Annotated in this window: 56 protein-coding genes (2 of these 56 running past the window's edge); 26 read left to right on the top strand and 30 right to left on the bottom strand. The window is 67.2% G+C overall.

The features are described 5' to 3' along the window. Positions 1-824, bottom strand: partial view of a hypothetical protein gene (locus AB4Y72_RS11040; protein ID WP_441426198.1) — the start only. The gene continues 1,933 nt to the left of window position 1, outside the view; the window shows 824 of its 2,757 coding nt (coding positions 1-824); it begins with the start codon at positions 822-824; the stop codon falls past the left edge of the window. A 9-nt stretch (positions 825-833) separates the two neighbouring features. Beyond that, positions 834-1,514 (bottom strand): tyrosine-protein phosphatase, encoded by a 681-nt coding sequence (locus AB4Y72_RS11035; RefSeq protein ID WP_441426224.1) that lies wholly within the window; start codon positions 1,512-1,514, stop codon positions 834-836. A gap of 269 nt (positions 1,515-1,783) precedes the next feature. On the opposite strand from AB4Y72_RS11035, the gene AB4Y72_RS11030 reads away from it, so the two are divergent. After that, on the top strand, positions 1,784-2,626 hold the full coding sequence (locus tag AB4Y72_RS11030) for an SGNH/GDSL hydrolase family protein (RefSeq protein ID WP_441426197.1): 843 nt from the start codon (positions 1,784-1,786) through the stop codon (positions 2,624-2,626). On the opposite strand, the gene AB4Y72_RS11025 is transcribed toward AB4Y72_RS11030, so the two are convergent. Then, the gene (locus AB4Y72_RS11025; RefSeq protein WP_441426196.1) at positions 2,623-3,231 is read right to left on the bottom strand and encodes a GNAT family N-acetyltransferase; all 609 of its coding nucleotides are present in this window, start codon (positions 3,229-3,231) and stop codon (positions 2,623-2,625) included. The two genes, AB4Y72_RS11030 and AB4Y72_RS11025, sit on opposite strands and share 4 nt — an antisense overlap. 98 nt (positions 3,232-3,329) lie before the next feature. Between AB4Y72_RS11025 and AB4Y72_RS11020 the strand changes: the two genes are divergently transcribed. Continuing rightward, entirely contained in the window at positions 3,330-3,770 is a 441-nt protein-coding gene (locus AB4Y72_RS11020) for an SRPBCC family protein (RefSeq protein ID WP_441426195.1), read from the top strand. A gap of 55 nt (positions 3,771-3,825) precedes the next feature. Here the strand turns inward: AB4Y72_RS11020 and AB4Y72_RS11015 are convergent, their stop codons facing one another. From AB4Y72_RS11015 to AB4Y72_RS10995, 5 genes are all read right to left on the bottom strand, one after another. Beyond that, positions 3,826-4,701 (bottom strand): 3-hydroxyacyl-CoA dehydrogenase family protein, encoded by an 876-nt coding sequence (locus AB4Y72_RS11015; RefSeq protein ID WP_441426194.1) that lies wholly within the window; start codon positions 4,699-4,701, stop codon positions 3,826-3,828. Between the two features lie 2 nt (positions 4,702-4,703). Further along, a complete protein-coding gene (locus tag AB4Y72_RS11010) occupies positions 4,704-5,525 on the bottom strand; it encodes an enoyl-CoA hydratase/isomerase family protein (RefSeq protein WP_441426193.1) in 822 nt (273 codons plus the stop codon). After that, positions 5,525-6,736 carry a thiolase family protein gene (locus AB4Y72_RS11005; protein WP_441426192.1) on the bottom strand — a complete coding sequence of 404 codons (1,212 nt, stop codon included), beginning with the start codon at positions 6,734-6,736 and terminating at the stop codon, positions 5,525-5,527. Before AB4Y72_RS11005 ends, AB4Y72_RS11010 begins: the two co-directional genes overlap by 1 nt. A 109-nt stretch (positions 6,737-6,845) precedes the next feature. Next, a complete protein-coding gene (locus tag AB4Y72_RS11000) occupies positions 6,846-7,523 on the bottom strand; it encodes a pentapeptide repeat-containing protein (RefSeq protein ID WP_441426191.1) in 678 nt (225 codons plus the stop codon). Then, positions 7,523-7,996: an SRPBCC family protein gene (locus tag AB4Y72_RS10995; RefSeq protein WP_441426190.1), complete on the bottom strand. Its 474-nt coding sequence runs from the start codon at positions 7,994-7,996 to the stop codon at positions 7,523-7,525. Before AB4Y72_RS10995 ends, AB4Y72_RS11000 begins: the two co-directional genes overlap by 1 nt. Before the next feature lie 110 nt (positions 7,997-8,106). Here AB4Y72_RS10995 and AB4Y72_RS10990 point away from each other — a divergent pair, with 110 nt between their 5' ends. Beyond that, positions 8,107-8,283, top strand: coding sequence for a CsbD family protein (locus AB4Y72_RS10990; RefSeq protein ID WP_441426189.1), 177 nt, complete (start codon positions 8,107-8,109; stop codon positions 8,281-8,283). A 158-nt stretch (positions 8,284-8,441) separates the two neighbouring features. Continuing rightward, a complete protein-coding gene (locus AB4Y72_RS10985; RefSeq protein ID WP_441426188.1) occupies positions 8,442-9,215 on the top strand; it encodes a dienelactone hydrolase family protein in 774 nt (257 codons plus the stop codon). Positions 9,216-9,546: 331 nt separating this feature from the next. Here AB4Y72_RS10985 and AB4Y72_RS10980 read toward each other — a convergent pair whose 3' ends face one another. Continuing rightward, complete coding sequence (locus AB4Y72_RS10980) at positions 9,547-11,460, bottom strand: FAD-binding monooxygenase (protein WP_441426187.1); 1,914 nt, start codon at positions 11,458-11,460, stop codon at positions 9,547-9,549. A 222-nt stretch (positions 11,461-11,682) separates the two neighbouring features. Here AB4Y72_RS10980 and AB4Y72_RS10975 point away from each other — a divergent pair, with 222 nt between their 5' ends. The 6 genes from AB4Y72_RS10975 (at position 11,683) to AB4Y72_RS10950 (ending at position 18,217) form a co-directional block, all read left to right on the top strand. Continuing rightward, positions 11,683-13,209, top strand: coding sequence for a fumarylacetoacetate hydrolase family protein (locus tag AB4Y72_RS10975; protein WP_441426186.1), 1,527 nt, complete (start codon positions 11,683-11,685; stop codon positions 13,207-13,209). Continuing rightward, the gene (locus AB4Y72_RS10970) at positions 13,202-13,888 is read left to right on the top strand and encodes a GntR family transcriptional regulator (protein WP_441426185.1); all 687 of its coding nucleotides are present in this window, start codon (positions 13,202-13,204) and stop codon (positions 13,886-13,888) included. The genes AB4Y72_RS10975 and AB4Y72_RS10970 overlap by 8 nt, the downstream gene beginning before the upstream one ends. Positions 13,889-13,951: 63 nt before the next feature. Beyond that, positions 13,952-15,481, top strand: a complete 1,530-nt coding sequence (hpaE, locus tag AB4Y72_RS10965; protein WP_441426184.1) for a 5-carboxymethyl-2-hydroxymuconate semialdehyde dehydrogenase — start codon at positions 13,952-13,954, stop codon at positions 15,479-15,481. 54 nt (positions 15,482-15,535) lie between these two features. Next, positions 15,536-16,624, top strand: a complete 1,089-nt coding sequence (gene hpaD / locus AB4Y72_RS10960) for a 3,4-dihydroxyphenylacetate 2,3-dioxygenase (RefSeq protein ID WP_441426183.1) — start codon at positions 15,536-15,538, stop codon at positions 16,622-16,624. Position 16,625: 1 nt separating this feature from the next. After that, complete coding sequence (gene hpaH / locus AB4Y72_RS10955; protein WP_441426182.1) at positions 16,626-17,411, top strand: 2-oxo-hept-4-ene-1,7-dioate hydratase; 786 nt, start codon at positions 16,626-16,628, stop codon at positions 17,409-17,411. After that, a complete protein-coding gene (locus tag AB4Y72_RS10950; RefSeq protein ID WP_441426181.1) occupies positions 17,396-18,217 on the top strand; it encodes an aldolase/citrate lyase family protein in 822 nt (273 codons plus the stop codon). Before hpaH ends, AB4Y72_RS10950 begins: the two co-directional genes overlap by 16 nt. Positions 18,218-18,330: 113 nt before the next feature. Here AB4Y72_RS10950 and AB4Y72_RS10945 read toward each other — a convergent pair whose 3' ends face one another. Then, positions 18,331-19,791, bottom strand: a complete 1,461-nt coding sequence (locus AB4Y72_RS10945; protein WP_441426180.1) for an amino acid permease — start codon at positions 19,789-19,791, stop codon at positions 18,331-18,333. Between the two features lie 490 nt (positions 19,792-20,281). Between AB4Y72_RS10945 and AB4Y72_RS10940 the strand changes: the two genes are divergently transcribed. From AB4Y72_RS10940 to AB4Y72_RS10910, 7 genes are all read left to right on the top strand, one after another. Then, on the top strand, positions 20,282-20,581 hold the full coding sequence (locus AB4Y72_RS10940; RefSeq protein WP_441426179.1) for a hypothetical protein: 300 nt from the start codon (positions 20,282-20,284) through the stop codon (positions 20,579-20,581). Continuing rightward, positions 20,578-22,506 (top strand): hypothetical protein, encoded by a 1,929-nt coding sequence (locus tag AB4Y72_RS10935; protein WP_441426178.1) that lies wholly within the window; start codon positions 20,578-20,580, stop codon positions 22,504-22,506. Before AB4Y72_RS10940 ends, AB4Y72_RS10935 begins: the two co-directional genes overlap by 4 nt. Before the next feature lie 116 nt (positions 22,507-22,622). Then, entirely contained in the window at positions 22,623-23,384 is a 762-nt protein-coding gene (locus AB4Y72_RS10930) for a CPBP family intramembrane glutamic endopeptidase (RefSeq protein WP_441426177.1), read from the top strand. A gap of 134 nt (positions 23,385-23,518) precedes the next feature. Further along, entirely contained in the window at positions 23,519-23,959 is a 441-nt protein-coding gene (locus AB4Y72_RS10925; protein ID WP_441426176.1) for a VOC family protein, read from the top strand. 21 nt (positions 23,960-23,980) lie between these two features. Further along, positions 23,981-24,934 (top strand): 1,4-dihydroxy-2-naphthoyl-CoA synthase, encoded by a 954-nt coding sequence (locus AB4Y72_RS10920; RefSeq protein ID WP_441426175.1) that lies wholly within the window; start codon positions 23,981-23,983, stop codon positions 24,932-24,934. 23 nt (positions 24,935-24,957) lie between these two features. Then, positions 24,958-26,103, top strand: a complete 1,146-nt coding sequence (locus tag AB4Y72_RS10915; RefSeq protein ID WP_441426223.1) for an AMP-binding protein — start codon at positions 24,958-24,960, stop codon at positions 26,101-26,103. A 74-nt stretch (positions 26,104-26,177) separates the two neighbouring features. Further along, on the top strand, positions 26,178-27,059 hold the full coding sequence (locus AB4Y72_RS10910; protein WP_441426174.1) for a 1,4-dihydroxy-2-naphthoate polyprenyltransferase: 882 nt from the start codon (positions 26,178-26,180) through the stop codon (positions 27,057-27,059). Positions 27,060-27,184: 125 nt separating this feature from the next. Here the strand turns inward: AB4Y72_RS10910 and AB4Y72_RS10905 are convergent, their stop codons facing one another. Next, positions 27,185-27,493, bottom strand: a complete 309-nt coding sequence (locus AB4Y72_RS10905; RefSeq protein ID WP_441426173.1) for a DUF4229 domain-containing protein — start codon at positions 27,491-27,493, stop codon at positions 27,185-27,187. A 130-nt stretch (positions 27,494-27,623) separates the two neighbouring features. Here AB4Y72_RS10905 and AB4Y72_RS10900 point away from each other — a divergent pair, with 130 nt between their 5' ends. Both AB4Y72_RS10900 and AB4Y72_RS10895 read left to right on the top strand, forming a co-directional pair. Continuing rightward, positions 27,624-28,052 carry a PLD nuclease N-terminal domain-containing protein gene (locus tag AB4Y72_RS10900; protein WP_441426172.1) on the top strand — a complete coding sequence of 143 codons (429 nt, stop codon included), beginning with the start codon at positions 27,624-27,626 and terminating at the stop codon, positions 28,050-28,052. A gap of 288 nt (positions 28,053-28,340) precedes the next feature. Beyond that, positions 28,341-29,330: a hypothetical protein gene (locus AB4Y72_RS10895; RefSeq protein ID WP_441426171.1), complete on the top strand. Its 990-nt coding sequence runs from the start codon at positions 28,341-28,343 to the stop codon at positions 29,328-29,330. A gap of 448 nt (positions 29,331-29,778) precedes the next feature. On the opposite strand, the gene ccsB is transcribed toward AB4Y72_RS10895, so the two are convergent. The 5 genes from ccsB to AB4Y72_RS10870 are packed head-to-tail and all read right to left on the bottom strand — an operon-like array spanning position 29,779 to position 34,736. Further along, the gene (ccsB, locus tag AB4Y72_RS10890; protein WP_441426170.1) at positions 29,779-30,906 is read right to left on the bottom strand and encodes a c-type cytochrome biogenesis protein CcsB; all 1,128 of its coding nucleotides are present in this window, start codon (positions 30,904-30,906) and stop codon (positions 29,779-29,781) included. After that, complete coding sequence (gene resB / locus AB4Y72_RS10885; protein WP_441426169.1) at positions 30,906-32,681, bottom strand: cytochrome c biogenesis protein ResB; 1,776 nt, start codon at positions 32,679-32,681, stop codon at positions 30,906-30,908. The genes ccsB and resB overlap by 1 nt, the downstream gene beginning before the upstream one ends. Then, entirely contained in the window at positions 32,681-33,436 is a 756-nt protein-coding gene (locus AB4Y72_RS10880) for a cytochrome c biogenesis CcdA family protein (protein ID WP_441426168.1), read from the bottom strand. The genes resB and AB4Y72_RS10880 overlap by 1 nt, the downstream gene beginning before the upstream one ends. 11 nt (positions 33,437-33,447) lie before the next feature. Further along, positions 33,448-34,068, bottom strand: coding sequence for a TlpA family protein disulfide reductase (locus AB4Y72_RS10875; protein ID WP_441426167.1), 621 nt, complete (start codon positions 34,066-34,068; stop codon positions 33,448-33,450). Positions 34,069-34,070: 2 nt separating this feature from the next. Further along, on the bottom strand, positions 34,071-34,736 hold the full coding sequence (locus AB4Y72_RS10870) for a histidine phosphatase family protein (protein ID WP_441426166.1): 666 nt from the start codon (positions 34,734-34,736) through the stop codon (positions 34,071-34,073). Between the two features lie 211 nt (positions 34,737-34,947). Here AB4Y72_RS10870 and AB4Y72_RS10865 point away from each other — a divergent pair, with 211 nt between their 5' ends. The 3 genes from AB4Y72_RS10865 to AB4Y72_RS10855 all read left to right on the top strand — a co-directional run bounded on the left by AB4Y72_RS10865 (position 34,948) and on the right by AB4Y72_RS10855 (position 37,573). Continuing rightward, positions 34,948-35,496, top strand: coding sequence for a YceI family protein (locus AB4Y72_RS10865; RefSeq protein WP_441426165.1), 549 nt, complete (start codon positions 34,948-34,950; stop codon positions 35,494-35,496). Between the two features lie 260 nt (positions 35,497-35,756). After that, positions 35,757-36,413, top strand: coding sequence for a hypothetical protein (locus AB4Y72_RS10860; RefSeq protein ID WP_441426164.1), 657 nt, complete (start codon positions 35,757-35,759; stop codon positions 36,411-36,413). A 233-nt stretch (positions 36,414-36,646) separates the two neighbouring features. After that, positions 36,647-37,573 carry a hypothetical protein gene (locus tag AB4Y72_RS10855; protein WP_441426163.1) on the top strand — a complete coding sequence of 309 codons (927 nt, stop codon included), beginning with the start codon at positions 36,647-36,649 and terminating at the stop codon, positions 37,571-37,573. A 65-nt stretch (positions 37,574-37,638) separates the two neighbouring features. On the opposite strand, the gene AB4Y72_RS10850 is transcribed toward AB4Y72_RS10855, so the two are convergent. After that, positions 37,639-38,334 (bottom strand): redox-sensing transcriptional repressor Rex, encoded by a 696-nt coding sequence (locus AB4Y72_RS10850; protein WP_441426162.1) that lies wholly within the window; start codon positions 38,332-38,334, stop codon positions 37,639-37,641. Positions 38,335-38,407: 73 nt separating this feature from the next. Beyond that, the gene (locus tag AB4Y72_RS10845) at positions 38,408-38,680 is read right to left on the bottom strand and encodes a glutaredoxin family protein (protein WP_441426161.1); all 273 of its coding nucleotides are present in this window, start codon (positions 38,678-38,680) and stop codon (positions 38,408-38,410) included. Positions 38,681-38,813: 133 nt separating this feature from the next. Between AB4Y72_RS10845 and AB4Y72_RS10840 the strand changes: the two genes are divergently transcribed. Further along, positions 38,814-39,632 (top strand): HAD family hydrolase, encoded by an 819-nt coding sequence (locus tag AB4Y72_RS10840; RefSeq protein WP_441426160.1) that lies wholly within the window; start codon positions 38,814-38,816, stop codon positions 39,630-39,632. A 215-nt stretch (positions 39,633-39,847) separates the two neighbouring features. Here AB4Y72_RS10840 and AB4Y72_RS10835 read toward each other — a convergent pair whose 3' ends face one another. From AB4Y72_RS10835 to AB4Y72_RS10825, 3 genes are all read right to left on the bottom strand, one after another. Beyond that, on the bottom strand, positions 39,848-39,946 hold the full coding sequence (locus AB4Y72_RS10835) for a 30S ribosomal protein bS22 (RefSeq protein ID WP_003792170.1): 99 nt from the start codon (positions 39,944-39,946) through the stop codon (positions 39,848-39,850). A gap of 204 nt (positions 39,947-40,150) precedes the next feature. Further along, entirely contained in the window at positions 40,151-40,372 is a 222-nt protein-coding gene (locus tag AB4Y72_RS10830; RefSeq protein WP_018775046.1) for a helix-turn-helix domain-containing protein, read from the bottom strand. A 224-nt stretch (positions 40,373-40,596) separates the two neighbouring features. Next, on the bottom strand, positions 40,597-41,730 hold the full coding sequence (locus AB4Y72_RS10825) for a 3-deoxy-7-phosphoheptulonate synthase (RefSeq protein ID WP_441426159.1): 1,134 nt from the start codon (positions 41,728-41,730) through the stop codon (positions 40,597-40,599). Positions 41,731-42,130: 400 nt separating this feature from the next. Here AB4Y72_RS10825 and AB4Y72_RS10820 point away from each other — a divergent pair, with 400 nt between their 5' ends. Continuing rightward, a complete protein-coding gene (locus tag AB4Y72_RS10820; RefSeq protein WP_441426158.1) occupies positions 42,131-43,501 on the top strand; it encodes an alpha-hydroxy acid oxidase in 1,371 nt (456 codons plus the stop codon). A gap of 75 nt (positions 43,502-43,576) precedes the next feature. On the opposite strand, the gene AB4Y72_RS10815 is transcribed toward AB4Y72_RS10820, so the two are convergent. Then, entirely contained in the window at positions 43,577-44,188 is a 612-nt protein-coding gene (locus AB4Y72_RS10815) for an ArsR/SmtB family transcription factor (RefSeq protein WP_441426157.1), read from the bottom strand. Between the two features lie 81 nt (positions 44,189-44,269). Beyond that, positions 44,270-45,493 (bottom strand): acetoin utilization protein AcuC, encoded by a 1,224-nt coding sequence (locus AB4Y72_RS10810; protein ID WP_441426156.1) that lies wholly within the window; start codon positions 45,491-45,493, stop codon positions 44,270-44,272. 117 nt (positions 45,494-45,610) lie between these two features. Between AB4Y72_RS10810 and AB4Y72_RS10805 the strand changes: the two genes are divergently transcribed. Together AB4Y72_RS10805 and AB4Y72_RS10800 are read left to right on the top strand one after the other, a co-directional pair. After that, positions 45,611-47,044: a TrkH family potassium uptake protein gene (locus AB4Y72_RS10805; protein WP_441426155.1), complete on the top strand. Its 1,434-nt coding sequence runs from the start codon at positions 45,611-45,613 to the stop codon at positions 47,042-47,044. 37 nt (positions 47,045-47,081) lie between these two features. Then, a complete protein-coding gene (locus AB4Y72_RS10800) occupies positions 47,082-47,720 on the top strand; it encodes a potassium channel family protein (RefSeq protein WP_441426222.1) in 639 nt (212 codons plus the stop codon). Between the two features lie 73 nt (positions 47,721-47,793). Here AB4Y72_RS10800 and proC read toward each other — a convergent pair whose 3' ends face one another. From proC to AB4Y72_RS10765, 7 genes are all read right to left on the bottom strand, one after another. Next, the gene (gene proC, locus AB4Y72_RS10795) at positions 47,794-48,627 is read right to left on the bottom strand and encodes a pyrroline-5-carboxylate reductase (protein ID WP_441426154.1); all 834 of its coding nucleotides are present in this window, start codon (positions 48,625-48,627) and stop codon (positions 47,794-47,796) included. Positions 48,628-49,080: 453 nt separating this feature from the next. Further along, a complete protein-coding gene (locus AB4Y72_RS10790; protein WP_441426153.1) occupies positions 49,081-50,451 on the bottom strand; it encodes an RNA polymerase sigma factor in 1,371 nt (456 codons plus the stop codon). A gap of 22 nt (positions 50,452-50,473) precedes the next feature. Continuing rightward, a complete protein-coding gene (locus AB4Y72_RS10785) occupies positions 50,474-50,815 on the bottom strand; it encodes a YciI family protein (RefSeq protein WP_441426152.1) in 342 nt (113 codons plus the stop codon). 111 nt (positions 50,816-50,926) lie between these two features. Continuing rightward, positions 50,927-51,931 carry a Ppx/GppA phosphatase family protein gene (locus AB4Y72_RS10780; protein ID WP_441426151.1) on the bottom strand — a complete coding sequence of 335 codons (1,005 nt, stop codon included), beginning with the start codon at positions 51,929-51,931 and terminating at the stop codon, positions 50,927-50,929. A 77-nt stretch (positions 51,932-52,008) separates the two neighbouring features. Beyond that, complete coding sequence (locus AB4Y72_RS10775) at positions 52,009-52,485, bottom strand: SseB family protein (protein ID WP_441426150.1); 477 nt, start codon at positions 52,483-52,485, stop codon at positions 52,009-52,011. A gap of 139 nt (positions 52,486-52,624) precedes the next feature. Beyond that, complete coding sequence (gene topA / locus AB4Y72_RS10770; protein WP_441426149.1) at positions 52,625-55,360, bottom strand: type I DNA topoisomerase; 2,736 nt, start codon at positions 55,358-55,360, stop codon at positions 52,625-52,627. 193 nt (positions 55,361-55,553) lie between these two features. Further along, on the bottom strand, positions 55,554-55,570 hold the 3' end of the coding sequence (locus tag AB4Y72_RS10765) for an ArsR/SmtB family transcription factor (RefSeq protein WP_441426148.1). Its footprint extends 652 nt past the window's final position; the window shows 17 of its 669 coding nt (coding positions 653-669); the start codon falls outside the window, past its right edge — the gene reads right to left on this strand; it ends in the stop codon at positions 55,554-55,556.

Raw genomic sequence — 55,570 nt, 5'->3', positions numbered from 1 at the left:
CCGAAGAAGTCCTCCTCGGTCTTGATGGCAGCGCCCTTTTCGAGCGCCACATTGGCGTAGCGGGACACGAAATCTGCCGCCGAGATCTTACCGGGAACCGGCTCGGCAACCGCGTCCCGACTGCCGGGCATCGGCGCCGCCGGGGCCTTGTCCTTGGCCTCGGGCGTGTTCGTACCGCCGGTGCGGATAATGAAGTGGCCGTCGGCGTAGGCCACCGCCTGCAACCCGGCCGACCCTACCTCACGCACGTAGGCCTGGAAGAGCTGCTCGGCACTGCCGGCGACGAGTTCGGGCGCCGCCGAGGCCGCGGCCGGCGAGGCTTTCCTCGCCGGAGACGTCGCACCAGGGACGGCCTCCAGCGTGAATTCATCCGGCCCGGACTGGTTGAGTTCGTTGGTCCGTGCCTGAAGCCCGGCGCCGCTGCCCTGGACGACGATCTTCCCGTCCCGCAGGACGATCCCGACATAGCCGGGCAGCGCGCGCAGCGAGGGTGCGGCGTCGGCGGCCCGCCTGGCCTGCGCGCCGGCGGCGTTGAATTGCTCAAGGGTCATGCCCAGATCCCGTCGGATCGCCTCGGCGAGTCCGGCGTCGCTGACGGCCGACGATGGGGTCGCAGCGGACGCGGTCGGCGAGACCGGCGTAGCGGGCGCCGGTTCCGGCGTGGGCGCAGCCTGGCTGACGCTTACCGATGGTTCAGGCGAAACTGTGGCCGCCCCGGCGGGGCCGTCTTCGGCCAGGGCAGGAACGGCGTAGAAGGATCCCGCCAGCGCGATGGCGGCAGCCGCCACCGCCCGCACTGTCAGCTGGTACTTCGGAGTCTTCACTCCGCTACCCTATCTGCCGAGTTTGGCCAGGATGGCCGAGAGCTCCTCTGGCGTCACGCCGTGGCGGAGCAAGTACTCTGCGGTGTTCAGGGAACGGACGAATTCCAGCAGGCTTTCGCTGCGGGATTCCAGCAGGGGTGCAAGGACGTCCTCGGGCAGGAACCGTTCATGGGGATGCGGGACCGCCGAGATCCGGTGGTGCTCATTGATGCCCCGCATGGCGCGCTGGTAGCCGCCCGCAATGGCCTCATCGCCGTGCCCGGCAAGGTCCTGCAGCATGGCGGCGATCATGCCGCTCCGGTCCCGCCCGGCCGAGCAATGGATGACCACACCCCCCTCCGCGGCGGCCACCGCCTTGAAGACGCCGGCCAGCAGGTGCGGGAACAGCCTGGCGTTGTCGGCATAACAGACCGGGTCGTTCAGGTAGGGCACGCAGAGCTCGCGGAATTCGCTGTTGTCCGGGTCTTCCGTGGGGGCCAGCACGACGTCGAACCCGGCCAGGGCCGTCTCCGGCACCGGCGGGTCGGTTTCCCGGCGCCGGATTTCGGCTGCGTTGCGGAGGTCGACGACGGTCCGGATGCCGCGGCGGTACGCCTGCCGCCAGCCGCACTCCGTCAGCCATTCACGGCGGCCCATGCGGTACACGTCCCCGGCCACATGCCACGCGTTGACCGCCCCGTCCCACTCCATCGCTCCGGGCACGGTCTGCTGTTCGGCTTGGCCACCGGGCGCGGCAGGAATGGTCATCTTGACAGCTAAGCACACGCCCAGTCGCAGATCCACGGCGGGCTTCGGGAAAGTCATGCACAACGGGACCATGGGCATGGCGCGGGTTCACGGTCCGGCATAAGGTGGCCGTAAACCCGGATTTCCGCCGTGCTCTCTTCAGCTCGCCGGCCGCCGGGACCGACACCTTCGCGGCGCGTGGACTGAACCTACGTGCTACTGAGGGGAACACCATGAGAATCGTGAATTTTCGACGCCGGCGAACGGCCCTGGCGGCCGGTCTCGCAACCCTGGCAATGGCGGCCGGGTTCGCAGCGGTGCCGGCGCAGGCCGTGGACAAGACCAAGTACATCGCGCTCGGGGACTCGTACGCCGCCGGGCAGGGGGCGGGGCCGTACCTGGATAATTGTTACCGGAGCGAGAACGCGTATTCCGAACTCGCTGCTGAGTCGAAGGCCATCAAACTGGTCACCAACGCGTCGTGCAGCGGCAAGACCACGCAGGACGTCGTGAAAAACCAGCTGCGCCAGCTGAACAAAAGCACGGAACTGGTGACCATCACCGCCGGCGGCAACAACCTCAAGTTCGGGGAAATCGTCACCTATTGCGGCGCTGCCTTGGCCGCTCCCACCGCGGCTGCGGCAGCGTTGTGTGACAAAGCAAGCGCCGACGCGACGGCCCTGATTGTCAGCGGACAACTGGCCCGCGACGTGGCCTCGATGATCCAGAGTGTCAAGGCTGCCGCACCCAACGCCAAGGTTGTTGTGACCGGCTACCCCTACCTCTACGATCCGGTCGTCCCCAACCCGGCCGATCCGATGTCCCTGTTCATCTACAAGGCCACCCGCCTGGCCAACGGACTAAACGACGCGATCGCCGCCGGGTCCGCCGGAGCGACGTACGTTGACGTCAAGGCCGCCTTCGCCGGCCACGGCATCAACTCGGCGACGCACGACCCGTGGATCAACCTCGACCTCGCAGACCCAACCAGCCCGGACAACTTCCACCCGAACGCTGAGGGCTACGAGGCGTACTTCGCGTCCCTCAACAAGGTCAATGCCTACTCGGCACCCTAGCGCCGCTTGGCCAACCTAAGCTCGAGGCCGTTGCGGACCATCGGCCATTCGTGCTCGAGGATGGAAAACACGACGGTATCCCGCAGCGCGCCGTCACTGCTGCGCGAGTGGCTGCGCAGCACGCCGTCCTGTTTGGCGCCCAGCCGGGCGATCGCCTCGCGGGACTGGTGATTGAGCCAGTGCGTCCGGAATTCGACCGCAGGGCAGCCGAGCGTTTCGAACGCGTGCCGCAGCAGCAGTAGCTTGGAGTCCGGGTTGGTGCCGCTGCCGTGCGTGGACGCGGCGTTCCAGGTGGAGCCAATCTCGACGCGCGGCGTATCGGCGTCGATGTTCATGTACGTCGTCATGCCGATCACGCGGCCCGGCCCACCCGTGGCGGGGTCAAGCAGCCGCGTGGTGAAGGGCAGCATGGCGCCGCTGTCCTGCAGGGCCAGGCGCCGCTCAATCTCGGCGGCCATGTGGTGCGGGTCGGGCACACTGGTGTACCAGAGGTTCCACAGTTCGCCGTCGCGGGCCGCTTCCACCAGGCCATCATGGTGGGCCAGGCTCAGCGGTTCCAGGACAACATACTTTCCGGTAAGCGTGGTGGATTGAATACGGTTCACTGGACCATCCTAGGTGCGGGACCAGGCGGCTTGCGGGATCATAGGCCGTCCGGGGCTGGTTCGGTCCCAATGCCGGGCCTTCTGGGTAGGCTGGGCCCATGATCACAGTCACCGGTACGGTCCGCTCCACCCTGGATGCCAGTAACGCCTTCGCATACCTCGCCGCTTTCGAGCACACGCCGGAATGGGACCCCGGGACGCCGGTGGTCAAGAAGCTCTCCGACGGCCCGGTGGCTGTGGGCCACCGCTATCACGCCGAAGCGGACTTCCGCGGCAAGCGGCAGACCCTGATCTACGAGGTCGTGGAGCTGGCAGGCAACGTTATTAAACTGCGCGGCGAAAACAAGTCTGTCATCTCCGTGGACACGATCGATGTAAAGCCTTCGGGACAAGGTTCCGAAGTCCGGTACACCGCTGAATTCCAGCTCAAGGGATGGCTCAAGTTTGCGGAACCATTCGTCAAGCCGGCCTTCCAGTCACTTGCGGCTCCGGCCATGGACGGCATGAAGAAGACCCTGGACGCGAGGGCATCGAAGTAGCCCGCGCCGGCCCGCCCAGTCGTTCAAGGCAGGGCCGGTAGTCCCGGCGCTCCGGTCAGTCGGTCCAGTCGAAGAAGCCCTTGCCGGTCTTGCGGCCCAATTCTCCGCGGGCCACCTTGTCGCGGAGGATCTGCGGCGGGGCGAAGCGTTCGCCCAGCGTGGACTGCAGGTATTCCGCGATGCCGAGGCGCACGTCGAGGCCCACGATGTCGGTGGTCCGCAGCGGGCCCGTGGGGTGCTTGTAGCCGAGGACCATCGCGTTGTCGATGTCCTCGGCGGTGGCTACGCCCTCTTCAACCATGCGCATGGCTTCCAGCGCGATCGCGACGCCAAGCCGGGAGGAGGCGAATCCGGGGGCGTCGTTGACCACGACGGCAGTCTTGCCGAGCCCCTCGACCCAGCCGCGGGCGGCCTGGGCCAGGGCCGGGGACGTCTGGTCGCCGAGGACCACTTCGATGAGCGTCGACGCCGGCACAGGGTTGAAGAAGTGCAGGCCCAGGAAGTTCTGCGGCCGCTTGAGCTCACGGGCCAGTCCGTTGACCGAGAGCGACGACGTGTTCGAGGCGAGATAGGCGCCGTCGGCGAGCCGTTCCTCGATGCCGCGGAGGGCGGTGACCTTCAGGTCCCAGTCCTCGGGAACGGCCTCAACCACGAGCTGCCGGCCGGTGAAGTCGTCGTAGTCCACGGTGACCGTCAGCCGGGAGACCATCTCGTCCAGGTTGCCGTCCACGGCGCCGCGCTCGATGCTCTTGGCCGCGGCGGACTCGACCCGTTCGCGGGCGGCCTCGGCCGAAGCCTCATCACGCTCGACCACCAGGACGTTGGCGCCCTTAATCAGGAAGGCGTGGGCGATGCCTGCGCCCATGCGGCCGCCGCCGAGCACCCCAACGAAGTTGGGAAGATTACTGGCGGGAAGTTCGGAGTTGCCCATGTCTATTTCTTCTTCTCTGATTCTTTGGCCGGCGAGAGGTCAGATTTCTTGCCGGATTTCTTGTCTGTCTTCTTGTCCAGAAAAGCCTGCATGCGGTCGAACTTGGCCTGGGATTCGAAGAGAATTCCCTGCGCCAGTTGGTCGATCAGGGGATGCGCCTCGGCCGGGGCGTGGAACACGGATTTGGTGATCCGGACGGCGAGCGGGTCCTGCGCGGCGATCCGGTCGGCGAGCTTGTGGGCCGCGGCCATCAGCTCGGACGGTTCATGGATTTCGGTGATGAGGTTGACGGCCAGGGCGCGTTCGGCGCGCAGCACGGCGCCGGCGAGCAGCATTTCCTTGGCCACCGGCTCGCCGACAAGTTCCTTGAGGCGCCAGCTGGCGCCGGCCGCGGCCAGAATGCCGAGGCCGGTTTCTGGGTTGCCGATCCGGACCGACGGGGTGCCGATCCGGAAGTCGGCAGCGTAGGCCAGTTCGGCGCCCCCGCCGAGGCAGAAACCGTCCAGGGCCGCGATGACCGGCATCGGCAGCTTGGCGATGCGCACAAAAATGGTGGAGTTGATCCCCTGCAAGGCGTCGTCCCGGCGGCGTTCGCGCAGTTGCCCGATGTCCGCTCCGGAGGCGAAGACCCCGTCCGCGCCCGCGATGATGAGGACTTTCGGCTGCTGTTCCAGATAGGCGCACACGGCATGGAGTTCATCGACCATCTGCTGGTCGATCGCGTTGCGGACCTCGGGCCGGTTGAGGATCGCCACCACACGGTCTTCACGTTCCTCGACCAGGAGGGTGCCGAAGGCGGACGGGTCGAATGCCGGGGCCGCCACTACACGCGCTCCAGCAGCATGGCCGTGCCCTGGCCGACGCCGATGCACATGGTGGCGAGGCCGATCTTGGCGTCTTCGCGTTCCATCCGGCCCAGTAGCGTGATGGCGATCCGCGAACCGGAGGACCCCAGCGGGTGGCCCAGGGAGATCGCGCCGCCGTCGCGGTTCACAATCTCCGGGTCGAGGCCGAGCCGGCGCATGCTGGCCAGGGACTGTGTCGCGAACGCCTCGTTGAGTTCGACGGCGCCGAGGTCACCGGCGCTGAGCCCGGCACGGTCGAGCACCTTCCGGGTGGCCGGGACCGGGCCGATGCCCATGATTTCGGGCTCACAACCGGCCGAGGCGCCGTCGATGATGCGGGCGCGCGGCGTGAGGCCAAGCTTCTGGATGGCTGATTCAGAGGCCACGATGATGGCGGAGGCGCCGTCGTTAAGAGTGGACGAGTTGCCCGCGGTGACGATCGAGCCGCCCTTGACGACGGGCCGCAGCCCGGCGAGGACGTCCATGGTGGTGCCGGCGCGGGGACCTTCGTCGGTGTCCACCACGGTCTCGCCCTTGCGGGTCTTGACGGTCACGGGGACGATCTCGTCGGCGAAGCGTCCGGCGGCGATGGCCGCGAGGGCGCGTTCGTGCGAGCGGACGGCGAAGGCGTCGGCGTCCTCCCGGGAGATGCCGTCAACCCGGCCCACTTCCTCGGCCGTCTCCGGCATGGAGTAGGTCATCTTGCCGTCCCGGGCGAGTTCGCCCTTGGTGAACTGCGGGTTGACGAACCGCCAGCCGATCGAGGTGTCGAACATTTCGCCGGGTTTGGCGAAGGCCGTCCGGGGCTTTTCCTGGACCCAGGGCGCCCGGCTCATGGATTCGACGCCGCCGGCGATCACGATGTCGGCGGCGCCGGACTTAATCATGTGGCTGGCCATGATGATGGCGCTGAGGCCGGAAGCGCAGAGCCGGTTCACCGTGATGCCGGGGATGTGGAGGGGCAGCCCGGCCAGGAGCGTGGCCATCCGGGCCACGTTGCGGTTCTCTTCGCCGGCACCGTTGGCGTTGCCGAGGATTACCTCGTCAATGGTGTCCGGGTCAATGCCGGCGCGGAGCACGGCTTCACGGACCACCAGTGCGGCCAGGTCGTCGGGGCGGACTGCGGAAAGGGCGCCGCCGTAACGGCCGACCGGCGTCCGGGCACCGCCAACAAGAAAAGCCTCGACCATGAGAACATCCTTCACCAAGAAAGCGGGGTCGGCACCAGAGTAATTTACCGACCGTTCGTTCTATAAAGATTACACGGCGGGGCAGGCGGGTCAACCGGATCCCGCCGCATTACGCGACGACGATGCCCAGATGAGTCGCGAGCAGCGGTGCCAGCAGGGTGAGCTGGTAGTCGTCGATCGCCAGGCCGGCCAGGCTGCCCAGGCCGCTGATCGTACGGAAGTCAGTGCCCCGGAGGTCGAAGTCCTTCAGCCGGGCGCCGGTGAAGTCGAGGGTGCCGATGGTGCAGTTTTTCAGGGCCACCCTGGTGGCGGTGCAGGAGCCCAGATCGAGCTCGTTGATGATGCAGTCGCTGATCTGGACGTCGGTGAGCTTGGATCCGCGCAGGTTCAGGTAGTCGAGCTTGCCGCCGTCGATCCGCACTGACTGCCAGCCGCTCTCATAGAGTTCCGCCGATCCCCAACGGGGGTTGCCGATCTCCACGTCGTGCAGGCTGGTCCGGGCGGCCGTGAAGACCGGGGCGTAGACCTCGGTAAGGACGCAGTCGCGGAAGGTGGCGCCGCGCAGCTGGGTCTCGTTGAAGGACACTCCGGCAAACTCACACTCGGCAAAGACCGTGCCGCTGAGCTCCAGTCCGTCGGCCGACGCCCGGCTGAAGCGGACGCCGTCGTACCTTTCTCCACCCCGGAAGTCCGGGGCCGGGTCATCCCGCAACTCCCCCGGCTGAACGGGCGCGAGCCGGGGTGCGGTGACTCTCGGGCCCTTGGCCGCCGCAGCGCGCCGGACCATCAGAGCGACTCGGCTTTGGCCGCGATTTCCGCCATGTCCTTCGCGAGCGCCTTGCGGGTGATGCGCATGCCGAGCGGACCGAACACGGTGAGCATGATCCTGCCCAGCCGGCTCGGGGTGATGAGTTCGGCGCCAAAAGTCAGCGTGAGGTCGGTGCCGCCGTCGCGGTCCACCACGGCGAAACGGGAGGTGTAACCGGCGCCGCCCTGGCGGGCGGTCACCGTGGTGCTGCCGGCGCGGCTCCGCACTGGTGCCTCACACTGGGCCACCCCCATCTCCACCGTTTCCGGGCGCCCCATCATGGTGCGGGTTTCCTTCCACCGGGTGCCCACGCCGTAGGGTCCGTCGGTGAGCATCTGGATCGAATCGATGCCGGACAAGGTTGCGGCGGAGCCGGGAATATCCGTCACCACGGCCCAGACCGACTCCGCCGGAGCATTGATGTGCTGCGTGAGCGTGGTCTTGTGGTCCATGACCACGAGCCTAGCAATCAATACGCACTCACTCTTGATTTAGTAAGCATGCTTTGTGTTAGTCTGAATGGACGTTGATTTTCTACCGGAAACGAAAGGTGGCCTACACCATGGGTGTCGGAGACAAGATTCAGAACGAAGCAGAGCACCTCGGCGGCAAGGCCAAGGAAGCGGCTGGAAACGCCACTGACAACGACCAGCTGCGGGCCGAGGGCCAGCGCGACCAGGTAGTAGCCGACGCGAAGAAGGTTGGCGAAAACGTCAAGGACGGTTTCAAGAAGGACTAATTCTTCAGTAAGAAGCGGCGCCGGACTTTCCTTTGGGGGACGACCGGCGCCGCTTTTTTTGTGTCCGCGCCTTGATGGCGATCCCTCCGGGCCGCCTTCCGGGCCTCCGGCCGGACATCCTGCAACAATGGCTCCCACCAGCCGACGGAGGAGACAGCATGGCACGGACAGCGGCAAACCGCGGCAAAGCAGCCACCCAGGATCTCAGCAACATCGACCTGAGCGCGGCCAGCGCCGCCGCCGGCGGTTCGCCGGTGCTGCGAGGCTATCTGGCGACGCCAGAGGGGGAAGGGCCGTTCCCGGCGGTCCTGATGATCCACGAGGTTTTCGGCGTCAACGACGTCACGGTCCGCCAGGCCGACCGGATGGCGGCGGCAGGCTACCTGACGCTGGCAGTGGACTTGTTCAGTGACGGTGGCGCCCGCCGCTGCCTCGTGGCCACCATGCGTGCGCTGTCGTCGGGCCAGGGCCGGGCCGTCACCGACCTGGCGACAGCCCGGGACTGGCTACTGAACTCCGGCCGGACCACGGGCAAGATCGGCGTGATTGGTTTCTGCATGGGCGGCGGGTTCGCTCTGCTGCTGGCTAATGACGGCTTTGACGCGGCGGCGGTCAACTACGGCCGGCGCCCGAAGGAACCCGACGAGGCACTGGCCGGCGCCTGCCCGATCGTGGCCAACTTCGGCGGCAAGGACCGCAGCCTGCCTGGCGAGGCGGCGAAGCTCGCGTCCGAGCTGGACCGGCTGGGCGTGGAGAACGACGTGAAAGAGTTCCCGCAGGCCGGGCACGGGTTCCTCAATGACGTGGAGACCGGCCCCAAGGCGCTGCGCCCGCTGTTCCGGGTCATGGGCATGAAGCCCGATCCGCAGTCCGCGCGCGAGGCGTGGCAGCGGATCGAGGACCACTTCGCTAAGCATCTCAAGCCCAACTGACTGGCAGCAGGGGCCGTTTTGAAGGGTCAAAACGGCCCCTGCTGCGAGCTACTTGGGTGGGTGGGCGACGTGTGTGCTGCAACCATGTCCATGGCCGACGTCGAAGGACACCCGAGGACCTGCCCGTCGGACGCCACGCGTGACGACGCTCCATCCCAGTTACTCGGTGCCGGACCCGGCTTCACCTCTACGCACCCCCATGATTGCGCGGGCACGTGGAGGTGCGACCGGCAGCAACCGGGCGGGAGCGTTACAGCGCCGTCGTAAGGGTGCCCGCGGGCCGTCCGGTTAGCCCGCGGCATGCCGCGCGCCCAGGCCGCGCGTACCCCGGTCACACCGCCGCGGTCCGCCCGGTCCGCAGGAGGGGCGCGAAGAACGCGGCGAGCTCCGCCGTCGCCGTCAGCGGCAGGACGTTGGCCACATACTGGTCCGGGCGCACCACCACCACAACGCCGCCGCGGTCGATGCCGCGCAGCTCGAAGATGTCCGCCGCCGGATCGGTGCCGTAGACCTTCTCCAGGTAGGTGAGCCGGAACGGGCCGACCTCCGGCTTGAACACGGCAGGGACGTTGCCGATATCGATGCCCGTGTGGTCCTGCTGGTAGATCACCTTCACGTCGAACCAGGCGTCGCGGTCGGCCCCTTCCGGGGTGGCGGCGAGGGGTGAGTCCGGTGCATTGGCCAGCCACGCGGCAAGGTCACCGGCAGGCGACAGCGCTTCCGCCTGTTGTCCCGGCGCCGTCCCGTCCGCGAAGACGTAGATGCGCCAGCGGCCGTCCGCCGCGGCCTGGTGGCCGAGCTGGACCGGATTTGTGTCGCAGACCCGCACCACGGGTGCGGACTTGAAGCGCTTGCCGACGGGAAAACCGGTGGCAAGCTCCTGGTGCGTCGCCTCGGCAACGATCATCGACGGCGAATATTCGGTCATGAAGCCCGCGGGGAACTCGGCGGTGCGCACGTAGAAGTCCTCGAGCTCGGAGGGGTTTTCAAACTCCTCCGGCTTCTTCGCCATGAGGGTCGACCACACCTTGTCGAAGTCGATGAGGTTCTTCGCGACCACCTGGCGCTCGGCCGAGTACGTGGAAAGCAGGCTCTCCGGACTGCGGCCTTCAAGGACGTGCCCGAGCTTCCAGCCGATATTGAAGCCGTCCTGCATGGAGACGTTCATGCCTTGGCCTGCCTTGGCGCTGTGCGTGTGGCACGCGTCGCCGGTAATGAACACGCGGGGCGTGCGGGTGCCGAGCTCTCCCGGGAGGACGTCGTCGAACCTGTCCGTGAGGCGGTGGCCCACCTCGTAGACACTGTGCCAGGCCACGTTGCGCACGTCGAGCGTGTAGGGGTGGATGATCGCGTTGGCCTTCGCGATGATCTGCTCGATGGTGGTCTTGCGGACGGCCCCGCGGTCATCCGCGGGGACCTCGCCGAGATCAACATACATGCGGAAGAGATGCCCGCCCTCGCGCGGGATCAGCAGGATGCTGCCGCCGTCGTGGGACTGGATGGCGCATTTGAGGCGGATGTCGGGGAAGTCCGTGGAGGCGAGCACGTCCATGACGCCCCACGCGTGGTTGGCCTGGTCGCCGGCCATGGTGCAGCCGGTCGACTCGCGCACCTTGCTGCGGGCGCCGTCAGCGCCGACCACGTATTTGGCCCGGACAATGCGCTCCCGGCCCTCGTCGGGACCGGCGGTGTGCGCGAGTGTCACGGTCACCGGATACTCGCCCTCGCCGGTGACCTCCAGGCCGCGGAACTCCAGTCCGTAGTCCGGAGTCATGCGGGCCGGGGACATGGCCATGAACTCGGAGAAGTAATCGAGCACGCGCGCCTGGTTGACGATGAGGTGTGGGAACTCACTGATCCCGCCCGGGTCGTCCAGGGTGCGAGCGCTGCGGACGATGTTCGAGGGGTCCGCGGGGTCCGGCTTCCAAAACGCCATCTCGGTGATCCGGTACGCCTCGGCAATGATCCGCTCGGCGAAGCCGAAGGCCTGGAAGGTCTCGACGCTCCGGGCCTGGATGCCGTCGGCCTGGCCGATGGCGAGCCTGCCCGGTCGGCGCTCCACGATGCGCGTGGTGACACCCGGGAACTGGGACAACTGGGCCGCGGCGAGCATGCCCGCGGGCCCGGAACCCACGATCAGCACGTCAACCTGCTCGGGAAGCTGCGTGGGCCTGTCGATGCCGACGCCGGCGGCCGGCTGGACGCGCGGGTCCCCGGATACGTAACCGTGGTGGTGGAAATGCACGGGCTTTCCTCACTTCGTTGTGTGGCGGCCTATCGCCGTCGAGTATTCGATATTAGAACTCGACGTTCGATAATAGAATTGTGAACTGCGTTCCAGAACTGTACGGCAGATATGACGCAGGTTACAAGTGCGGCGAAAGATGCCAGCCCCGGGGGTTGACGGTCCTTCCTTCCCGGGCCATAGTGTTTCGTATACGATTTCGTACTCGATGAGGAGTAGCTCTTGGAACAGGTCACCGACCGCACCCTGGCCGCGGCCCGCAAGGTCATCGCCGTGCACATCAACTACCCCAGCCGGGCAGCCCAGCGCGGCCGCACCCCCGAGCAGCCCTCGTACTTCCTGAAGCCGTCGTCGTCCCTGGCAACCGGTTCGGCAGCAGCCCCTTCATCCGTGGAGCGCCCGGCCGGCTGCGAACTCCTCGGCTACGAGGGCGAGATCGCGCTGATCATCGGCAAACCCGCCCGCCGCGTCGACATCGAGGACGCGTGGAGCCATGTCGAGTGGGTCACCGCCAGCAACGACCTCGGCGTCTACGACCTCCGCTACGCGGACAAGGGCTCCAACCTTCGGTCCAAGGGCGGCGACGGCTTTACACCCGTGGGACCGGGCCTGATCGCGGCAGACGCCGTCGACCCCGCAAACCTGCGGATCCGCACCTGGCACAACGGCGTGCTGGTCCAGGACGACACCACCGGGGACCTGCTCTTCCCCTTCGCCCGGCTCGTGGCCGACCTGTCCCAACTACTCACCCTCGAAGAGGGCGACGTCATCCTCACGGGCACGCCGGCCGGGGCGTCGGTGGCCGAGCCGGGCGACGTCGTCGAGGTCGAGGTCAGCACCGTTGAAGCCAGTACCGACAGTGCGGCGGCGGGCTCCGTCACTTCCGGGCTCTCTACCGGCCGGCTGGTCACCCTGGTTTCAGAAGGCACGACGCCGTTCGCGGACTTTGGCGCCCGGCCCAAGACCGATGATGTGCAGCGGGAGGAGGCGTACGGCTCGCGGGAAGCCGCCGGCCTGGCAACCGCCGAGCCATCACAGACGCCGATGCTGTCCCCTGAGCTGAAGGCCAAGCTGGAAAGTGTCTGCACGGCCACCCTGTCCTCCCAGCTGCGCAAGCGCGGCCTGAACAACGTCAGCATCGACGGCCTGACCTCGACGCGGCCCCAGAAGCGGATCGTGGGCCTGGCCCGGACCCTGCGCTACGTCCCCAACCGCGAGGACCTCTTCAAGACCCATGGCGGCGGTTTCAACGCGCAGAAGCAGGCCATCGATTCCGTCAACGAGGGCGAGATCCTGGTGATGGAGGCACGCGGCGAGAAGGGCACCGGCACCATCGGCGACATCCTGGCCCTGCGCGCCCAGGTCCGCGGCGCCGCGGCCATCATCACCGACGGCGGCGTGCGCGACTTCTCGGCCGTGGCCGCCATGGACATGCCCACCTACTATGCCAACCCGCACCCCGCGGTCCTGGGCCGCCGGCACATCCCGTGGGACACGGACCTCACCATCGCCTGCGGCGGCACCACCGTGCAGCCCGGGGACATCATCGTGGCCGACGCGGACGGCATCCTGGTGATCCCGCCGGCCCTCGCCGACGAGCTCGCGGACGATTCCATCGCCCAGGAACGGGAGGAAACCTTCATCGCCGAAATGGTGCAGCAGGGCCACAGTGTGGACGGCCTCTACCCGCTCAACGCCGCGTGGCGGACCCGTTACCAGGAATGGGAAGCCGGTAAATCCCATGACTGACACGGCCGCCACGGCCATCACAGTCAGCAAGTCCGAGCAGGCGTACGCGGCGGTCAAGGCCAGGATCGTGGACGGGACCTACTCCCCCGGCTACCGGCTGGTGCTGGCGAAGATCGCCGAGGATCTAGGCATCAGCGTGGTACCGGTCCGCGAGGCCATCCGCCGGCTCGAAGCCGAAGGCCTGGTGAAATTCGAGCGGAACGTCGGCGCCACCGTGTCCGGCATTGACCCCACCGAGTACCTCTACACGATGCAGACCCTGAGCATCGTGGAGGGCGCCGCCACGGCACTGTCGGCCCCGTTGATCGGGGAGTCGGACGTGGCACGGGCCCGGGCCGTCAACGCCGAGATGCGTGACTGCCTGCAGCACTTCGACCCCGTCCGGTTCACCCGGCTGAACCAGGATTTCCACAGCATCCTGTTCGAGCACTGCCCCAACCCGCACATCCTGGACCTCGTCCACCGGGGCTGGAACCGGCTCGCATCCCTGCGCTCCTCCACGTTCCGCTTCGTCCCGGGACGGGCCCACGAATCCGTGGACGAACACGAGGCGCTCCTAAAGCTCATTGAGTCCGGTGCCAGCCCGGATGTGATCGAGCAAGCCGCCCGCCGGCACCGCAGCGCCACCCTCGATGCATACCTTGCCCAAAGCAACGCGGGGTCACTTAGCGCCCGTTAAGGAGCCCTGGATGGGCCGCACGTGACCCCGCGTTGCAATAACCAGCTAGTTAGGAAGACAACAATGACGTTTACTGCCCCGGCTACCGCCACCCACTACGTTCCGCAGGACCTGCCCACCCACATCCAGCACTACATCAACGGTGAATTCGTTGATTCCGTGGGCGGCAAAACCTTCGATGTCCTGGACCCGGTGTCCAACACCAACTACGCCACAGCCGCCGCCGGGCAGAAGGAAGACATCGACCTCGCCGTCGCCGCCGCCCGCGACGCGTTCACCAACGGCCCCTGGCCCAAGATGAAGCCCCGCGAGCGTGCCCGCATCCTCAACCGGATCGCCGACGCCGTCGAAGCCCAGGAGGCACGCCTCGCCGAGCTCGAAACTTTCGACACCGGCCTGCCCATCACCCAGGCCAAGGGCCAGGCGCTGCGCGCGGCCGAGAACTTCCGTTTTTTCGCGGACCTGATCGTGGCCCAGTTCGACGACGCCATGAAGGTCCCCGGCGCCCAGATCAACTACGTCAACCGCAAGCCGATCGGCGTCGCGGGCCTAATCACGCCGTGGAACACGCCGTTCATGCTCGAATCCTGGAAGCTCGCCCCGGCGCTGGCCACCGGCAACACCGTGGTCCTCAAGCCGGCCGAGTTCACCCCGCTCTCCGCCTCCTTGTGGGCCACCATCTTCAAGGATGCGGGCCTGCCGGACGGCGTCTTCAACCTGGTCAACGGCCTCGGCGAGGAAGCCGGCGACGCCCTGGTCAAACACCCGGAGGTGCCGCTGATCTCCTTCACTGGCGAGACCACCACGGGCCAGACGATCTTCCGCAACGCCGCGGCGAACCTCAAGGGCCTCTCCATGGAGCTCGGCGGCAAGTCACCGTGCGTCGTGTTCGCCGACGCCGACCTCGACGCCGCGATCGACTCCGCCCTGTTCGGCGTCTTCTCGCTCAACGGCGAGCGCTGCACGGCCGGCTCCCGGATCCTGGTGGAGCGCGGCATCTACAAGGAATTCTGCGACAAATACGCCGCCCGGGCCAAGAACATCGTGGTCGGTGACCCGCACGACCCCAAGACCGAGGTCGGCGCCCTGGTCCACCCAGAGCACTACGCCAAGGTGGCCTCCTACGTGGAGATCGGCAAGTCCGAGGGACGGCTGCTGGCCGGCGGCGGCCGGCCGGAGCACCTGCCCGCAGGCAACTACATCGCCCCCACCGTGTTCGCCGACGTCGCCCCGGACGCGCGGATCTTCCAGGAGGAGATCTTCGGCCCCGTCGTCGCCATCACCCCGTTTGATACCGACGAGGAAGCCCTCGCCCTCGCGAACAACACCAAGTACGGGCTCGGCGCGTACATCTGGACCCAGAACCTGACCCGGGCGCACAACTTCTCCCAAAACGTCGAGGCCGGCATGGTCTGGCTCAACAGCCACAACGTCCGCGACCTTCGCACCCCGTTCGGCGGCGTCAAGGCCTCCGGTCTGGGACATGAGGGTGGCTACCGCTCCATCGACTTCTACACCGACCAGCAGGCCGTCCACATCACCCTCGGCCAGGTTCACACGCCTAAATTCGGCCAAACCCCCACCGGCGCCTGAATTTCCAGCCCGCGCCCCTCCAGAGACAAATCCTTTCAACGAAGAGAGAAAACCATGACCAACTTCGTCCCCACCCCCTCCGTCCCGGCGCCGGACATCGTCCGCTGCGCCTACATGGAGATCGTGGTCACCGACCTCGCCAAATCCCGCGAGTTCTACGTTGACCTGCTGGGCCTGCACGTCACCGAAGAAGACGAGAACACGATCTACCTCCGCTCCCTGGAGGAATTCATCCACCACAACCTGGTGCTCCGCAAGGGGCCCATCGCCGCCGTCGCGGCCTTCGCCTACCGGGTGAAATCACCCGCCGAGGTGGACGCCGCAGAGGCGTACTACAAGGAGCTGGGCTGCCGCACCGAGCGGCGGAAGGAAGGCTTCACCAAGGGCATCGGCGACTCGGTCCGGGTGGAGGACCCGCTGGGCTTCCCGTACGAGTTCTTCTACGAGACCGAACACGTCGAGCGCCTTACCCAGCGCTACGACCTGTACTCCGCCGGCGAACTTGTCCGGCTGGACCACTTCAACCAGGTCACCCCGGACGTTCCGCGGGGCCGCAAGTACCTCGAAGATCTGGGCTTCCGCGTCTCCGAGGACATCCAGGACTCCGACGGCGTCTCCTACGCAGTGTGGATGCACCGCAAGCAGACGGTGCACGACACCGCCCTGACCGGCGGCAACGGGCCGCGCATGCACCACGTCGCGTTCGCCACGCACGAAAAGCACAACATCATCCAGATCTGCGACAAGATGGGCGCCCTGCGCATCAGCGACCGGATCGAACGCGGCCCCGGCAGGCACGGCGTGTCCAACGCCTTCTACCTCTACATCCTGGACCCGGACGGCCACCGAATCGAGATCTACACCCAGGACTACTACACCGGCGACCCGGACAACCCCGTTGTGACGTGGGACGTCCACGACAACCAGCGCCGCGACTGGTGGGGCAACCCCGTGGTCCCGTCCTGGTACACCGAGGCTTCCCTGGTCCTGGATCTCGACGGCAACCCGCAGCCCGTCATAATCCGTGAGGAAAAGAGCGAGATGGCGGTGACCGTGGGCGCTGACGGCTTCTCCTACACCCGCAAGGAAGAGGACGGCGCCGCCGGAGAACAGACAGGCTTCAAGCTCGGGGCGCAGGTTTAGCGTGCTGGACGCCACGACGATCGAGGCCATCGCCGACGAACTGCTGGAGGCCGGCCGCAGCCGCACCCCGGTCCCGCGGCTGACGGCCCGCTACCCGGAAATGACGGTCGAGGATTCCTATGCGGTCCAGCAGCTGTGGAGGCGCCGCAACGAAGACGCCGGCCGCAGGCTCGTGGGCCGCAAGATCGGCCTCACGTCCAGGGCGATGCAGGCTGCCACCGGCATCACCGAGCCGGATTACGGCGCCATCTTCGATGACATGGTCCTGGAGACCGGCTGTTCGGTCCAGTGGGACCGCTATACCCACCCCCGCGTCGAAGTGGAACTGGCGTTCGTGCTGAAGAAGGACCTCGCCGGCCCCGGCTGCACCATCTTCGACGTCCTGAACGCCACGGACTATGTCGTTCCGGCCCTGGAGATCCTGGACTCCAGGATCGAAATGGAGGGCCGGACCATCGTGGACACCATCGCAGACAACGCGGCGATGGGGGCCATGGTGGTCGGCGGCAACCCGGTCCGGCCCGACGCCGTCGATCTGCGCTGGGTCGCGGCCATCCTCTACAAGAACCAGACCGTGGAGGAAACCGGCGTGGCCGCAGGGGTCCTGGACCACCCGGCCGCCGGCGTGCACTGGCTCGCAAACAAGATCGCCGCCCACGGGGACGGCATGAAGGCCGGGGACATCATCCTCGCCGGCTCCTTCACCCGCCCCCTCTGGGTGTACAAGGGTGATACCGTCCACGCCGACTACGGACCCCTGGGGAGCATCACATGCCGTTTCGAGTAGATCCCGATCCCACCTTCCGCGACGCCCTGGCCGGCGCCGGCCGCCCCCTGGCCGGGATGTGGGTCTGCTCCGGCAGTCCCCTGGTGGCCGAACTCTGCGCCGGTTCCGGGCTGGACTGGCTCCTCATTGACGCCGAACACAGCCCGAACGGGATCGAATCGGTCCTCGCCCAGTTGCAGGCCGTGCACGGCTACCCGGTCCATCCGGTGGTCCGGCCGCCCGTGAACGACACCGTACTCATCAAGCAGTACCTGGACCTCGGCGTCCAGAACCTGCTGATCCCTATGGTGAACTCGGCAGCCGAGGCGGAGGCCGCCGTGGCCGCGACGCGCTACCCGCCCCAGGGCGTCCGCGGGGTGGGCTCCGCCCTGGCCCGGGCCGCCCGCTGGAACCGCATCCCCGACTACCTGGCCCGCGCTTCCGAAACCGTCAGCGTCACCGTCCAGGTCGAGTCCGAAGCCGCGGTCGCCGTCGTGGAGAACATCCTGGCTGTGGACGGGGTGGACGCGATCTTCCTGGGACCTTCCGACCTCGCGGCCTCCATGGGACTGCTGGGCCAGCAGGAGCACCCCCGGGTACGCGCCGCCGTCGAACACTGCCTCGCCGCCGCCACAGCGGCCGGCAAACCCGCCGGCGTGAACGCCTTCAACCCGGAAACGGCCCGCGCCTACCTGGCCGCCGGCGCAGCGTTCGTGCTGGTCGGCGCGGATGTGGCACTGCTGGCCCGCGGCTCGGAGGCGCTCGCCGCCGAATACATCCCGCCGGGCCCGGCGGCTACCTCTGCCGAGGGCCCCGGCAGCTACTGATGGATTAACCGCGACGGCGGCCGCCACCTGTTGAGGTGGCGGCCGCCGTCGTCGCTAGAGTTCCCCGCTTGAGGTCCGTGCTCAGCCGCCGTCGCGGTGCGCGCCCGGGGGTCCTAGCTGAAGAGCTCGCTCTTGGGCCCGTTGTCCTTTACCTTCTGCCAGCCCAGCCACAGCACCAGGGCGAAGAACGGAACGGTGGCCAGTGTCCACAGGCCAAGGTGGAAGACCTCGCCGGTCTTGCTGGTCATGGTGTCGAAGCCGATCAGCACGGTGATGGCCAGCAGCGCGATGAGTCCGGCCCAGCTGGTCCAGGGCGATCCCGGCATGGGGAGGCTGGAGACGCGGCCCTTCTGGTGGCGCAGCGCGATCTGGCTGGCGAAGATGGCGCCCCACGTGAAGATCACGCCGATCGAGGCGGTGTTCAGCGCGAGGTCGAAGGCGTGCGAGCCGCCCAGCCAGATGTTCAGGAGGATGCCCACGAGGTAGAACGCGGCGATGGCCAGGATGGCAGCGTACGGCACGTGGCGCTTGGACATCTTGGTGAGCCACTGCGGGGCATGTCCGTTGTTGGCCATGGTGCGGAAGACCCGGCCGATCGAGTACAGGCCCGAGTTGCACGAGGACAGCGCGGCGGTGATGACGATCATGTTCATGACGTCGCCCACCCAGCCGAGGCCCATCTGGCCGAAGACGGTGACGAACGGGGAGACGCCGGCCTTGTACTGGTCGGAGGGCAGCAGCATGGCCAGCAGCAGCACGGAACCGACGTAGAACACCACAATGCGCAGTACGACGGCGCGGATCGCCTTGGGCACCTCCCGCTTGGCATTTTCCATCTCGCCGGCGGTGATGCCGACGAGTTCGATGCCGTTGTAGGCGAAGATGACGGCGTTGAGCACAAGGACCATCACGAGGGCGCCCTTGGGGAACATCCCGCCGTCGTCGGCAAAGAGGTTGGCTACCGAGGCGTGGCCGCCGCCCACCTTGGCGTTGGTGACCACCATGAAGGTGCCAACGGCCAGGAAGATCAGGATGGCGCCGACCTTGAGGCAGGACGCCCAGAATTCAAACTCGCCGAACGCCTTGACGCTGAACAAGTTGACGGCCACCAGCAGCGCGAGGGCCGCGATCGCGGAGGCTTCCACCGGCACATTGGGGAAGAAGAACTGGAAGTACAGGCCGATCGCGATCAGTTCCGCAATCCCGGTCATGCCCCAGTTGATGAAGTACATCCAGCCGGAGATGAAGGCGCCCTTCCGGCCGAACATTTCGCCGGCGTAGCTGACGAAGGAGCCCGAGGTCTGGCGGTACATGATGAGCTCGCCCAGTGCCCGCATCAGCAGGTAGGCGATCACGCCCGCAATCGCGTAGGAGAAGATCAGCGCGGGGCCGGTGGAGGCCAGGCGTCCGCCGGCGCCCATGAACAGGCCGACGCCGATCGCGCCGCCCATCGAAATCATGGTTACGTGGCGGCCGCTGAGGGTCTTCTTGTAGCCCTCGGCGCTGAGAGTCGAGTCGACGGCGACGGATTGTGCCGGCGCGCTCTTGAGTTCGGTGGAAGTACTTTGGGGCACAACAGTTCCTTGTAGGTCGAATTACGGCCGGGACGGGACCGGGATTCGGTTACACAACATCGGGGTGCCCGGAGGGCGGCCGTGTGTACCGAACCTCACAAAGTCAAAGCTTCGCGCGGCTCATCCATCGTACTGGAAATCCCGGGCCGGCCGTGACGCGGGCAACACCGGAAGCCGCCTCAAACCCGCCACAACAGCAGTCATTTCACGCAAAAGCGCTGGTCAGGCCGCGGTTTCCATTATTCTCAGCACACCGGCGGGGATCTACCGACCGGTACGCCTGCAACATCACTGCAGGCCATGGCGGGAACGCCATGAGTCAGGGGGGACTATGAAACAGAGAGCGTTACTGCCTGCAGTGCTGCTTCTCGCACTAGCGGGGTGTTCGAGCGGCGGTTCCGGTCCGGCCGGACCCAGCGAAAGCCGCACCGCAGCAACACCATCAGCATCAGCAACACAGACTTCAGGATCTCCGGCGCCGGGTGCCTCCGTGCCTGCCGACGTTTCCACTTCGCTGAACGCGCCCGACGCCTTGCGGCAGCACGTCTGCACCGCAACAGCCGACGGGTCGTGGTCCTTCAAGGGCACCCTCGTCAACACCACGGACAAGAACAAAGTGTTCACCGTGGCGATCGCGGTCACGGCTGGCCCCGCGGTGGCAGGGCACACCCTCATCACCCAAGCCGTTCCAGCCGGCAAGTCGGCCGAGATCGCGGCACCGAACTTCGCCAAGACCAAGGACAGCGCCGGGACCTGCACGCCGGTCGTCTCCGTAAAGGATGCCCCATGAAAAAAGTACTACTCATCACGGCGGTGATCCTTGGACTGACTGCCGGGCCCCTGGCGGCCGCACCGGCCTTCGCTGAGAGTGCACCGGCTGCACCGACGGCACCGGCGGCGACTTCCAGCCCCACTGCGACGCCGACCGAAACCCCGGCGCCGACCGAATCCGCCTCTGCTCCCGCCGATACGGCTCCGGGAGAACCAGCGACTTCGACAGCGACTGCGCCACCCACCGCCGCTCATTCACTGACCCTCGTTGACCCGACGCCGGCCCCCACCGTAGAGCCGACGCCTCCGCCGACACCGACGCCGACTCCCACAACGGAGCCGACGCCGACTCCCGTCGTCGCGGGCCCGATCGCCGCGGAATGGACCGCGTTAAAGGGTGCCGCCGGCGCGCTCGGCGCGCCGACCGGGAATCAGGTTTGCTCACTGGGCGTCTGCAGCCAGGCGTTCAACGGCGGACCCATCTTCTGGACCTCGGCAACGGGTGCCCACGCGGTTCTGCTGACAGCCGGCCACACCGGCCCCCGTTGGCACGAGAAGGGCGGCCTGGCGCTGTTCGGGTACCCTGTCACGGATGAGACCGCGGTCGCTGCCGGAACCATCCAGAAGTTCTCCAGCGGACGCGTCGTGGCTTGGACAGGCACGCAGTTGGTGGAGTTCTCGAGCCTAAGCGGCATCGGGCACCGGTGGGTCGCGGCTGGCGGCGAGGCTGTCCTGGGCCTTCCCGTAACTGCCGAGGCCTGTGGGCTGAAGGCGTCCGGGTGTTTTCAAAAGTTTGACAAGGGGTCGATCTACTGGGCGCCGGGAATCGACGGCCAGGTCGTCTGGGGCGGTATCCTGGGCCGCTGGATGGCCGGCGGCGCACAGAACAGCGTGCTGGGCTACCCGCTCACCGGAGAAACCTGCGGTCTGACACCCCAGGGCTGTGTGCAGCGCTTCCAAGGTGGCAGCATCTACTACTCGCCCAGCACGGGCGCGCACGTGACCCGCGGCGCTATCGGGAACCTGTTTTCTGCTGCCGGAACGACGCGAAGCATGCTGAGATATCCGCTCACAAGTGAGATCTGCGGACAGCCCGGCCGAGGGTGCGTGCAACGCTTTCAGGGCGGCAGCATCTACTGGTCCCCCACCACGGGAGCATGGATTTCCGGCAGCGGAATCGCCAGCAAATTCGTTTCGTCGGGTGGCCCTGGCGGCTCGCTGGGGTATCCCATCGCGAGCGAGCGTTGCGCCGCGGGCTCCTGCGTGCAGTCCTTCCAGCACGGGGAAATCACCTGGTCCAGGTCCGGGGCCCGGCTCTATGCGATGTCCGAGTGCCATAAGCTCAACAACGGCCAGGCCAAGTACCCCACGTACGGAGCGAACCGCGTCCTCCTCACGTGGACCTCGGGCTACGGAATATCCCACGCGACCAACCTGTACTGCATGAAGGTCGCCGGAGCCTATGTGCCGGACTGGCGGACAGACGGTTACGTCGGTAAGTCAGGATTCAAGCCGCCGGGAGTGCCGTCCGGTCCCACCCGGAACCTGTTCTCTCCCACCGGGTCGTTTTCCGTGACGGAAGCTTTCGGTCTGGGTAACCCGGGCACGAAGCTCGCCTACCGCACGCTCAACCCCCGCTCGCGCTGGGGCGGCAACCCCTGGACGCCCACGTACAACAAGTACCACGAGTCCTCCTCCTGGGTCGGCTGGGACGAGAACATGTGGTGGTTCGCAAGCCTGGGCTACTACCGCCAGGGCGTTGTCATCAACTACAACCGGCCCAACATCGTCCAGGACGCGGGCTTCGCCATCTTCCTGCACATGAACAAGATCCCGACAGCCGGTTGCATCTCCCTCGATGACTGGGCCGTGGTCGACTACATCCGCAAGTCCACCCCGGGCGACCGGATCATCATGGGGACCTACGGGGCGCTGTTCCGATAGATCACTGTTCCGTTAGGTCCAGAGCACTGAAGCACGCTAACGCCCGGCGCCCTCGGCCCGGGCGTTAGCCGTTTCCGGAGACTCGCCGCGACGGCGGGCAGCGCTAGGCTGAGGACATGGGCACAGCTCTCCGCACACCACCCGCGCCGCAACCGGAGCTTTACCGGTTCTCCCGGCTCGATTTCATCACTGCCGGGCTCTACGTGGCCGTGGCCGGATTCTTCGCCGTGGCGGGCGAACTGCTGGCGCCGTTGCTGCTGAGGATCTCGCCGAATCCTGCGGTGGCGTCCTACGCGGTGAACCTGGTCTTTTACGCGACCATCGGTGTCTTCGCCCTGGCTGCGGCGCGTCGCGTGGCCGTCCGCGACCTCCGTGTCCTTGCCACGCGGCCGTGGTTCACCGCGCTCATGGTGCCGCTGGCCGTGGTGGCGATGCTCATCCTCACCGCGGTCCTGGTGGGCGTCAGCGGGCCGGTGCAGACCTCCGCCAACCAGGCCGGAATTCAGGCGCTCATGCAGCAGGTCCCGGCGTGGCTCATGGTGCCGCTGCTGGTGATCGTGGGCCCGTTCGTCGAGGAATACATCTTCCGCCACCTGCTGATCGGCAAACTGAGCCGCCGGGTAAACCTCTGGTTCTGCTGTGGCTTGTCGGTGGTTCTGTTCGCTGCCCTGCACGTCGTGGGCCAGGAACAACTGACCCTGCAAGTTCTCATGCCCTACCTCGCCATGGGCGCCGTCCTGGTCTTCGTCTATGTCTGGACCGGGAACAACGTGATGTTCTCCTACTTCGTCCACGCGTCCAAGAATCTTCTGGCCGTGGTCTTCATCTACGCGATTCCGCCGGAAGTCCTCGAACAGCTGCAGCACGTCCAGGGCTAGCCGAAGCAACGCGGGGTCACTTACGGCCCATGCCCGGGCCCCACATGGGCGCGACGTGACCCCGCGTTGCTTGGAGCCGGCGGGGTGCGGCCTGGACCCTTCCGATGCGGGCCGCGGCGTCGTAGGTTTTTCCCATGACACTGAACATCCAGATCGCCGTGGACTGCACAAACCCGCACGAACTCGCTGATTGGTGGGCCGAAACGCTGGAGTGGGCCGTGGAGCCGCAGGATGAGGGCTTCATCCGTTCGATGATTGAGCAGGGTTTCGCGACGGACGCGGAGACCAAGGTCCACCACGGAAAACTGGTCTGGCGGACCGGCGCCGCCATTCGGCCCCCGCAGGATCTGGGGGTCAAGCCGGCCTCCCGGCGGATTCTTTTCCAGACCGCGCCGGAGGCGAAGACCGTCAAGAACCGGGTCCACTGGGATGTGAACCTGGCCGGCGCGGACAAGGACGAAGTGCGCGCGGCACTCGAAGCGCGCGGCGCCACCTTCCTCTGGACCGCCAGCGAGGGACCGCATTCCTGGCACACCATGGCGGACCCGGAGGGCAACGAGTTCTGCATCAGCTGAGCCGATTACTAGACTCGGACTGTGAGTAACGAAATTCCCGCCAAGGTATCCGACGTCTTTGACCCCACCCGGTGGCGCACCGTGTCCGGTTTCGACGACTTCCAGGACATGACCTACCACCGGCAGGTGGAGCGCTCCGACGACGGCACCGTCCTCCGGGACCTGCCCACCGTCCGCATCGCTTTCGACCGGCCCGAGGTCCGCAATGCCTTCCGCCCCGGCACCGTGGATGAGCTCTACCGCGCCATGGACCACGCCCGGATGACCCCGGACGTGGCCACCGTTCTGCTCACCGGCAACGGCCCCTCGCCCAAGGACGGCGGCCACTCCTTCTGCTCCGGCGGGGACCAGCGGATCCGCGGCCGCGACGGGTACCGCTATGCCGAGGGGGAGACGAAGGAGACCATCGACCCCGCCCGCGCCGGCCGGCTGCACATCCTGGAGGTCCAGCGGCTCATGCGCACCATGCCCAAGGTGGTGATCGCCGTCGTGAACGGCTGGGCGGCCGGCGGCGGGCACTCGCTCCACGTGGTCTCGGACCTCACGATTGCCTCCCGGCAGCATGGAAAGTTCAAGCAGACCGATGCCACCGTGGGAAGCTTCGACGCCGGTTACGGCTCGGCATTGCTGGCCCGGCAGATCGGCCAGAAGGCCGCCCGGGAGATTTTCTTCCTGGCCCGCGAATATTCCGCCGAGGACATGGTCCGCATGGGCGCGGTGAACGAGGCAGTGGACCACGAACGCCTCGAGGATGTGGCCCTGGAGTACGCCGCCGACATCGCGCGGCAATCACCGCAGGCCATCCGCATGCTCAAGTTCGCCTTCAACCTCGCCGACGACGGCCTGGCCGGCCAGCAGGTCTTCGCCGGCGAGGCGACGCGCCTGGCGTACATGACGGATGAGGCCGTGGAGGGCAAGGAAGCCTTCCTCGAAAAGCGTGACCCCGACTGGTCCAAATTTCCGCACTACTTCTAAGGCGCGCTGTGACTTCCGGAGCCATGAACATCGAGCCCGCGCTCAAGGCGCTGGCTGCTGCCCTCCACGGGGAGGGACCCGCCGTCGAGCTCTCCGCCGGGCCCGACGGCTCACCCGTGCTGGCCTTCCCCGAAACTCCTGGCATCGAGGACGCAGCCGTCGTGGTGCGGACCTCCGGGTCCACCGGCGCACCGAAGGCAACGGTCCTCACCGTCGATGCCCTGGCGGCCTCGTCAATGGCCACCGCCCTTGCGCTGAAGGGCGAAGGCCAGTGGCTGCTGGCGCTTCCCCTGCAGTATGTGGCCGGGGTGCAGGTGCTGGTCCGTTCGCTGTTTGCGGGCACCCGTCCCTGGGTCATGGATCTGACGGCCGGCTTTACCCCGGAGGCTTTTACGGCCGCGGCGCTGGAGCTCACGGACAAGGTCCGTTTCACCTCGCTGGTGCCCACCCAGCTGCAGCGGCTGCTGGACTCGCCCTCGGCCGAGACGCTGGCCGTGCTGCGGCGCTTCAACGCCATCCTGCTCGGCGGCGGCCCGGCCTCTGCCGAGCTCCTCGCGGCGGCCCGCGGCGCCGGGGTGAAGGTGGTGACCACCTACGGCTCGGCCGAGACCTGCGGCGGTTGCGTCTATGACGGTTTCCCGCTCGAGGACGTCCTGGTCCGAGTGGCGGACGACGGCCGCATTCTGCTCGGCGGGGCAACCATCGCCGCCGGGTACCTGGCGGCCCCGGAGCTCTCGGCCGAGAGCTTTGTCGAGGTGGACGGCGCCCGCTGGTACCGGACCAACGATCTGGGCGAACTGGACGCCGACGGCCGCCTCACCGTGCTCGGGCGGGCCGACGACGTCGTCATCACCGGCGGCCTCAAGGTTTCGGCCGCGCATGTCCAGGCCGAGCTGGAGAAGCTCGACGGCGTGCGGGCGGCGTTTGTGGCCGGAGTCCCCTCCGCCGAGTGGGGCCAGGCCCTCGCCGCGTACGTTGCGGTGGCCGACAGCACCCCCGAGGGACTGAACGCGTTCGCGGACCGTCGGGACGGAACATGGGGACCGGCGCTGGGGGCTCTGGCCCCCAAAACGGTCCTGCCCGCCGCGGAACTGCTCATGCTGCCCAACGGTAAACCGGACCGCATGGGTATGACGGTCCTGCTGGATGCGCTGCATCAGGGAAAATAGACACGTTGCCTCCGTCCTCAGGCCGGGCGTGCAACCAACCAACGAGTATTCAACCAACCAACGAGGTACTGACCGTGGCCACAGCCGCACAATGGATCCAAGGCGCCCGACCGCGCACCCTGCCCGCCGCGATTGCGCCGGTGCTGATCGGCAGCGCAGCCGCGTATGAGATGGATTCGTTCATCCTGCTGAACGCCGTGCTGGCCGCGATGGTCGCCCTGCTCCTGCAAATCGGGGTCAACTACGCCAACGACTACTCCGACGGGATCCGGGGCACGGATGAGGACCGGGTGGGCCCGCTGCGGCTGGTGGGCTCGGGCGCGGCCAGGCCGGAGCACGTCAAACGGGCGGCGTTCGCTGCCTTCGGGCTGGCGATGCTGTTCGGGCTCGTCCTCGTGATCATCACGCAGGCCTGGTGGCTCATCCTCGTCGGCATCGGCTGCGTGCTGGCCGCATGGGGCTACACGGGCGGCAAGAACCCGTACGGCTACCTCGGTCTGGGCGATGTCTTCGTGTTTGTGTTCTTCGGTCTTGTGGCCACGCTCGGCACCACCTACACGCAGGCGGGCCAGCTGAGCCTGGCTGCCATCATCGGAGCGATCGGTACGGGGCTGATCGCATGCGCCCTGCTGATGGCCAACAACGTCCGTGACATCCCGACCGACCGGAGGGCCGGGAAGAAAACCCTGGCCGTGCGGCTCGGTGACAAGCACGCCCGGGAAAGCTACGTGCTGATGCTGGCTGTCGCGATCCTGCTCGTCATCGTCCTGGCCCCCACCCGGCCGTGGATGCTGATCGTGCTGCTGCTGATCCCCGCCAGTCTCATGCCGTCCTGGCTCATGATCGCCGGGCGCCGGCGCAAGAGCCTCATCCCGGTCCTGAAGCAGACCGGGCTCATCAACCTCGGCTTCGCCGCGCTGTTTTCACTCGGGCTCGTCCTGAGCCACAGCTTCTAGGTCGCGGGCGCCGGGCGCCGAAGCCGCGGCTGTTGCCGGGCCCGGCTCGGGGGCCGGTTGCGGCCGGGGCCGGGGCCCGGCTCGCCCGGGGCGGGGCCCGGCTCGCCCGGGGCGGGGCCCGGTTGCTAAGAGTCCTTGGGGCGGTAGTCCGACTGGACTGCGATGTCCGGGTTCTCGTCCACCAGGCGGTCCTCGGCCTCGGCGTCGGCCACCTCGCCCGCGCTGCGCAGCGGCTTAGCCTTGCCGGAGAACCGGTGGTGGAGAGTCGCGGTCGCCGCGTCGCGCTGCTTCTGGAAGAACAGGAAGCTGATGGCGAAAGCCATCATCCCGGCGCACAGCGCAGCCAGCAGTACTCCCAGCCGCAGGTAGAGGAAGAGCGCGAAGAGGGGCGCAAAAAGCGCGAGCCGAATCAGGGTGTATTTGAGGAAAGCCACCCCTCAAGTTTAGCCGCCGGCACGGCTGCCCGGCGTCGGCCCCAATCCTCCCCGGGGCTGCGGTACCGCGGGCCTGTACCGGGCGCCCGTGACCGGCGCCGTGGAGCCGCCTGACGGCTAGACTGAAGGTATGCTCCGTGTAGTGGTTCCGATCGTCATACTGGCCGTATTTGTCTATGGACTGGTCGACCTCATCCGCACCGACGCAAGGCTGACCAGAGGCATCTCCAAGACGGCCTGGATCTTCGTGCAAATCCTCCTCCCCGTGGTCGGCGCCACCCTGTGGTTCCTGATTGGGCGCCCGCGCGCCACGGACGCCGCTCCGGTCGCCTACAGCCACCCCGTAGCGCCCGACGACGACCCCGAGTTCCTGCGCAACCTTGAAATCCGCCGTCGCAACCAGGCCGAGGCCGACAGGCGCAGGAAGCTCAAGGATGAGCTGGACGCCAAGGAGCACAAGCTCGACGGCGGCACCGCGGAAGCCAGCGGCACCGAAAGCGCCGGGGATGCCCGCGAGCCCGGCGACGCCGGAACGCAAGGCACCGACGAGGTCAAGTAGCAGCATTCCTGGCCTTGTTCCCGACCCAAGGACTCCGTGCATAACTGCGGCCACACTAACTGCGGCTAACTGCGGCCATTCGCCCCAGATGGCCGGAATTCCCGCCTCATAGCGGCCATCTCCGGCAAATGGCCGCCACTCAACCACTCCGGGCCCCGCTGCCCACTTAGCCCACGGCCCGTTCCTCCTCTCCGCTCCCCGCCGCCCATACGGCCCACTCCTCCCCCACACCCTGCCCGCGCTGTGGATAACCCCCGAGCCTCCTCGGCGCGGGCGCAGAATGCTCACATGCGCGAGCCCAGTGAGCTACCCCCGCACCTTCGACACCGGCCCTTCACCGTGGCCGAGGCCCGCACCGCGGGGCTGAGCCGACGACGGACGCGGGCCCGGGATCTGGTCAGCCCCTGTTACGGCGTACGCGCCACTGCCGCCATCCCGGACAGTTTGCTGGAACGCGTGCACGCCCTGACTGCCGTGACGGGCGCCGTCGTAAGCCATCAGTCCGCGGCGGTGCTGTGGGGCTTCCCTCTCCCGCGGGTCGTGGAGAACCTGGCTGTCATCCACCTGACAAGTCGGTCGGGTCGGCGCGCTGTCCGGCATAAGAACGTGGTCGGCCATCAGCAGTCACTCGAACCGGAGGAGATCGTGTCCGGTTCCAGGGTGAGCTGCACATCGCCGCTACGGACGTGGTTCGATCTCGCCGGCATACTGAGCCTCGATGAACTGGTGATTGCCGGGGACTTCCTGTTACGGCGGAGAAATCCGCTGACCACGATCGACAGGCTGGACGCATTCCTCGCCGGGAAGCAAGGCATGCCGGGCTACCGGCGCGCGATGCGTGTCCGCTCCCTGATTCGCGCGGACACGGACTCCCCGAAGGAGACCGAACTCCGCCTACTTCTGATCCGACATGGCCTGCCCGAGCCCGGAATCAACGTCCCCATGTTCGACGAGACCGGCGGTTGGATCCAGGACCCGGACCTCTCCTACGAGCAGGAAAAGGTAGCGATTCAGTTCGACGGCGGGCATCACGCCACTCCGGCCCAGCGCCGCAGCGACATCTTTCGGGATGAGAACGCCCGGGACGCCGGGTGGCGCGTCGTCGTCTTGACCCAATGGCATTTGACCCCGTTCGCCCCGGGGATGGAGCCGGCTGCGGTTACACGCGTGCGTGCGGCGCTGACGGAGCGCGGTTGGGCTCCCGCCTCGACCACCAAGCCGGGGCGGCGTGAACGTGCTCGCCCCACACCCCACTCAGCTGACACGAATGGCCGCTAAGCACGCGGCATAGCGGCCATCTGCGGCGAACCGATGGGGGTCGGGACCGCGCAGGGCCCGCCAGACCCGAGGCGACCCCGCGCAGGACTCGCAGCCAGGCCCGCCCCGGTCGCGGCAGACGCACCATCGCGCCCGCCCCCATGCCATTCCGGGCTGCCCAACCGCCTTGGATCGCGCCGATCTGACACGAATGGCCGCTAAGCACGCGGCATAGCGGCCATCTGCGGCAAATCGATAGGGATCGGGACCGCGCAGGGCCCGCCAGACCCGCGGCGACCCCGTGCAGGACTCGCAGCCAGGCCCGCCCCGGCCGCGGCAGACGCACCATCGCGCCCCCATGCCATGCCGCGCTGCCCCAACCGCCGTGCGGCGCACCGATCTGACGCGAATGGCCGCTAAGCACGGGGCATAGCGACCATCTGCGGCAAATCGTGGACCGGGGTGCGGTTTAGCCCCCGGTTGGTAGCCCGGAGTAGGAGTGCAGGCCGTTGAAGAACTGGTTCACGATCGTGAAGTTGAAGACCACGCACAGGTAGCCGACAATCGACAGCCACGCGGCGCGGGTTCCGGTCCAGCCGCGGGTGGCCCGGGCGTGCAGATATCCGGCGTAGACCACCCAGATCACGAAGGTCCAGACTTCCTTGGTGTCCCAGCCCCAGAACCGGCCCCAGGCCTTCTCCGCCCAGATCGCGCCGAACATGAGCGTGAACGTCCAACCGACGAATGCGATTGCGTTGATGCGGTAGGACAGGTTCTCCAGGCTCAGGGCGTTCGGGACCAGGCGCATGAATCCGAGCTTGTCCGCCCCGCCGGCTGCGATCGTCTTCTGCCGGTGCGACTGCACGAGCTGCAGCGCGGACATGGCGAACGTCAGGGTGAACAACGCCGAGGACATCACCGCGATGGAAACGTGGATGAGCAGCCAGTAGCTCTGCAGCGCCGGCACGAGGTGGCCCACCGGGGTCCAGAACGCGATGGACGCCGCAACGAGCATGATGATGGCCAGGCCGATCACGAATGTGCCCAGAAAGCGCAGGTCGCGGCGGATCAGCACCAGCAGGAAGACGGCCACGGCCACGAAGGCGCCCGTGGTGAGGAATTCGTACATGTTGCCCCACGGCACCCGGCCGGCGCCGAGCGCGCGGGTGACCACGCCGGCCGCGTGGATTGCCGCGCCCAGAATGGTCAGCGCGACGGCGACGCGCGCCGGCGCACGCCGCTCGCCGCCGTAGCGCATGCTGCCGTCCGCGGTCTGGCCCGCGCCCGCCGCGGCACCCCGGCCGGAGACGGCCGACGTCGGACGCTCGGCCCGGCCTGCGGGTCCGCTGACGTCCGAATCGGCGCGGTCAATATCGCCCCCGGACCGCGCACCGACGCCGACGGGTACGCGCGCGGCCTCAGCTGCGGGGAGCTGCCCGGCGAGTTCCGCGGCCTTGAGGTCCACCGCGCGCAGCATCTTGCTGCTCTTGGCCAGGTCCCAGGCGAAGGCGATGAAAGCCACCGTGTACGTGCCGGCTGCCAGCAGCATGAAGAGCTCGCTGTACTGGCCCATGGTTTCGTTGATCGAGAACAACATTACTGATCCTTCTTCGACTCGGAAGAGCCGGCTGTTGACTGGATGAAGTCTTCTGCGGGTTGTTCAGAGTTGGCGTGCGCGCCGCCGTCACCGTTCGCGGCGGTATCCGCCCGGTCATTATCCGCTGTCCTGCTGGGAGCGGGCTGGGAACCGGGCACGGCGTCCTCGTCCACCAGCCATTCGCCGGCGAGGAGTGTGCGGATGGCTGCGGCCTCCCCGGCGAGCCGGTGGTCTTCGCCGCGTGCCAGCAGGGCGTACTCCACCATGGTGCGGCCGTCCTCGTGGGTGCCGGTGCGGACCCAGACGCGGCGGCGGTTCACATAGAGCGATGTCACGAGCCCGCCTACGGCCAGGAGCGCGAAGATCAGGGCATAGAGCTGGCCGGGGTTGTGGTGGATATCAACGCCGATGTAACGCTTCACGCCGTCGAAGCTGATGGAGCCCTTGCCGTTCGGCAGCTTGTAGGTGCTGCCGGGCGCCAGGACGATGCCCTTGGTGGGCAGGTTCCGGGCGTTGAGCGGTGTCAGCTTCTTGACGTCGAGTTCGAAGACGTTTTGCGGGGCACCCGCGTTGAGGCCGAGATCGCCGAAGTACGAGTTCAGGGTCAGCTGCGGGTTGATGAGCTCCGGGTCACCGCTGAAGGAGACGCCCTTGTCCGAGACGAAGGCCGTCGGCAGGAAGAACCCCGCGAAGGCGAGCTGTTCCGGCTTGGCGTCCGGGACCTTGATGACCACGGAGGAGTAGTAGTTCTCGCCCTGGAGCTTGGCGACCACGGGACCTTGCATGGCGATGTTGCCTGCGCCGTCGCGGACGGTGACCACGGGAGCGTAGCCGTTGCCCGTCAGGTACACGCTGGTGCCGCCGAGGCTCAGGGGGTCGTTGACCTTGAGCGCTTCCTTCTTGGCGGGCGCGTCCGGGTTTTCCTTCGTCGTCACATCGGCCGTGAAGTCGATGGGCTGTCCGAACTTGCCCTTCGATTCGCGGTCAAAGGTGATGTGGAACTTGTCCAGCTGGACCGAGTACGGCTGGAGCTGGCTGCTCTGGAAGTTGGTGCCGGGTGTGAACTGGTCATAGCCGACGAGGGTGTTGACGAAGGTGTCGCCCTCGACCAGGATCCGCTGCCCGCTGTAGCCGAAGAGGCCGCCGGCCGCCACGGAGACCAGCACCCCGATCAGCGCGGTGTGGAAGACGAGGTTGCCGACTTCCTTCAAGAAGCCGCGCTCGGCGCCCAGGGAGGGCCGGTCGCCGTCGCGGTCCCGGATGTCCACCCGGTAGCCGCGCTTCTTCAGCAGCTCCGCGGCGGTTGAGATGGCCTCCGACGCCGGGATCCCCGCGTCGGCCGGAATCACCAGGGTGCCGTATTCGGGGAGCCTGGACAGTCGTGCGGGGGTGCGCGGGGGCTGGGAGCGCATCGCTTTGTAATGCGCGATGGCGCGCGGGATGACGCAGCCGATCAGCGAGACGAACAGCAGGAGGTAGATCGCCGAGAACCATGCCGAGGAGTAGACGTCGTAGAGCTGCAGCGAGTCCAGGATCTTCCCGTAGTCCGGGTGGTCCTTGATGTACTGCGTGACAATCGCCGGGTTGGCGGGGCGCTGCGGGAACAGCGAGCCGGGCACGGCGGCGACGGCCAGCAGCAACAGAAGGAACAGTGCCGTGCGCATGCTGGTCAGCTGCGTCCACGCCCACCGGAGCATGCCCACCGGGCCCAGCGAAGGCAGGACGGCGTCGGGCTTCGGGGACTTCTTCTTCGTTACGTTCACGCGCTCGCTCATCAGATCGGCAATTTCACATCGGTTTGGAACCAGTACTGCAACCCGGAGACCCAGGTACCCCACACGCCGCTGGCCATCAGGATGCCGAGCAGAATCAGGATGCCGCCGCCGGTGCGCTGGATGGCGAGCCGGTGCTTGCGGAAGAAAGACATCACGCCGATGCCGCGGCGCACGGCCAGGGCGATCAGCAGGAAGGGGATTCCCAGCCCCAGGCTATACACGAAGGCCAGGAATGCACCTTTTGCAGCGGAGGAGCCGCCGGAGAGACTCAGCAGCTGGACGGCGGAATACGTGGGTCCGATGCACGGTGCCCACCCGAGCCCGAAGGTGATGCCCAGCAGGGGCGCGCCCCACAGCCCGGCCGGGGGCTTGGCGTGGATTTTGGCGTCCCGCTGGAGCCAGCCGAACCCGCCCATGAACACGACGCCCATGACGATCACGAGGACGCCCAGCAGCTGGGTGATCCACTTGTTCTGCGAACCGGTGATGAGGCTGCCCAGCTGCCCGAATGCGCCGCCGAGGAGCACAAAGATCACCGAGAAGCCGAGGACAAAGAGCCCGATTCCGGCCAGCATGCGGCCGCGTCGCTGCTTCTGCAGGTCGACGCCGGTCAGGCCCGTAACGTAGCCCAGGTATCCGGGCACGAGCGGAAGGACGCAGGGCGAGAGAAAGGAGACGAATCCGGCCAGGAGCGCCACGGGGACGGCCAGCAGGAGCGATCCGTTCAGGATGGCTTCGGCGAAGGGGCTGTTCACGGGTGACCGCGCTACTCGGCCACGGCGGCGGCGATGAGGGACTTCAGGGTGCCTGGCTCGATTTCGCCGAGCACTCGGGACGAGACGCGGCCCTTTTTGTCCAGCACGAGGGTGGTGGGCACAGCGCCGGGCGGGACGAGGCCCGAAACGGCCAGCAGCACGGCGCCGTCCTTGTCGTTGAAGCTGGGGTACGTCAGCTTGAAGGTCTTGTCGAACGCGTCGGCCGTGGCTTTCTCGTCCCGAAGGTTCACGCCGAAGAACTGCACGCCCTGGTTCTTGAATTCCTGGTGGAGGGCTTCCAAGGAGGGAGCCTCGACCCGGCACGGTGCGCAGGCCGCGAACCAGAAGTTCAGCACGGTGACCTTGCCGGGGAACTCCGCGGAGGTGACGGCGGTGCCATCGAACAGCGTCCCTTTAAGCTCCACTGGGCTCTTGCGGTCGGCCACGGCGAACTCGGTCACGGAGCCGTCGCCGGCCACGTAGTTTTTGTTGTCCCCGGCCTTGGCCTGCTTGGCCAGGGCATCGTCCTGGGCGCAGCCGGACAGTCCGAAGACTGCGGCCAGTGCGGCTCCGCCGGCTGTCAGTACGTTGCGGCGGGACAGCGGAGTCTGCGCGCGGCGGTTCTGTCCCATGCTCAGGCCCCCGGGGTGCTGGCGGCACCGGGCAACAGGGCGGCAGCCGGCTCGCTGTAGTCCACCCGGACCAGACCGCCGTCGTCGTCAAACACCAAGGACGTCAGGGACGTCAACGTGCACTCGCGCTTGCGCGGATCGTGCCACAACGGCCGGCCTTCGGCACTGAGCCGCGTGGCCCAAATGGGCAGCTGGTGACTGACCAAGATGGCCTCCGCCCCGTCGCCGCCCAGCTCGATGGCCCGGACACGTGCATCCTGGACCGCCGCGATGACCCGGGCCGCCTGCTCCTTGTACGACTCACCCCAGGACGGCCGGAACGGGTTGTACAGCCGGGTCCAGTGCTTGGGCCGGAGTAGCTCCGCCTTGGAGACGTGGAGGCCCTCGAAGTAGTTGGCGGCCTCAATGATGCGGGCGTCGGTGGCGATCGCAAGGCCCAAGGCGTCGGCGATTGGCTGAGCCGTCTCCTGCGCGCGGGTCAGCGGGGACGCGGCGAGGTGGACGATCCTGGCCCCCTGCTCGGACCGTTCGCTGAAGTGTTGCGCCAGCGTGCGGGCCATCTCCTGACCGAGTTCGGAGAGGTGGAATTCCGGCAGCCTGCCGTACAGGACACCATCGGGATTGTGGACCTCGCCGTGGCGGAGCAAATGAACAGTGGCTTGGGGCATGTCTACCAGTTTCTCAAAGATGACGGTCGATCTGAAATCTTCTACAGAAGGTAGAACTGAAGAGTTTTAAAAAATGTTCCCTAGGGTTGGAATAAAAGATGCAAATGCATGTTTATACTGGATGAAGCAGTTAGTTGAGATTTCAACCAATGAGGCTTCAACTAACGATCAGACGAACCGCAAGCAGTTACCCGACTCAAGGAGAACCACCATGGCACTTCCCGCAAACGTCACCACCGGCACCTGGACCCTCGACCCGTCGCACAGCGAGATCGGTTTCACCGTCCGCCACGCAGGCATCAGCAAGGTCCGCGGCCAGTTCACCGATGCCGCAGCCACCCTGGACCTCGCCGAGAACGTCACTGATTCCAAGGTCAACGCCTCGATCAAGACCGCAAGCTTCGACTCCGGAGATGCCAACCGCGACGGCCACGTCCGCGGCGAAGACTTCTTCGACGTCGAGAAGTTCCCCGAGATCTCCTTCGTCTCCAACACCATCGTCCCGAAGGGTGACGCCTACGAACTCCAGGGCGACCTCACCATCAAGGGCATCACCCGCCCGGTTGCCCTCGAGACCGAGTTCAACGGCGTGGCCGTCGACCCCTTCGGCAACACCCGCGCCGGCCTCTCCGCCGAGACCACCATCAGCCGCAAGGACTTCGGCCTGACCTGGAACGCAGTCCTCGAAGCCGGCGGCGTGCTGGTCAGCGACAAGGTTGCCATCAACCTGGAACTGGCCTTCATCGCTCCCGCAGCGTAGTCAGTACCGTCCGGGCCGGACGGCCAACGCCGGGCATCCGGTTCCAGCGCCCCGCTTCATCCTCGCGATGAAGCGGGGCGCTGTCGTTTTCGCCGCAGGTGCTATCGGCGGCGTCGCGGCCGGTCCTTCCGCCGCGTTTGCCCCCGATGCGGCTGCCGGTGTTCCCGGCGAATTTCGCGAGCCTCGGTCCGGCTGGCCAAAGGCCGGGAGAGGCCTAATTTCCCTAGATAACAGGGAAATGGCGGTCTACAGTGAGAGCCATGAGTAACCCCAACGAGGTCCCGCCGGAGCAGCCCGGTGGCCAGCCTCGGCCCTCGGACAACGTCCAACCGTCGGCCCCCGAACAGCCCCCGGCCCACCCGGCACCGACTCCGGGCTACCAGCCGCCCGCCGGATACCAGGGGCAGCCGGCGGGCGGCGGCGGAAGCCGCTTCGAAATGCCTGCCGACCGTCCCAGGAACTTCAGCGATGCTCTGCCCGTCGGCGGCCTCTCCGGTATCTTCAAGGTCACCGCAATGCCCACCGAGCTGAAGGTCTCGTACTGGATTTGGGTCATCGGCGGATTCCTGGGCCTCCTCGGCGGCATCATCGGCATGTTCGGGTCTTTCGTCCTGCTCGCCTTCACGCCCGCGGTCGGGCTCCTGGTGTTGCTGCTGGTGCTGGTGGCATTGTCTCTGGCCACCGCACAGATCATCATGGCCATGAAGATGAAGGAAGGCCAGGAATGGGCCCGCCTCGCGCTCACCATTCTTGCCGGCATCTCCCTGGTGTTGGCACTCGTCAGCTCGGGCCTTGTTCAGGGCCGGGCCGGCGGAGGCCTGCCGGGATTCATCATCAGCCTGGTGGCAACCGTGCTCATGTGGGTACCGAACTCACAGGCTTGGTTTGTCGCTCAACGGAGCCGGCTCCGAGGCTGAAGCTTCACGACGTGGCAGGCCCATACCTGCCGCGCATGGGAGCCCTTCCCGCCGGTCCCGTTGCCCTTCCGTCGCGGCCGCGGCGCTGATGGAAAGAGGGCCTAGAATACCTCTCCGGAATGATCCGCACGGCGGCCGGCCCGCGGTACGGTGGAGCTAAACCATGCTGGGGGCAGGGCAGGATTGCTGGTCCCGGTGGCCGATTCAGTGATCGACGCGCAAAGGACCACTTCATGAGCAACCCTCCAGTCCAGCCTTCACCTCCCAACGGGTCCGAGCCGGGCGGGGAATCCACCCCGGACCACGGCCAGAACACCCCGCAGGCCCCGCAGTACGGTCAGCAGACGCCCCCGGCCTACGGCCAGAACACCCCGCAAGCCCCGCAAGCCCCGCAATACGGCCAGCAGACACCCCCCGCCTACGGCCAGAACACCCCGCAGGCCCCGCAATACGGCCAGCAGACGCCCCCGGCCTACGGCCAGAATGCCCCGCAAGCCCCGCAGTACGGCCAGCAGACGCCCCCGGCCTACGGCCAGAACACCCCGCAGGCCCCGCAATACGGCCAGCAGACACCCCCGGCCTACGGCCAGAATGCCCCGCAGTACGGCCAGCTGACACCCCCGGCCTACGGTCAGAATGCACCGCAGTACGGCCAGTCCCCCTATGCCCAGTATCCGTCCCAGCAGCCTCAGGCTCCGGGCGGTGTCCCCCAGCTCGTCAACACCGCGTTCTGGCTGATCGTGGCGGCCGGAGCAGTGTGGGTGATCTCCATGCTGGTGTCGCTGGGGTCCCTGGACACTCCTGCGGTCCGGGCGATGTTTGAGCAGCAGCTGGCAGCGAGCGGCACGAAGGTCGATTTCAATTCCGTGAAGGGCATCCTGATCGGCACTATCGTGGTGATGGCCGTGATCAGCGCCGGGCTGTATGCCCTCGTCGCCTTCAATGTCCGCAGGGGCAAGAATTGGGCCCGCATTCTGGGCACCGTGTTTGCCGCCTTGTCCATCTTCAACATCCTCCCGCTCAGCCTAGCCACCTTGGCGGCACTTCTCGGCATCGCGGCCATCGTGTTGCTGTACCTGCCCGCCGCCTCGCCGTATTTCCAGAAGCGGCAGCCCTTCGCCAGCCCCTACGGGCAGCCCGGGGCACCTTTCGGGAAGTAAGGGCACGTAGAACTACGCAGCAGAGAAAGACCGGCGGGCGCGGGAGCCGGAGGGCCTGGCCGATCCTAGTCGGCGTCCTCCGGATCCTGCGCCCGTTGTGCGTGGTAGGCCAGGATCTGCAGTTCAGTTGCCATGTCGACCTTGCGGAGGTTGACCCCCGGCGGGACCTGGAGCATCACCGGGGCGAAGCTGAGGATGCTCCGCACCCCGGCGGCAATTACCCGGTCGCAGACAGCCTGGGCCACGGCGGCGGGCAACGCAAGGACCACCATGTTGGCACCCGTGCGTTGCAGTACCGGCTCCAGGTCGGCGGCGTCGCTGACGCGCAGCCAGCCGACCTCGCTGCCCACCACCATCTGGTCGGCGTCGAAAATCGCCACGATGTCGAAGCCGCGCGACTCGAATCCTCCGTACCGGGCCAACGCCTTGCCCAGGTTGCCGGCCCCTACGATCGCGACCTTCCAGTCATGTGTCAGCCCGAGCGCGGCCGCGATCTTCCGGTTAAGGTACTGGACCTCATACCCCACGCCCCGGGTGCCGTAGGAGCCGACGTAGGACAGGTCCTTGCGCAGCGTCGAGGAGCTGACCCCGGAGGCTTCGGCCAGCGACTCGGACGAGACCCTGTCCACCCCGTCCGCCAGGAGTGTGGTCAGGGCGCGCAGATAGATGGTCAGCCGAGCCACGGCCGCGGGCGGAATCTGTTTGGCTACAGTCCCGGCTCCCCCGGGTACAGCCTCCGGAGATGAATCCAGCGATGTCACTATCTGCTCCATTGCGTCGCGTTGTGCTTCCCACTCTAGGGCCCCGGCTCTTCACGCAACAAAGAGCCAGCCGTCAGGACGGCTGGTCGAGTGCCCGCCGCAGGGTTCGTGTCAGGCGGGCCTCGTCGATCTTCCAGAAATCCCGCTGAACCCCGTCCACCAGTACCACCGGGATCTCCTCGGCGAAGCGTTCCCGGAGTCCGGCGTCGTGGTCTATCGACTGCTCGGTCCATCCGATTCCGAGCGTGGCGGTGACACGGCCGACGGCGGCACGCGCCTCCTCGCACAGGTGGCAGTCAGTTTTGGTGATGAGAACTACATCGGGCAGGTGCGCGGGCTTGGCCATACAACCACCGTAGTCCGGAGGGCGGTTCGACGTCGACGCGCGGCGCAGTGCGCAAGGGCGACCGCCGCAGTCCTTCCGCCGCGTCGCGCACCCAGCGGGACTCGCGGCGCCGGTCATTGACTAGACTCGTGGCATGCCCGAGGAGAAATACGTCGCTGTGGCCAGCGAGCCTGCTGCATCGACGCAGCACGGCGAGGCCGCATTTTTCGACGTCGACAACACCCTCATGAAGGGCGCCAGCCTTTTCCACGTGGCCCGCAAGCTGCACCAGCGCGGCGCGTTCACCCTGCGGCAGGCTGCCGGTTTCGCCTGGAAGCAGCTCATGTTCGTGCTGCGTGGGGAAAACATGGATGATGTCCACGCCGTCCGCGATTCTGCCCTGACTCTTGCCGCCGGCATCACGGCGAAGGACATCGAGGCCCTGGGCGAAGAAGTTTACGACGAAATGATCGAGTCCCGGATCTGGCCCGGAACCAAGGCCCTGGCCGAGCAGCACCTCCGGGTCGGGCGGAAAGTCTGGCTCGTCACGGCGACGCCGATCGAGGTGGCCACCGTCATTTCCACCCGGCTCGGCCTGACCGGGGCGCTGGGCACAGTGGGCGAGATCCTTGACGGCTCCTACACGGGGCAACTCGTGGGGGACATCCTTCACGGCCCGGCCAAGGCGGTCGCGGTCCGGGGAATTGCGGAGGAGCACGGCCTGGACCTCAAGCGCTGCTGGGCCTACAGCGATTCCCACAACGACATCCCGCTCCTGAGCATGGTCGGCCACCCGGTCGCCATCAACCCCGACTCCAAGCTGCGCCGGTACGCCCGCGAGCACAACTGGCCGGTCTACGACTTCCGCTCGGGCCGGCGCGCCGCCACGCTGGGATTCAAGGCCGCCACGGTCGGGGGGGCCATCTACGGCCTGTGGCGGGGGTTCTCCCGCTTTCGCGGGCCCAACCACTAAGCCCGGCCAAGCGCCGCAGCCTTTCCCCGGGTTTGAACACCCGCGGCGGTTTCGGAAATCCGCGCCGCTCCCTGACATCCGCGCCGTTCTCAGACATCCGCGCCGGGGATCCGGGCCGCCCGTGTCCGGTTCCGTAGCCCGGGGCCGGCGTCCCGAGCAAGAAAAATGCCCGCCGCCTGGGAGGCAACGGGCATTTCATGCAGTCAGAAGTATTGCTACTTCTTATTGCGACGCTGGTGGCGCGTCTTGCGAAGCAGCTTGCGGTGCTTCTTCTTGGCCATACGCTTGCGACGCTTCTTAATAACTGAACCCACGAAAGTTCCTTACCGGCTAGATGCAGTACCTGCCTGTTGGGAAGGGTCCGCGGGCTAAGCAGCAGACTGAAGCAACTGACAGGTTCTTACAATGACGTAAAACGTTCCTTAACAGGGTACCGCCTCTGCGGGTCACCCCACGACCGCGGGCCATTTGCGGGGCCCAAAGCGGTCGATTCATGCTGTGAAAGCGCCGCGGACGGTTCACCCGGTCCCGGCGTGGCCGTCGTTCCGGTCGACGACGGCACCCTTGAGGTACTGTTCGACGGCGTTTTCCGGCACGCGGTAAGAGCGGCCGAAGCGGACGGCCGGCATCTCCCCCGAATGCACAAGACGGTACACGGTCATTTTTGATACCCGCATGAGTTCCGCGACTTCGGCCACGGTCAAAAAACGGGCCTTGGAGAAGTTGGCCTCCGTAGACATTTCCCTATTCCTTTGCTCAAGCGAACGGCAGCCCCACCTGATGACATGGCGGTGTGCCGATGCTGAGCCATCAAACAACCATGTGATAGCAACTGTAGTTGCTCATGGTGCCAATGTGAAAGCTTTCCGCAGGAATCCCCACAGGCTTTCCGCAGGAATCCCGAAATCCTCCTCCTGCCGGAACACCGCGTCGACGCTGCGTGCCGGCAGGCCCGGCCCGGCCCTCAGGCGCGGGTCCGGCGCGTGCGGGCCGAGGCTGCGAGTTGGCCCAGCACCGAGGCCGTGACATCCCAGTCCATGCAGGCGTCCGTGACGCTCTGGCCGTAGACCAACCCGTCCTTTCCGGCGTCTCCAGCTTTGCCTTCGACTTTGCCCGCGGTGACGTCGAGGTTCTGCGCCCCGCCCACCAGGAAGCTCTCCAACATGACGCCGGCGATTGCCCCGGCAGCGGCCCCGGCACTTTCCAGCTGGGAACCGATTTCGAGCGCCACCTCGGCCTGCCGGTGATGGTTCTTGCCGCTGTTGGCGTGGCTGGCGTCGACGATCAGACGGGGGTTCAGCTGATTCGCGGCGAGTTTGGCGGACGCGGCTTCAACGTCGGCCGCTGAGTAGTTCGGTCCTCTGCGTCCGCCGCGGAGGATGACGTGCGTGTCAGGGTTGCCGGCGGTGGCCACCAGCGCCGCCCTGCCGTCGTCGTCGATCCCGAGGAAGGCCTGCGCGGCCGCGGCGGCACTGCAGGCGTCCAGGGCCACTTGGAGATCGCCGTCCGTCCCGTTCTTGAATCCGATCGGCATCGAGAGCCCCGAGGCCAGCTGGCGGTGGATCTGGCTCTCCGTGGTGCGGGCTCCGATCGCACCCCAGGCGACCAGGTCTGCGACGTATTGGGGGCTGATGGGCTCGAGGAACTCGGTGGCCGTTGGCAGGCCGAGTGCCGTGACCTGCCGCAGGAATGCCCGGGCCGCGCGCAGGCCCGCGGCGATGTCGTGGCTGCCGTCCAACCGGGGGTCGTTGATCAGGCCTTTCCAGCCCACTGTGGTGCGCGGCTTCTCGAAGTAGGTGCGCATCACGATCAGTAGGTCTTCGCGGTGCTTCTCGGCCTGGCTTACCAGCCGGCGGGCGTATTCGAGGCCGGCCTTGGGGTCGTGGATGGAGCAGGGGCCGACGATTACGAGCAGCCGGTCGTCCACCCCGTCCATGATGGCGCGGACCTCGTCGCGGCTACGTTCAACCACCGCGGCCATCCGGGACTCCAGCGGCAGTTCGGCCATCAGGTCCTGCGGGGTGGGCAGCGGGGTGAACTCGCTGACGCGCAGGTTCGAGGTGGGGTGTTGGGTGCCGGCGGCTGCTTCAATGCTCATGTTCGGGTCCTGTTCCGGATGCGGAGCGGGCCCTGATCAGAACCCGCCGGAGAAATGGCGAAGGGCAGAGAATGATCTCTGCCCTGTTGGCTCTGAAGGAAAGTTGGATGCGTGTCAGTTAGACGCGGGCCCCTCCAGAGCCAACGAAAAATACGCATACCAACGGTTAGTCATAGCCACGACCATAGCCGCGGAGCCGCGCCAGGGGCAAACCCCGGTCGTAACATTCGCGGAACCGCCTAGGTCGCAGACATGCCGCGGCGCCGCCCCGGGGCTGCCCCGATGAACCTCCCGGCAGTGGGTGGCGCGCGTTGCCGCGCTGTGCCGTCCCGTCGCGGCCCGGCACCCCTAGAGTGGGAGGGGACCCCAGCCCGAGCATCTGACCGCTATGGAGGAAGCCATGACCCAGACTTTCCCGCCCGAAAACCCAGAGGCACCCACAAGGTCGGAGGCGGCCGCGCCGGCGGGCCAGGTGGCCGGCCGGCCGGCCGATCAGTCGGCCGTCAGCCCGGAAACAGGACACGACACCGCCCGCGGACTTCCCGCCGCCTTGAAGCGCCGCGCGCCCAGGTACGCAGACCTTGCCCCGCTGATGCAGTTCAAGAAGCCTGAGTTCGGCCGGGCCGCCAGGCTTCGCCGCGCGAGCACCATCTGGGATCTGCGCGACATGGCCAAGCGCCGCACGCCGCAAGCCCCGTTCGACTACACCGACGGCGCCGCCGAGGCTGAAATCACCCTGCGCCGCGCCCGCCAGGCGTTCCTCGACATCGAATTCCGGCCCGGGGTCCTGCGCGATGTCTCCCGCATCGACCTCAGCACCGACATCCTGGGCGGCCGGTCCCGTTTGCCCGTGGGGATCGCCCCCACAGGTTTCACCCGGATGATGCAGTCCGAGGGCGAATACGCCGGCTCGCAGGCCGCCGAGGCTGCAGGCATTCCCTACACCCTCTCTACCATGGGGACGGCGTCTATCGAGGACGTGGCTGCCGCCGCCCCCGCGGGCCGCAACTGGTTCCAGCTGTACTTGTGGACGGACCGGGAACGATCCCTCGAACTGATCCAACGCGCCGCTGCAGCCGGCAACGACACCCTCATGGTCACCGTGGACACCGCCGTCGCCGGCGCCCGCCTCCGCGACGTCCGCAACGGCATGACCATCCCGCCCGCACTGACCCTCAAGACCGTCCTGGACGCGTCCTACCGGCCGGCGTGGTGGTTCAACTTCCTCACCCATGAACCCCTTACGTTTGCGTCCCTGTCCCGGTACACGGGAACTGTCGCGGAACTCATCAACTCGATGTTCGACCCCACCCTGACGTTCGCCGACCTCGACTGGCTGCGCGAGACCTGGAAGGGCAAGCTCGTGGTCAAGGGCATCCAGACGGTTGAGGATGCCCGCAGGGTGGTGGACCACGGCGCCGACGGGATCGTGCTCTCCAACCACGGCGGCCGGCAGCTGGACCGGGCACCGATCCCGTTCCACCTGCTGCCCGAGGTCTCCGCCGCACTCAAGGCGGACCGGAGCGACGCGGCGATCATCCTGGATACCGGCATCATGAGCGGCGCGGACATCATCGCGGCCCTGGCCCTGGGCGCCGACTTCACACTGATCGGCCGCGCCTACCTGTACGGGCTCATGGCCGGCGGCAGGGCCGGTGTGGACCGGACACTCGAAATCCTGGAAAAGGACATGCTGCGTACCATGGCGCTGCTGGGCGTCAGCCGGGTCGCGGACCTCACGCCGGAACACGTGCGGCTGCTCCGCAACTAGAAGGCCCCGCCCAAGTAGCTCGCAGCAGGGGCCGTTATGAGCGCCCAAAACGGCCCCTGCTGCGAGTTAGTTGGGTTATCTCTTGCGGCCGAACTTCGGCAGGTTGGCGAGGAGGTCCGCGGCCTTGGTGGCGGCGCGGCCCACGGTCCGTCCGATCTGTTGAGGCATCTTGTCCTCGCCGGCCGTTCCCACCGGGATGACGACGGCGGGGCTCAGCGGGCTGCCGGCAGGACGGCCCGCCAGCGCCCCGGCGGGCTGCGCGGCAACCTGGGCGGCGGCTGATTGCGCGCCCGCCAGCGCCGCGGCGGGCTGCACGGCCGCCTGCAAGGCGGGCTGCACGGCGGGCTGCGGGCCGGCCGCCGCAGCCAGGCCGTCGCCGGCAGCTGCGGGGCTGGATTCGGGGTGGCGTCCGGGTGCTGCGGCGGGGAGGACATCGAACGCCTGCAGCCAGCTCGCGACGCCGGCGAGGGGCTTGGGGTTCAGTGTGTAGTAGCGCTTTTGGCCCTGGGCGCGCATGCTGACCAGGTCCGCTTCCCGGAGGACTTTGAGATGTTTGGAAATGGTGGGCTGGCTTGCCTCAAGCTCCTGGACCAGTTCCCCCACTGCCTTGTCCCCCTTGCGGAGGGCCACCAGGATGTCCCGCCTGGTTGCCTCAGCAATGACGGCAAATACGTCGTCTGTCACCATGCCCTCCACACTAGCGACATATACGCCAGATGGCATCCACAAATTCCCGGGCCTGTGCTGGGGCCCATTCCCGGTCCAGGACTAGTCGAACCAGGGGTCGAGTCCGTGCAGGGGGAACACTTCCTTGCGGGTGGCCATGACGGTGCGGTCCACGGCGTCGTTGGGGTCGAACCCCACCTCCCAAGACCGCCACCAGAGGTCGACGTCGTCCCCCATTACTTCCGGCGGTTCCACCCCGAACCTGGCCCCGTACGTGTCCTTGACGTATCGGCGCCAGTCCTCCGGAACGGGGGTGCGCAGCGGCACGGGACGGCCCGCGGCAATGGCTATGAGGTGGCTCCAGGACCGCGGCACCACGCTGACCACGTTGTAGCCGCCGCCACCGGTGGAAATCCACCGGTTCTCGCAGTAGCGTGCGGCGAGATTGCCGATCGCGGTGGCGGCCTCACGCTGGCCGTCCACACTGATATTCAGATGGGTGAGCGGATCAAGCCGGTGGGAGTCGCACCCGTGCTGGCTCACGATGACTTCCGGTTCGAACGCGCCAATGAGCTGCGGGACGACGGCGTGGAAGGCCCGCAGCCAGCCGGCGTCGGCCGTGCCGGCCGGGAGTGCGACGTTCACCGCGGTGCCCTGCGCGTTCGGGCCGCCGATTTCGTTGGCAAAGCCGGTGCCCGGGAAGAGGGTCAGCCCCGATTCGTGCAGCGAAATCGTCAGGACCCGCGGATCGTCCCAGAAGATGCTCTGTGTCCCGTCGCCGTGGTGCGCGTCGACGTCGACGTACGCGACGCGCCGGACGCCCCCGTCGAGCAGGCGCTGGATGGCCAGGGCGGCGTCGTTGTAAATGCAAAACCCGCTCGCCCGGTCGCGTGAGGCGTGGTGCATCCCGCCGCCGAAGTTCACTGCCCGCACCGCGCTGCCGTCCAGGACCGCAGCGGCCGCCAGCAGGGAGCCGCCGGCCAGCCGGGCACTGGCCTCGTGCATGCCGGCGAACGCGGGATCATCCTCGGTGCCCAGGCCCCTGGCTTCATCAGGGGCGTCAGGATTTTCACTCACGCGCCGGACGGCCTCAACGAACTCAGGGGTGTGGACCGCGCACAGCTCCTCGTCGGTGGCGACTTCCGGGGCCGCGACCGTCACGTGCTCCAGCGCCAGCAGTCCCAGGCTGGCGGCCAGCTTCGCCGTGAGTTCCATGCGCTCGGGCGCCATCGGGTGGCTGTGGCCAAAGTTGTAGGCGGTCATGGCAGGAGCCCACACCACCGTCGTTGGCAGCGCGGTCTGAGCGAGTCCCGGCAGGAATGTCATCAATCACAGGCTACCCGAGCGTCCCCCGGCTTCCCGCGTGCGCGCGGGGCTCCCCCGGTCATGACGCGGAATTTAGTGGTTTACTACTGGGGGAAGCAGTTTCAACCGAGGAAAAACATGACGCAAAGCCAGTCGAGGTCCACGAGCCCGGCCAGCTGGCAGCCAGGCATGCCGGAACGGGAAGGCCTGTGGATCTTCACACGCCTGCGCGACTTCATCGACGGCATCGCAAACAGCTCGCCGGCCCGTCTCGCGCTCACGGCGTTCGGCGTCGCCATCTTGGTCTTCACGGCCTTGCTCTCACTGCCCCTATCGTCCGCGACAGGACAGGCCACACCCCTGTACCAGGCCCTCTTCACGGCGGTGTCCGCCGTCTGCGTCACCGGCCTGACCGTGGTCTCCACGGCCGTGCACTGGTCCTTTTTCGGCCAGCTGGTGATTCTGGTCGGCATCTTCGTGGGCGGTCTGGGCACCTTGACCCTCGCATCGCTGCTGGCACTCATGGTCAGCAAAAAACTGGGCGTCCGCGGCAAGCTGATCGCCCAGGAGGCGATGAACAACGCCGGCCGGCTCGGCGAGGTCGGCACCCTGCTCCGGATCGTGATCGTGACGTCCGTGGTGATCGAGGGCGCCCTGGCCGCGGTCCTGGTCCCCAGCTTCCTGGCCCTCGGGGAGGGTTTCCCGCAGGCTCTCTGGCACGGCGTCTTCTACGCAATTTCCTCGTTCAACAACGCCGGTTTCACACCCCATACTGACGGGATCGTCCCCTACGAGACCAATCTCTGGATCCTCATTCCGCTCATGATCGGCGTGTTCCTGGGCAGCCTGGGCTTCCCCGTGGTCATGGTGCTGCATCAGAACGGGCTGCGATGGAAGAAATGGAACCTGCACACCAAGCTGACCATCCAGGTGTCCTTCATCCTCCTGGTCGCCGGCACGCTGCTGTGGGGGTTCCTTGAGTGGGACAACATGCGCACCATCGGCGGCATGGACCTCGGCGACAAGATCACGCATTCACTGTTTGCCTCCGTCATGCTGAGGTCCGGCGGCTTCAACCTTGTGGACCAGAGCCACATGGATTCCACCACCATGCTGGTCTCAGATGCCCTCATGTTCGCCGGCGGCGGCTCCGCGTCCACAGCCGGCGGCATCAAGGTCACCACCGTTGCCGTGATGTTCCTGGCGATCGCCGCCGAGGCCCGGGGCGACGCGGACGTCAAGATCTACGGCCGGACGATTCCGGAGGGCACCATGCGGGTTGCCATTTCGGTGATCGTCGCCGGCGCCACCCTCGTCTCGGTCTCGGCGCTGCTGCTCCTGCACATCAGCGGCGCGTCCTTGGACCGGGTGCTTTTTGAAACCATCTCGGCCTTCGCCACAGTGGGCCTGAGCACCAACCTCAGCGCCGAACTGCCGCCGTCGGGGGTCTATGTCCTAACCCTGCTCATGTTTGCCGGGCGCGTCGGGACCGTCACCCTTGCCGCTGCCCTGGCCCTGCGCCAGCGGACCCAGCTGTACCACTATCCGGAAGAGAGACCGATCATTGGCTAGTTCCTCAGCCGTCAACCGTCCCGCCCACAACGCCCCCGTGCTGGTGATCGGGCTGGGGCGTTTTGGCGCATCCACCGCAGAGCAGCTGGTCAAGCAGGGCAGGGAGGTCCTGGCCATCGAGCGCGACCGCAACCTCGTCCAGAAGTGGGCGGGCGTCCTGACGCATGTGGTGGAAGCGGACGCCACGAACATCGATGCCCTGCGCCAGCTCGGCGCCCAGGAATTCAGTTCCGCCGTGGTCGGCGTCGGCACGTCGATCGAGTCCTCCGTGCTGATCACCGTCAATCTCGTGGACCTCGGAATCGAGCACCTCTGGGTCAAGGCGATTACGCCCTCGCACGGCAAAATCCTGACCCGGATCGGCGCCAACCACGTCATCTACCCGGAAGCCGACGCCGGCGTCCGGGCCGCTCACCTGGTGTCCGGCCGGATGCTGGACTTCATCGAATTCGACGATGACTTCGCGATCGTCAAGATGTATCCGCCGCGCGAGACCGTCGGATTCACGCTCGACGAATCCAAGGTCCGCTCCAAGTACGGCGTCACAATTGTCGGCGTGAAGTCCCCGGGCGAGGACTTCACCTACGCCCGGCCGGAAACCAAGGTCTCCTCAAGGGACATGCTCATCGTTTCGGGCCACGTGGACCTGCTCGAGCGGTTCGCCGCACGCCCCTAAGTCACGCCGGAGCCCGACGGCGGGCGGCGCACCCGCCGCCCAGCCACGCCGTCGGACACCCGACGGGCCAGGTTCAGGCGAGCTGCCGGGTGATTTCCGCGGCGCGCGTGGCGGCTGCCCGGGCGCCGTCGGCGATGATCGCCGGCAGGCCGCGCTCGTCAAATGTGGCGATGGCCCGTTCCGTGGTGCCGTTCGGGCTGGTGACGGCCTTGCGCAGCGCTGTGGGATCCGCGCCGGGCTCGGCCAGCATGAAGCCCGCCCCGGCGACGGTCTCGCGTGCCAGCAGCAGCGACAGCTCCGGATCTAGGCCCAGTTCAACCCCTGCCGCGGCCATGGCCTCGGCCAGATAGAAAGCATAGGCCGGTCCCGAGCCGCTGATCGCGGAGAGGGCGTCCACCTGCTCTTCGGGAATCTCCACCACCGTGCCGGCCGCCGCGAGGATGTCCTTGGCGTGCTGGAGCTGTTCGGCGGAGCAGCTGGTCCCGGCGGAAATGGAGACGACGCCGCGGCCCAGCTTCGCCGGCGTGTTCGGCATCGTGCGGATGACCGGCTGGCCCGCGGGCAGGGCCGCTTCCAGCTGCTGCAGGGACACGGCGGCCGCGACGCTGATGACGATGGTGTCCTTGGAGAGGGACCCGCTGATTTCGCGTGCCAGGTCTGCGATGCCCACGGGCTTGACGCCGAGGATCACGACGCCGGAGCCGGTGGCGGCTTGCCTGTTGTTCTCGGGCTCTTCCTCGCCGGCGATTGCCGTGATCCCGTGATGCCGTTCGGCCAGCTCGGCCGCACGCTCGGCGCGGCGGACCGTGGCGACGATATCGGCCGGATCGGCGCCGCCCTCGATCAGGCCTGCCAGAATTGCCTCGTTCATTGACCCACAGCCCAGGAATGCGATTCGGTTGCTCATGCCCCCATCATGGCAGTCCCGTGCGATTCCCAGCCAGTTCACACCTTCGCCGCAGTCAGTGCACAACTTTGGCCCCTAGCGTTGTAGGTACCTCATTGAGGGTGCGAGTGATACAGCAGGCATGCGGATGTCTGCGCGGCACCGGTGGGCAGTAGCGGGTTTTCCCATTTTTCGCGCTACAGCCCGCCGGTGCCTTTGCTGTTTAAAGCCCTGTCCTTGGGTTCCACCGGCCGGCCGGTGCCTGCCGCCACTCGCGGCGGTCGCCGGATTTTCAGCCATCTCACAGGCAAATCCGGTCGTCTGCCCATAATCGACCCTTACCTTGGAAAGTGCCTCAACAGGTGCGAGTGATGATAGCCGGTTCCACCGGAGCCGGCGGCGCGCCGGGTGTTTTGCAGCAGAGTTCCCCCAAGTCCTGCTGCCAACGCCCGGCGCCGCTCGTTTAACTGACTTTCAGGAAAACCGCTGCGGGTCCGCGGGCGCACCGCCGCCGCTCTCCCCAAGCCCGAGGCTGAACAGTTTCCCTTCCAGGAACCGGCGGTCCGCGACACTGCCGGCAAGCTCGAGGGCCCGCGTATACGCTGCGCCGGCCTCCGGAAGACGGTGCAGGCGCACCAGGAAGTCGGCGCGGACGGCGTGAAAGAGGTAGTAATCGCCCAGCCCCAGCCCCTCAAGCGCCGCCATTCCAGCACCAGGCCCGAGCAGCTCGGCCAGGGCGACGGCGCGGTTGAGCGCCACGACGGGCCCGGGCGCGACGGCCAGGAGTTGGTCATACAGCTGCACGATCTGCGCCCAGTCGGTGCCGCCGGCGGCCGCGGCATCGCTGTGGACGGCGTTGATCGCTGCCTGGAGCTGGTACGGGCCCGGCCGGTTGAGCCGCAGGCACCGGCGCACCAGGGCCCGCCCTTCGTCGGCCAGGGCACTGTCCCAGCATCCCCGGTCCTGTGCCGCCAGCAGCACGAGGCCGCCGTCCCGGGTGAACCGTGCGCCGCGGCGGGACGCTATGAGCAGCATTAGTGCCAGCAGGCCCGTGGCCTCCGGCTCGTCCGGCATCAGGGATGCCAGCAGCCGGCCAAGGCGGATGGCTTCCGTGCAGAGCTCCGCACCGGCCGGGCCGTCCGCGGGGCCCTTGTTGTAGCCTTCGTTGAAGATGAGGTAGACGACCGCCAGCACCGGTTCGAGCCGTTCGGGCAGTTCGGCGCCCTGCGGGACCCGGTACGGGATCTTCGCATCCCGGATCTTCGCCTTGGCCCGGACCAGCCGCTGCGCCATGGTTGTCTCCGGGATCAGGAAGGCCCGGGCGATTTCCGCCGTCGTCAATCCGCCCAGAAGCCGCAGCGTGAGGGCCACCTGGGCGGGTCGGGCCAAGGCGGGATGGCAACAGGCGAAGATCAGCCGCAAGGTGTCATCGTCCACGTCTTCGACTCCCGACTGTTCCGCCAGGAACTGCTCCTCTGCCGCCGGCGCGGGACCGCCCCCGGACCGCAGCGCCGCCAGCAGAGCCGCCTCGGCATGCTTGCCCCCGCCCGCGGCCTCCCGCCGCAGCCGGTCGATCGCCCGGTGCCGTGCGGTAGAAATAATCCAGCCGGCCGGGCTGGGCGGGATACCGTCCGAGGGCCAGTGCTGAACCGCCGCCGCAAACGCGTCCTGGACGGCGTCTTCGGCAATATCGATGCTCCCGAAGGCGCGCGCCAGGACGGCTACGGCGCGGCCATACTCGTGCCGGAACACCCCGGCAATGTCCGCCTCGGTGGCAGCAGCACCGGCACTGGGGTGGGAGCTGCCGCCGGCGCTGGAACTGCCGCCGCCACCATGGCCGCCCACTGCATCCTCCTCCGCCCGGCGCTTAATGCTGGAAGGGGCGCACTTCAACCGGAAGCGTGGTGACGCCGGCCAGCTTCCGCGCCCAGCCGAGGGCAGCATCCAGATCCTCGGCCTCGACGACGGTGAAGCCGCCAAGGTGCTCTTTGCCTTCGGTGAACGGCCCGTCGGTGATGAGAATCTCGCCGCCGCCGGGCCGCAGCACCGTGGCGGACTCTGCCGGGTGGAGGCCCGCGGCGAACACCCAGGCCCCGGCTGCCTGCATCTCCCGGTTCAGGTCGGCCAGATCGCGAATGATCGGTTCGAGGACCTCAGGGCCCGGGGCGGGGCCGTCCGGCTGGTAAATGCTGAGTAGGTACTGCGGCATTGCTGTGCCTCCTTATCGAATCCGCCGGCCGTGTGCCGGCGTCTCAGCAACTACACGAACGGGACCGCTGAAAATCGACACCGGATCGGTTCCGCGCCGGTGTCGGCAGGCTCAGGAGTCCTTTTCCGGCGACTGGAGCTCCGCCGGCGGCCCCTGGGCCACATGCGGCGCGGGATCAAGCGGTCCTTCAAACACCAGCTGGTCCAGGCGGCGGAGGATGAGTCCCTCACGCAGGGCCCACGGGCACGTCACCATGCTGTCGAACTCGAACATTTCCAGGGCGGCTTCGGCCACCAGGGCGCCGGCGAGGATCTGCGGCGCGCGGGCCTCGGAGACCCCGGGCAGGTGCAGCCTGTCCTCTATCTCCATAGCCGAGATCCGCTGCGCCCAGAGCCCCAGGTCCAGGGCCAGCAGCTCCCGCTTGACGTAAGGCCCGGCGGCGCTGGGGGCGGCGCCGGCAATCCTGGCCAGGGACCGGAACGTCTTGGACGTGCCCGCGACGAGGTTGGGCCGGCCCAGCTTCTCGAATTTGCGCACCGCGGGTTTGAGCGTGGAGCGGATGTAGCGGCGCAACTCCTTGATGCTCTTGGCCGAGGGCGGGTTTTCGGGCAGCCAGTCGCGCGTTAGGCGGCTGGCGCCAAGCGGGACGGACATCGCCAGCTCGGGCAGTTCGTCCTGTCCGAGGGCCATCTCAAAAGAGCCGCCGCCGATGTCCAAGTTGAGGATGGGCCCGGCGCCCCAGCCGTACCACCGCCGGACGGCGAAGAACGTCATGGACGCCTCTTCGCTGCCGCTGAGCTCCCGGAGCGTGACAGTGGTTTCATCCTTGACCCGGGTCAGGACGTCAGCGCCGTTGGTGGCCTCGCGGATGGCCGAGGTGCAGAACGCGAGGAGGTCGTCGGCTTTGTGCTTGGCCGCGAATTCCCGCGCTTCCAGGACGAACTCGACCAGTTCATGCTGCCCGGCGTCGTTGATGTTGCCGTCCGCATCGAGGAACTGAACGAGCGACAGCCGCCGCTTGTGCGAGGCGTACGGGACCGGGCGGGCGCCGGGGTGGGCGTCGACCAGCAGGAGGTGGACGGTGTTGGACCCGATGTCGAGGACGCCTAGACGCATGCTGCCATTATTGTCCTCACCGAAGCAGCTGGCCTAACTGCGACGGCGGTATTTGCCAAGAAGTCCGCCGACGTGGCTCAGGGCTGGTCGGCGTCGTGCCCCGGCTGGTCCGCGGCGCCGTCGACGGCACCGTCGGCAGGCTCGTCGGCGGGCTTGAAGTCCCGACGGATGTTCGCCACGCCTTCGGGATCGATTTCAAAGCCGTAGGCGGCTCCGGGGTTGATCACCATGCCGAGCTCGTCGCCGAGGTTGCCGATGATCACGGCGCCCTGCGTGCCCAACACGTTGGGTGCGGCCTCGAGATACTGCTCGGTGACACGGCTCGGATGCGAGAAGACGGCCAGGACCGGCTTGCCGGACGAATTCGCCAGGACCAGCGGCTCCACCTGGGAGTCGGGGCCCTCGAGGGAATCCGGGCTGACCACATAGACCTCGTTGTTGAGGAAGGCCAGGATCACGTCTACCGGGTTGGCGTCCGGCTGCTCCCCCCGGGCGAGCTGCTCCTCGAGTTCGTTCAGCGGCTGGTTGTCCAGGTGTGCGGGCTGTTCAGTCATGGTCCTACTCGATCACGTCCGCGGCCGGTCCGCAAACGCGAAATCGCCGGAAACGTGCGAAACCGCCGGACTTTACCGGCCGTTCCGCACGTCTCCGGCGACTTCCGCGCAGCCGCTCAGCCGCCAGGCCGCCCGCTGCCTACTTCTTGGCGGCAGCCTTACGGGCGGGCGCCTTGCGGGCCGTCGTCGTGCGCTTGACCGGGCCCTTGGCACGCTTCTCGGCGAGGAGTTCGACGGCCTGTTCCCGGGTCAGCTCCTCAACCGAGGTGCTGCGCGGCACGGTGATGTTGGTGACGCCGTCGGTGATGTAGGGGCCGAAGCGGCCCTCCTTCACCACGATGTTCTTCTCCGAGACCGGGTCCGGGCCGAATTCGGCCAGCGGAGGCACGGCGGCACGGGCGCCGCGCTGCTTAGGCTGCGAATAGATCTCCAGCGCCTGCTCGAGCGTGATGGTGAAGATCTCCTCCTCGGAGCCGATCGAGCGGGAGTCCGTGCCCTTCTTCAGGTACGGGCCGAACCGACCGTTCTGCACCGTGATCGGGTTGCCCTCGGCGTCCTGGCCGAGCACGCGGGGCAGGCTCATGAGCTGCAGGGCCTCGTCCAGGGTGATGGTGTCCACGCTCATTGACGCGAACAGGGATCCGGTGCGCGGCTTGGCCTTGACGGGCTTCTTCGGCGGCTTGGGTTTGCCGTTCTTGTAGTACTCGACAGGCTGGTTGGCGAGCTGTTCCTCGGTCATCTCCGGGATGATCTCGGTGACGTAGGCGCCGTAGCGCCCGTTCTTGGCCACGACCGTGTGCCCGGTGTGCGGGTCCGCGCCGAGCACTCGCTCTTCCGGGGCCGCGGTCTCCATGAGTTCAACGGCTTTGGCGGCCGTGAGCTCATCCGGGGCCAGGTCCTCCGGGACGTTGGCCCGGGCCGCTTCAACCACTTCGCCGGTCTCGGGATCCACCACCGCGGTGGAGCTTTCCAGGTACGGGCCGAACTTGCCGACCCGGAGGGTGATCGCGTCCGTGATGGGGATGGAGTTGATCTCGCGCGCATCGATTTCACCGAGGTTGTTCACGATGCTCAGCAGACCAGGCTCGGAGTCTTCGCCGAAGTAGAAGTGCTTGAGCCAGGCCGGTCCGGCCGCCTGGCCGTTGGCGATCTTGTCCAGATCGGCTTCCATGTCGGCCGTGAACTCGTAGTCCACGTAGTCATGGAAGTGCTGCTCGAGTAGCCGGATCACGGAGAACGCGATCCAGCTCGGGACCAGCGCCGAGCCCTGTTTCCGGACGTAGCCGCGGTCCTGGATGGTGGAGATGGTGGAGGCATAGGTCGACGGGCGGCCGATGCCCTTCTTTTCCAGCTCCGCGGTCAGCGAGGCTTCCGTGTAGCGCGGCGGCGGCGAGGTCTCGTGGCCGACGGCGATGATGTCCGAGGCCTGCAGCGCGTCGCCCTTGGCCACGTTGGGCAGCCGGCGTGCTTCCTCGGACTCGTCGTCGCGGCTTTCGTCCTTGCCCTCTTCGTAGGCGGCGAGGAAGCCGGGGAACGTGATGACGGTGCCCGATGCGGAGAATTCCGTGTCGCGGCCGGCGGCCGCGCCCCCCACCGTCACGGCGCCGAGGCGGATGGTGGCGGTGGAGCCCTTGGCGTCGGCCATCTGCGAGGCGACCGTACGCTTCCAGATCAGCTCGTAGAGCCGGAATTCGTCGCCGGAGAGCTGCTTGGCAACCTGCGCCGGGGTGCGGAAAGAGTCGCCGGCGGGACGGATGGCCTCGTGGGCCTCCTGGGCGTTGGCAGCCTTGCTGCTGTAGACCCGCGGGGACAGGGGCACGTATTCGGTGCCGTACAGCTCGGAGGCCTGACGCCGCGCGGCGGTGACGGCCTCGTCGCTCAGGGCGGACGAGTCCGTACGCATATAGGTGATGTAGCCGTTTTCGTAGAGCCGCTGGGCCACCTGCATGGTGCTCTTGGAGGAGAAGCGCAGCTTGCGGCCGGCCTCCTGCTGCAGCGTCGAGGTGGTGAACGGCGCCGCCGGGCGGCGGGTGTACGGCTTGGTGTCGACGGAGCGGACGCTGAACTCGGCGCTCTGCAGGCCGGCGGCCAGCGCCGTGGCGAGTTCCTCGTTGAGGTGCACGGCATTGCGGGAGGTCAGTTCGCCGTTGTCGTTGAAGTCGCGGCCGCTGGCCACCTTGGCGCCGTCCACGGCGGCGAGCTTCGCTTTGAAGGATCCCGAATCGGCGCCGAACTGGCCGGTGAGGTCCCAGTACGAGGCGGCCTTGAAGGCCATCCGCTCGCGTTCGCGGTCCACCACCATGCGGGTCACCACGGACTGCACGCGGCCGGCGGAGAGGCCGCGGGCCACCTTGCGCCAGAGCACCGGTGAGATCTCGTAGCCGTAGAGCCGGTCCAGGACGCGGCGGGTTTCCTGGGCGTCCACCAGGTCCTGGTCCACATCACGCAGGTTGTCCATGGCGCGGTGAATGGCTTCCTTGGTGATTTCGCCGAAGGTCATCCGGTAGACGGGAACCTTGGGCTTGAGCACTTCCAGCAGGTGCCACGCGATGGCCTCGCCCTCGCGGTCCCCATCGGTTGCGAGATAGAGGGCGTCAGCATCTTTGAGCTGGGCTTTGAGCTCGGCGACTTTTTTCTTCTTGTCCGAGGACACCACGTAATAGGGCTTGAAGTCGTTGTCAATGTCGACGGCGAACTTGCCCAGCGGGGTCTTCTTCAGTTCCGCGGGGAGCTCCGAGGGCTGCGGAAGGTCACGGATGTGACCGATGGAGGCCTCCACGATGAAGCCTTCGCCGAGGTACTTGGCGATGGTTTTGCTCTTGGCGGGAGACTCCACGATCACGAGTTTCTTGCCGGTTTTGGCCTTGCTTGGCACGGTGCTCCTACAGAAAAAGGTGGCTCGGGCAGATGCGCCCATACCCGCCTAGTTCACCATATTTTGCAGAATCCCGCGCATCCGGCCGGAAATGACGGCGCCGCAGAGGCCGGTTCCGGCCGCACCAAGGCCCGGCGTCCGGCGGTCCGCACGGCGGTTCCGGAACCTGCTGCCCGGGGCGCCGGACCGGGACCTAGGCCTTGGCGTCGG

Origin of the sequence: Arthrobacter sp. YAF34, assembly GCF_052113245.1 — a bacterium.
Classification (GTDB): Bacteria; Actinomycetota; Actinomycetes; order Actinomycetales; family Micrococcaceae; genus Arthrobacter.
This window is presented reverse-complemented; position numbering and strand designations above follow the sequence as displayed.

Bases quoted from the DNA above. Each gene is read 5' to 3' on its own strand.
- AB4Y72_RS10820 (WP_441426158.1), top strand. From the start codon at position 42,131: ATGACCCAGACTTTCCCGCCCGAAAACCCAGAGGCACCCACAAGGTCG.
- AB4Y72_RS10855 (WP_441426163.1), top strand. From the start codon at position 36,647: ATGAGCAACCCTCCAGTCCAGCCTTCACCTCCCAACGGGTCCGAGCCG.
- AB4Y72_RS10825 (WP_441426159.1), bottom strand. From the start codon at position 41,730: ATGAGCATTGAAGCAGCCGCCGGCACCCAACACCCCACCTCGAACCTG.
- AB4Y72_RS10950 (WP_441426181.1), top strand. From the start codon at position 17,396: ATGCCGTTTCGAGTAGATCCCGATCCCACCTTCCGCGACGCCCTGGCC.
- AB4Y72_RS11035 (WP_441426224.1), bottom strand. From the start codon at position 1,514: ATGGAGTGGGACGGGGCGGTCAACGCGTGGCATGTGGCCGGGGACGTG.
- AB4Y72_RS10810 (WP_441426156.1), bottom strand. From the start codon at position 45,493: ATGACATTCCTGCCGGGACTCGCTCAGACCGCGCTGCCAACGACGGTG.
- ccsB (WP_441426170.1), bottom strand. From the start codon at position 30,906: ATGTTGTTCTCGATCAACGAAACCATGGGCCAGTACAGCGAGCTCTTC.
- AB4Y72_RS10995 (WP_441426190.1), bottom strand. From the start codon at position 7,996: ATGGACCACAAGACCACGCTCACGCAGCACATCAATGCTCCGGCGGAG.
- AB4Y72_RS10785 (WP_441426152.1), bottom strand. From the start codon at position 50,815: ATGCCGCAGTACCTACTCAGCATTTACCAGCCGGACGGCCCCGCCCCG.
- AB4Y72_RS10915 (WP_441426223.1), top strand. From the start codon at position 24,958: ATGAACATCGAGCCCGCGCTCAAGGCGCTGGCTGCTGCCCTCCACGGG.
- AB4Y72_RS10870 (WP_441426166.1), bottom strand. From the start codon at position 34,736: ATGCCCCAAGCCACTGTTCATTTGCTCCGCCACGGCGAGGTCCACAAT.
- AB4Y72_RS11015 (WP_441426194.1), bottom strand. From the start codon at position 4,701: ATGGGCAACTCCGAACTTCCCGCCAGTAATCTTCCCAACTTCGTTGGG.
- AB4Y72_RS10830 (WP_018775046.1), bottom strand. From the start codon at position 40,372: ATGTCTACGGAGGCCAACTTCTCCAAGGCCCGTTTTTTGACCGTGGCC.
- AB4Y72_RS10990 (WP_441426189.1), top strand. From the start codon at position 8,107: ATGGGTGTCGGAGACAAGATTCAGAACGAAGCAGAGCACCTCGGCGGC.
- hpaD (WP_441426183.1), top strand. From the start codon at position 15,536: ATGACCAACTTCGTCCCCACCCCCTCCGTCCCGGCGCCGGACATCGTC.
- AB4Y72_RS10815 (WP_441426157.1), bottom strand. From the start codon at position 44,188: ATGGTGACAGACGACGTATTTGCCGTCATTGCTGAGGCAACCAGGCGG.
- AB4Y72_RS10775 (WP_441426150.1), bottom strand. From the start codon at position 52,485: ATGACTGAACAGCCCGCACACCTGGACAACCAGCCGCTGAACGAACTC.
- AB4Y72_RS10970 (WP_441426185.1), top strand. From the start codon at position 13,202: ATGACTGACACGGCCGCCACGGCCATCACAGTCAGCAAGTCCGAGCAG.
- AB4Y72_RS10860 (WP_441426164.1), top strand. From the start codon at position 35,757: ATGAGTAACCCCAACGAGGTCCCGCCGGAGCAGCCCGGTGGCCAGCCT.
- AB4Y72_RS10780 (WP_441426151.1), bottom strand. From the start codon at position 51,931: ATGCGTCTAGGCGTCCTCGACATCGGGTCCAACACCGTCCACCTCCTG.
- AB4Y72_RS10805 (WP_441426155.1), top strand. From the start codon at position 45,611: ATGACGCAAAGCCAGTCGAGGTCCACGAGCCCGGCCAGCTGGCAGCCA.
- AB4Y72_RS10845 (WP_441426161.1), bottom strand. From the start codon at position 38,680: ATGGCCAAGCCCGCGCACCTGCCCGATGTAGTTCTCATCACCAAAACT.
- hpaE (WP_441426184.1), top strand. From the start codon at position 13,952: ATGACGTTTACTGCCCCGGCTACCGCCACCCACTACGTTCCGCAGGAC.
- AB4Y72_RS10865 (WP_441426165.1), top strand. From the start codon at position 34,948: ATGGCACTTCCCGCAAACGTCACCACCGGCACCTGGACCCTCGACCCG.
- AB4Y72_RS11000 (WP_441426191.1), bottom strand. From the start codon at position 7,523: ATGGTCCGGCGCGCTGCGGCGGCCAAGGGCCCGAGAGTCACCGCACCC.
- AB4Y72_RS10985 (WP_441426188.1), top strand. From the start codon at position 8,442: ATGGCACGGACAGCGGCAAACCGCGGCAAAGCAGCCACCCAGGATCTC.
- resB (WP_441426169.1), bottom strand. From the start codon at position 32,681: ATGAGCGAGCGCGTGAACGTAACGAAGAAGAAGTCCCCGAAGCCCGAC.
- AB4Y72_RS10840 (WP_441426160.1), top strand. From the start codon at position 38,814: ATGCCCGAGGAGAAATACGTCGCTGTGGCCAGCGAGCCTGCTGCATCG.
- AB4Y72_RS10900 (WP_441426172.1), top strand. From the start codon at position 27,624: ATGCTCCGTGTAGTGGTTCCGATCGTCATACTGGCCGTATTTGTCTAT.
- AB4Y72_RS11020 (WP_441426195.1), top strand. From the start codon at position 3,330: ATGATCACAGTCACCGGTACGGTCCGCTCCACCCTGGATGCCAGTAAC.
- proC (WP_441426154.1), bottom strand. From the start codon at position 48,627: ATGAGCAACCGAATCGCATTCCTGGGCTGTGGGTCAATGAACGAGGCA.
- AB4Y72_RS10925 (WP_441426176.1), top strand. From the start codon at position 23,519: ATGACACTGAACATCCAGATCGCCGTGGACTGCACAAACCCGCACGAA.
- AB4Y72_RS11005 (WP_441426192.1), bottom strand. From the start codon at position 6,736: ATGGTCGAGGCTTTTCTTGTTGGCGGTGCCCGGACGCCGGTCGGCCGT.
- AB4Y72_RS11030 (WP_441426197.1), top strand. From the start codon at position 1,784: ATGAGAATCGTGAATTTTCGACGCCGGCGAACGGCCCTGGCGGCCGGT.
- AB4Y72_RS10930 (WP_441426177.1), top strand. From the start codon at position 22,623: ATGGGCACAGCTCTCCGCACACCACCCGCGCCGCAACCGGAGCTTTAC.
- AB4Y72_RS10875 (WP_441426167.1), bottom strand. From the start codon at position 34,068: ATGGGACAGAACCGCCGCGCGCAGACTCCGCTGTCCCGCCGCAACGTA.
- AB4Y72_RS10935 (WP_441426178.1), top strand. From the start codon at position 20,578: ATGAAAAAAGTACTACTCATCACGGCGGTGATCCTTGGACTGACTGCC.
- AB4Y72_RS10895 (WP_441426171.1), top strand. From the start codon at position 28,341: ATGCGCGAGCCCAGTGAGCTACCCCCGCACCTTCGACACCGGCCCTTC.